General features: G+C 47.9%; 49 protein-coding genes, 14 tRNA genes and 1 rRNA gene (1 of these 64 running past the window's edge). 6 read left to right on the top strand and 58 right to left on the bottom strand.

The genetic code is table 11. The features are described 5' to 3' along the window. From PBN151_RS19765 to cymR, 8 genes are all read right to left on the bottom strand, one after another. A protein-coding gene (locus tag PBN151_RS19765) for a SwmB domain-containing protein (RefSeq protein WP_072730367.1) crosses the window boundary here: on the bottom strand, nt 1-2,893 show its 5' portion. Its footprint begins 452 nt before the window's first position; only the first 2,893 of its 3,345 coding nucleotides appear in the window; its start codon is at nt 2,891-2,893; the stop codon falls past the left edge of the window. Nucleotides 2,894-3,114: 221 nt separating this feature from the next. Continuing rightward, the gene (locus tag PBN151_RS19760) at nt 3,115-4,179 is read right to left on the bottom strand and encodes an AI-2E family transporter (protein WP_072730366.1); all 1,065 of its coding nucleotides are present in this window, start codon (nt 4,177-4,179) and stop codon (nt 3,115-3,117) included. Between the two features lie 69 nt (nt 4,180-4,248). Then, a complete protein-coding gene (nrdG, locus tag PBN151_RS19755) occupies nt 4,249-4,728 on the bottom strand; it encodes an anaerobic ribonucleoside-triphosphate reductase activating protein (protein ID WP_028531392.1) in 480 nt (159 codons plus the stop codon). Nucleotides 4,729-4,730: 2 nt separating this feature from the next. Further along, the gene (locus PBN151_RS19750) at nt 4,731-6,611 is read right to left on the bottom strand and encodes an anaerobic ribonucleoside triphosphate reductase (protein WP_227774875.1); all 1,881 of its coding nucleotides are present in this window, start codon (nt 6,609-6,611) and stop codon (nt 4,731-4,733) included. A 254-nt stretch (nt 6,612-6,865) separates the two neighbouring features. Continuing rightward, entirely contained in the window at nt 6,866-7,081 is a 216-nt protein-coding gene (locus PBN151_RS19745) for a hypothetical protein (RefSeq protein ID WP_036592596.1), read from the bottom strand. A 47-nt stretch (nt 7,082-7,128) separates the two neighbouring features. Beyond that, a complete protein-coding gene (locus PBN151_RS19740; protein ID WP_065292198.1) occupies nt 7,129-7,611 on the bottom strand; it encodes a PRC-barrel domain-containing protein in 483 nt (160 codons plus the stop codon). Between the two features lie 149 nt (nt 7,612-7,760). Continuing rightward, nucleotides 7,761-8,963, bottom strand: coding sequence for a cysteine desulfurase family protein (locus tag PBN151_RS19735; RefSeq protein WP_072730364.1), 1,203 nt, complete (start codon nt 8,961-8,963; stop codon nt 7,761-7,763). 102 nt (nt 8,964-9,065) lie between these two features. Next, complete coding sequence (cymR, locus tag PBN151_RS19730) at nt 9,066-9,485, bottom strand: cysteine metabolism transcriptional regulator CymR (protein ID WP_021257010.1); 420 nt, start codon at nt 9,483-9,485, stop codon at nt 9,066-9,068. A 320-nt stretch (nt 9,486-9,805) separates the two neighbouring features. On the opposite strand from cymR, the gene mnmA reads away from it, so the two are divergent. Continuing rightward, the gene (gene mnmA, locus PBN151_RS19725; protein WP_072730363.1) at nt 9,806-10,912 is read left to right on the top strand and encodes a tRNA 2-thiouridine(34) synthase MnmA; all 1,107 of its coding nucleotides are present in this window, start codon (nt 9,806-9,808) and stop codon (nt 10,910-10,912) included. Between the two features lie 90 nt (nt 10,913-11,002). Here mnmA and PBN151_RS19720 read toward each other — a convergent pair whose 3' ends face one another. The 10 genes from PBN151_RS19720 to PBN151_RS19680 form a co-directional block, all read right to left on the bottom strand. Further along, complete coding sequence (locus PBN151_RS19720; RefSeq protein ID WP_021257012.1) at nt 11,003-12,355, bottom strand: hemolysin family protein; 1,353 nt, start codon at nt 12,353-12,355, stop codon at nt 11,003-11,005. Nucleotides 12,356-12,595: 240 nt separating this feature from the next. Beyond that, nucleotides 12,596-12,904, bottom strand: a complete 309-nt coding sequence (locus PBN151_RS19715; protein WP_021257013.1) for an ArsR/SmtB family transcription factor — start codon at nt 12,902-12,904, stop codon at nt 12,596-12,598. 179 nt (nt 12,905-13,083) lie between these two features. After that, on the bottom strand, nt 13,084-13,647 hold the full coding sequence (locus tag PBN151_RS19710) for a PCYCGC motif-containing (lipo)protein (RefSeq protein WP_083545230.1): 564 nt from the start codon (nt 13,645-13,647) through the stop codon (nt 13,084-13,086). A 62-nt stretch (nt 13,648-13,709) separates the two neighbouring features. After that, nucleotides 13,710-15,038, bottom strand: a complete 1,329-nt coding sequence (locus PBN151_RS19705) for a replication-associated recombination protein A (protein WP_072730362.1) — start codon at nt 15,036-15,038, stop codon at nt 13,710-13,712. A 15-nt stretch (nt 15,039-15,053) separates the two neighbouring features. Further along, entirely contained in the window at nt 15,054-15,797 is a 744-nt protein-coding gene (locus PBN151_RS19700; protein ID WP_021257016.1) for a tRNA threonylcarbamoyladenosine dehydratase, read from the bottom strand. A 283-nt stretch (nt 15,798-16,080) separates the two neighbouring features. Further along, nucleotides 16,081-17,889, bottom strand: a complete 1,809-nt coding sequence (gene aspS / locus PBN151_RS19695) for an aspartate--tRNA ligase (protein ID WP_021257017.1) — start codon at nt 17,887-17,889, stop codon at nt 16,081-16,083. A 59-nt stretch (nt 17,890-17,948) separates the two neighbouring features. Further along, the gene (hisS, locus tag PBN151_RS19690; RefSeq protein WP_072730361.1) at nt 17,949-19,199 is read right to left on the bottom strand and encodes a histidine--tRNA ligase; all 1,251 of its coding nucleotides are present in this window, start codon (nt 19,197-19,199) and stop codon (nt 17,949-17,951) included. Nucleotides 19,200-19,880: 681 nt separating this feature from the next. After that, on the bottom strand, nt 19,881-20,024 hold the full coding sequence (locus tag PBN151_RS31410; RefSeq protein WP_162833953.1) for a hypothetical protein: 144 nt from the start codon (nt 20,022-20,024) through the stop codon (nt 19,881-19,883). A gap of 65 nt (nt 20,025-20,089) precedes the next feature. Beyond that, a complete protein-coding gene (gene dtd, locus PBN151_RS19685; protein WP_072730360.1) occupies nt 20,090-20,536 on the bottom strand; it encodes a D-aminoacyl-tRNA deacylase in 447 nt (148 codons plus the stop codon). 128 nt (nt 20,537-20,664) lie between these two features. After that, nucleotides 20,665-22,845, bottom strand: a complete 2,181-nt coding sequence (locus PBN151_RS19680; RefSeq protein WP_072730470.1) for a RelA/SpoT family protein — start codon at nt 22,843-22,845, stop codon at nt 20,665-20,667. Between the two features lie 344 nt (nt 22,846-23,189). On the opposite strand from PBN151_RS19680, the gene uraA reads away from it, so the two are divergent. After that, the gene (uraA, locus tag PBN151_RS19675; protein ID WP_072730359.1) at nt 23,190-24,452 is read left to right on the top strand and encodes a uracil permease; all 1,263 of its coding nucleotides are present in this window, start codon (nt 23,190-23,192) and stop codon (nt 24,450-24,452) included. A 100-nt stretch (nt 24,453-24,552) separates the two neighbouring features. Here uraA and PBN151_RS19670 read toward each other — a convergent pair whose 3' ends face one another. The 6 genes from PBN151_RS19670 to PBN151_RS19645 form a co-directional block, all read right to left on the bottom strand. After that, a complete protein-coding gene (locus PBN151_RS19670; RefSeq protein ID WP_021257022.1) occupies nt 24,553-25,068 on the bottom strand; it encodes an adenine phosphoribosyltransferase in 516 nt (171 codons plus the stop codon). Nucleotides 25,069-25,107: 39 nt separating this feature from the next. Further along, nucleotides 25,108-27,537, bottom strand: a complete 2,430-nt coding sequence (gene recJ / locus PBN151_RS19665) for a single-stranded-DNA-specific exonuclease RecJ (RefSeq protein ID WP_072730358.1) — start codon at nt 27,535-27,537, stop codon at nt 25,108-25,110. Nucleotides 27,538-27,558: 21 nt separating this feature from the next. Further along, a complete protein-coding gene (locus tag PBN151_RS19660) occupies nt 27,559-28,509 on the bottom strand; it encodes a cation diffusion facilitator family transporter (RefSeq protein ID WP_072730357.1) in 951 nt (316 codons plus the stop codon). Nucleotides 28,510-28,656: 147 nt separating this feature from the next. Then, nucleotides 28,657-29,568 (bottom strand): protein translocase subunit SecF, encoded by a 912-nt coding sequence (secF, locus tag PBN151_RS19655; protein WP_021257025.1) that lies wholly within the window; start codon nt 29,566-29,568, stop codon nt 28,657-28,659. After that, entirely contained in the window at nt 29,558-30,826 is a 1,269-nt protein-coding gene (secD, locus tag PBN151_RS19650; RefSeq protein ID WP_072730356.1) for a protein translocase subunit SecD, read from the bottom strand. Before secD ends, secF begins: the two co-directional genes overlap by 11 nt. 107 nt (nt 30,827-30,933) lie before the next feature. Beyond that, nucleotides 30,934-31,188, bottom strand: a complete 255-nt coding sequence (locus PBN151_RS19645; RefSeq protein WP_072730355.1) for a post-transcriptional regulator — start codon at nt 31,186-31,188, stop codon at nt 30,934-30,936. Nucleotides 31,189-31,364: 176 nt separating this feature from the next. Here PBN151_RS19645 and spoVB point away from each other — a divergent pair, with 176 nt between their 5' ends. After that, a complete protein-coding gene (gene spoVB, locus PBN151_RS19640) occupies nt 31,365-33,017 on the top strand; it encodes a stage V sporulation protein B (protein WP_021257028.1) in 1,653 nt (550 codons plus the stop codon). A 2-nt stretch (nt 33,018-33,019) separates the two neighbouring features. Here spoVB and PBN151_RS19635 read toward each other — a convergent pair whose 3' ends face one another. Both PBN151_RS19635 and PBN151_RS19630 read right to left on the bottom strand, forming a co-directional pair. Further along, entirely contained in the window at nt 33,020-33,787 is a 768-nt protein-coding gene (locus tag PBN151_RS19635; protein ID WP_072730354.1) for a YetF domain-containing protein, read from the bottom strand. Between the two features lie 140 nt (nt 33,788-33,927). Next, nucleotides 33,928-35,241 carry an ArsB/NhaD family transporter gene (locus PBN151_RS19630; protein ID WP_021257030.1) on the bottom strand — a complete coding sequence of 438 codons (1,314 nt, stop codon included), beginning with the start codon at nt 35,239-35,241 and terminating at the stop codon, nt 33,928-33,930. Between the two features lie 174 nt (nt 35,242-35,415). On the opposite strand from PBN151_RS19630, the gene PBN151_RS19625 reads away from it, so the two are divergent. Both PBN151_RS19625 and PBN151_RS19620 read left to right on the top strand, forming a co-directional pair. Beyond that, nucleotides 35,416-35,814: a TIGR04086 family membrane protein gene (locus PBN151_RS19625; protein WP_072730353.1), complete on the top strand. Its 399-nt coding sequence runs from the start codon at nt 35,416-35,418 to the stop codon at nt 35,812-35,814. Between the two features lie 109 nt (nt 35,815-35,923). Next, nucleotides 35,924-36,784 carry a phosphatase PAP2 family protein gene (locus PBN151_RS19620; protein ID WP_021257032.1) on the top strand — a complete coding sequence of 287 codons (861 nt, stop codon included), beginning with the start codon at nt 35,924-35,926 and terminating at the stop codon, nt 36,782-36,784. Nucleotides 36,785-36,889: 105 nt separating this feature from the next. Here PBN151_RS19620 and yajC read toward each other — a convergent pair whose 3' ends face one another. The 17 genes from yajC to PBN151_RS19535 all read right to left on the bottom strand — a co-directional run bounded on the left by yajC (nt 36,890) and on the right by PBN151_RS19535 (nt 49,382). After that, nucleotides 36,890-37,204, bottom strand: a complete 315-nt coding sequence (yajC, locus tag PBN151_RS19615; protein WP_021257033.1) for a preprotein translocase subunit YajC — start codon at nt 37,202-37,204, stop codon at nt 36,890-36,892. A 102-nt stretch (nt 37,205-37,306) separates the two neighbouring features. Then, nucleotides 37,307-38,443, bottom strand: a complete 1,137-nt coding sequence (tgt, locus tag PBN151_RS19610) for a tRNA guanosine(34) transglycosylase Tgt (RefSeq protein ID WP_021257034.1) — start codon at nt 38,441-38,443, stop codon at nt 37,307-37,309. Nucleotides 38,444-38,463: 20 nt separating this feature from the next. Next, nucleotides 38,464-39,510 (bottom strand): tRNA preQ1(34) S-adenosylmethionine ribosyltransferase-isomerase QueA, encoded by a 1,047-nt coding sequence (gene queA, locus PBN151_RS19605; RefSeq protein WP_072730352.1) that lies wholly within the window; start codon nt 39,508-39,510, stop codon nt 38,464-38,466. Nucleotides 39,511-39,522: 12 nt separating this feature from the next. After that, nucleotides 39,523-41,688 (bottom strand): SpoIID/LytB domain-containing protein, encoded by a 2,166-nt coding sequence (locus PBN151_RS19600; protein WP_072730351.1) that lies wholly within the window; start codon nt 41,686-41,688, stop codon nt 39,523-39,525. Between the two features lie 62 nt (nt 41,689-41,750). After that, on the bottom strand, nt 41,751-42,761 hold the full coding sequence (gene ruvB, locus PBN151_RS19595; protein ID WP_021257037.1) for a Holliday junction branch migration DNA helicase RuvB: 1,011 nt from the start codon (nt 42,759-42,761) through the stop codon (nt 41,751-41,753). Nucleotides 42,762-42,775: 14 nt separating this feature from the next. Further along, on the bottom strand, nt 42,776-43,402 hold the full coding sequence (ruvA, locus tag PBN151_RS19590) for a Holliday junction branch migration protein RuvA (RefSeq protein ID WP_021257038.1): 627 nt from the start codon (nt 43,400-43,402) through the stop codon (nt 42,776-42,778). Next, the gene (ruvC, locus tag PBN151_RS19585; protein ID WP_036592604.1) at nt 43,399-43,902 is read right to left on the bottom strand and encodes a crossover junction endodeoxyribonuclease RuvC; all 504 of its coding nucleotides are present in this window, start codon (nt 43,900-43,902) and stop codon (nt 43,399-43,401) included. The genes ruvA and ruvC overlap by 4 nt, the downstream gene beginning before the upstream one ends. A 135-nt stretch (nt 43,903-44,037) precedes the next feature. Then, entirely contained in the window at nt 44,038-45,213 is a 1,176-nt protein-coding gene (locus PBN151_RS19580) for a cation:proton antiporter (protein WP_072730350.1), read from the bottom strand. Nucleotides 45,214-45,384: 171 nt separating this feature from the next. Next, nucleotides 45,385-46,125, bottom strand: coding sequence for a BofC C-terminal domain-containing protein (locus PBN151_RS19575; RefSeq protein WP_072730349.1), 741 nt, complete (start codon nt 46,123-46,125; stop codon nt 45,385-45,387). A 363-nt stretch (nt 46,126-46,488) separates the two neighbouring features. After that, nucleotides 46,489-46,695 carry a hypothetical protein gene (locus tag PBN151_RS19570; protein ID WP_021257042.1) on the bottom strand — a complete coding sequence of 69 codons (207 nt, stop codon included), beginning with the start codon at nt 46,693-46,695 and terminating at the stop codon, nt 46,489-46,491. Next, nucleotides 46,688-47,089: a YxlC family protein gene (locus PBN151_RS19565; RefSeq protein ID WP_072730348.1), complete on the bottom strand. Its 402-nt coding sequence runs from the start codon at nt 47,087-47,089 to the stop codon at nt 46,688-46,690. Before PBN151_RS19565 ends, PBN151_RS19570 begins: the two co-directional genes overlap by 8 nt. Continuing rightward, nucleotides 47,082-47,606 (bottom strand): RNA polymerase sigma factor SigY, encoded by a 525-nt coding sequence (sigY, locus tag PBN151_RS19560; RefSeq protein ID WP_072730347.1) that lies wholly within the window; start codon nt 47,604-47,606, stop codon nt 47,082-47,084. The genes PBN151_RS19565 and sigY overlap by 8 nt, the downstream gene beginning before the upstream one ends. A gap of 189 nt (nt 47,607-47,795) precedes the next feature. Then, nucleotides 47,796-47,872: transfer RNA gene (locus PBN151_RS19555), tRNA-Pro, on the bottom strand. A 6-nt stretch (nt 47,873-47,878) separates the two neighbouring features. Continuing rightward, a tRNA-Leu gene (locus tag PBN151_RS19550) sits at nt 47,879-47,961 on the bottom strand. Nucleotides 47,962-47,991: 30 nt separating this feature from the next. Then, nucleotides 47,992-48,068: transfer RNA gene (locus tag PBN151_RS19545), tRNA-Arg, on the bottom strand. A gap of 6 nt (nt 48,069-48,074) precedes the next feature. Then, nucleotides 48,075-48,149: transfer RNA gene (locus PBN151_RS19540), tRNA-Gly, on the bottom strand. Between the two features lie 213 nt (nt 48,150-48,362). Beyond that, a complete protein-coding gene (locus PBN151_RS19535) occupies nt 48,363-49,382 on the bottom strand; it encodes an asparaginase (RefSeq protein WP_072730346.1) in 1,020 nt (339 codons plus the stop codon). Between the two features lie 163 nt (nt 49,383-49,545). Between PBN151_RS19535 and PBN151_RS19530 the strand changes: the two genes are divergently transcribed. After that, entirely contained in the window at nt 49,546-50,412 is an 867-nt protein-coding gene (locus PBN151_RS19530; protein ID WP_072730345.1) for an AraC family transcriptional regulator, read from the top strand. A 60-nt stretch (nt 50,413-50,472) separates the two neighbouring features. On the opposite strand, the gene PBN151_RS19525 is transcribed toward PBN151_RS19530, so the two are convergent. From PBN151_RS19525 to rrf, 15 genes are all read right to left on the bottom strand, one after another. Beyond that, on the bottom strand, nt 50,473-51,753 hold the full coding sequence (locus PBN151_RS19525; protein ID WP_072730344.1) for an MFS transporter: 1,281 nt from the start codon (nt 51,751-51,753) through the stop codon (nt 50,473-50,475). A 65-nt stretch (nt 51,754-51,818) separates the two neighbouring features. Continuing rightward, nucleotides 51,819-53,504 carry a ribulokinase gene (locus PBN151_RS19520; RefSeq protein ID WP_072730343.1) on the bottom strand — a complete coding sequence of 562 codons (1,686 nt, stop codon included), beginning with the start codon at nt 53,502-53,504 and terminating at the stop codon, nt 51,819-51,821. Between the two features lie 16 nt (nt 53,505-53,520). After that, the gene (locus PBN151_RS19515) at nt 53,521-54,633 is read right to left on the bottom strand and encodes an MDR/zinc-dependent alcohol dehydrogenase-like family protein (protein ID WP_072730342.1); all 1,113 of its coding nucleotides are present in this window, start codon (nt 54,631-54,633) and stop codon (nt 53,521-53,523) included. Nucleotides 54,634-54,883: 250 nt separating this feature from the next. Continuing rightward, the gene (locus PBN151_RS19510; RefSeq protein ID WP_072730341.1) at nt 54,884-56,005 is read right to left on the bottom strand and encodes an ROK family protein; all 1,122 of its coding nucleotides are present in this window, start codon (nt 56,003-56,005) and stop codon (nt 54,884-54,886) included. Between the two features lie 249 nt (nt 56,006-56,254). Next, nucleotides 56,255-56,330 (bottom strand) — tRNA-Lys (locus tag PBN151_RS19505). Nucleotides 56,331-56,344: 14 nt separating this feature from the next. Continuing rightward, nucleotides 56,345-56,419, bottom strand: a tRNA-Glu gene (locus PBN151_RS19500). A 33-nt stretch (nt 56,420-56,452) separates the two neighbouring features. Beyond that, nucleotides 56,453-56,529, bottom strand: a tRNA-Asp gene (locus PBN151_RS19495). A gap of 5 nt (nt 56,530-56,534) precedes the next feature. Further along, a tRNA-Met gene (locus PBN151_RS19490) sits at nt 56,535-56,610 on the bottom strand. Between the two features lie 6 nt (nt 56,611-56,616). Continuing rightward, nucleotides 56,617-56,692: transfer RNA gene (locus tag PBN151_RS19485), tRNA-Val, on the bottom strand. A 63-nt stretch (nt 56,693-56,755) separates the two neighbouring features. Continuing rightward, nucleotides 56,756-56,831: transfer RNA gene (locus tag PBN151_RS19480), tRNA-Val, on the bottom strand. A gap of 45 nt (nt 56,832-56,876) precedes the next feature. Further along, nucleotides 56,877-56,952, bottom strand: a tRNA-Met gene (locus tag PBN151_RS19475). Nucleotides 56,953-57,059: 107 nt separating this feature from the next. Then, a tRNA-Glu gene (locus PBN151_RS19470) sits at nt 57,060-57,134 on the bottom strand. Between the two features lie 4 nt (nt 57,135-57,138). Beyond that, nucleotides 57,139-57,231: transfer RNA gene (locus PBN151_RS19465), tRNA-Ser, on the bottom strand. 1 nt (nt 57,232) lies between these two features. Then, nucleotides 57,233-57,308, bottom strand: a tRNA-Asn gene (locus tag PBN151_RS19460). Between the two features lie 9 nt (nt 57,309-57,317). Further along, a 5S ribosomal RNA gene (rrf, locus tag PBN151_RS19455) occupies nt 57,318-57,434 on the bottom strand. Nucleotides 57,435-57,671: the final 237 nt, after the last annotated feature.

The raw sequence follows: 57,671 nt of genomic DNA, 5'->3' as shown, positions 1-57,671 counted from the left end.
TGGCGTTTGGTGCAAATGCATTATTGCTGACACCCTCAATGATATACTTTGATGCCAATTCGCGGATGGCGTCTCGTCCCCAGTGGTCTTTAATGTCCGAGAAGTCCTTCGAGCGATCCATCATAGCAACGGAACGATTGCCCTTGAACTGGAGGGCGTATACCGCAACGCCTAGCTCCTGCTTCGTCACTGTAGGCACATATCCCGCCTTGTTCAGCACGGAATCATAACGAACGGCTGATGCATTACTACGCTGTATCAATTGTGCGTTGCGCACTTTATATTTCAAGTTAGCCTCAATTGTACGCGGCGTAGCGGAGCCAGCAAATGCCGACAAGCGGAATTCAATCGGATTGACACGCACGCGTGCACCTGTATCGTTCAGGCTGCGCAGCAATGCATTGGAATCCGATCCCGACTGTGATTCTGCTTGAAGCAGCAGATATGCCTGATTGTTTCCCCACTCGCGTTCAAGCGCACGGAAATCCAGCTCACGAAGCGGTACCGACATCAATATATCGCCATAACGAATGGAGAAAATCGCATCATTCGCCTTATTGTATACTTCATTCAACGTTTGCAATGGAACAGCAACCACTGCTCCGCGCTCGGATGTCGGCACATCAAATGCCAGATGATTACGCGTGCCGTTCTTGAGTACATATTCAAAAGATGATTTCAACTTTGTTGCCGGTATTGTATAACGCTTCGCAGTGCTTCCGCTCAAGGAACGATCAGAGCTTGTGTCCGCTGCCGAACTGGAGAGCAAATACCATCCATCATCCAAGAACCAGCGGAACGTAGCCGGTTGCAAATCTCCGGGACGTGTCGTGGAACCATCAGTTTTATTCGTAACGGTCGTAGAAGCAAACGACTGCAGCGAATTCCCTGCCAAGTCCTTAATCGGATTTTTACCCTGCAAGTAAGCAACTGTTACCGCACTGTATGCATTGACCGCTTCGTCCAGCGTCAAGGTAACTTCTTCATTGCGTGTCGAAGCACGCTTTACCTTAATCACCCGATTGTCCGAGTGTACCACGAATTGAGATTCATCCGGCGAAGGCAATTCCTTCAAGCGCTCGGAGAAGACAAGTGTCATCGTGCTGCCCTTCACAGAAGCTGAACGCAAAGTTGGAGCCGTTCGGTCAGAACCATTATCCACCTTCTTCAAGGTAAATACAGGAGCCTTGTTCCCCGCCAGATCCGAAATACGAGGTTCACCCGTACCTGGCACATAGGATACCGTGACATCATCACCATCGCTAACACTGGAGCTCAAGATCAGATTAACCACGTTATCACGCACTTGAACAGAATCGACATTTCGGGATGAGCGATTGACATACACCGAGAAATGACCGCGCGGCGGTACTTTGCTCGTGTCTAATTGCTCATTATAAGTCAACGTCAGCAGGCTCCCGCTTACTTCTGCCCGTTGAAGCACTGGCGCCTTCGTATCCGCATCATTGCGCGCCAGCACATCTGTAAATGCTTCAAGCTTGTTGCCGCTCCGATCCGTCAACGGATATCGATCTGGCTTGTAACTTACTCGCACCGTTTGATTATCGCGGATTACATAAATAAGCGACAGCGTTACCTTCGAGCCGTCCACAGATATGCGGCTGACTGTCTTCTCGCTTCCATCCACGGTCACCTTGAATTGCTCATAAGCACGCGCCGACACTGTATCCAGCGGCTCCGACATATCCAACACTACCTTCATGCCTTGCGCATTGGCTGACTTCACAACAGGAGGCGTACGGTCAACCTCATTGCTTACTGATAATTTCTCAAATGCAGCAGCCGCATTGCCTGCCGTATCCTGAATAGACTTGCGGTCAGCACTAGGACGATAGGAAATGGAAATGCTCTGACCCGCAGAGACTCCATTCTCCAGGCTTACATCCACATAATCGCTGCCCATTGCTGTACCCGTTACACGGCGTGTGTCACCATTTACCCATACTTCAAAGCTTGCAGCTGGTGGAACCGAGGTCTTCTTCAATTCCTTATCGAACGTTAAGCGAATCGTGTCCACCTTGCTCAGCGCAGCGGACTTCAACGATGGAGCCGCTGTATCCGGATTGCCTGTTGTGAATTTCCATGTATTCAATCCAGCATAAGACTTCCCACTTGCATTGCACAGAGAATCTGCCGCAATCTCAATCGTGTAATCCATATTGGGCTTCAATTGTTGAACGGGGTCAATCGTAATTGTATTTGTTCCGTCTCCCGTAACCCGGTTAGAGGACATCGGCAGCGCTTCGAGCACTTTGCCGTCCTTCGCCTGCTTCATAATGACGCTCCCGCCGGATTGCTTCCATACCTTCTCCTTGAAAGTCAACACAAGCTTGGAATCCACACGGACGTCCCGTTGCCCGATCGCTGGCGATACCGTATCCAACTGAGGCGCTCCAGTATCAGCTGCTGTCGTGAACGTCCATTCTGTAGGGTCATAAATACCCAGGAACTCAGAGCTGCCAGACTTGAACGTGCCGAAATCTGCTTGAACCCGATAGGAAGCCCCAGAATCCAACGGCTTGGATAGCGTAATCGTTGCTTTTTTCTTCGTATCATCGAGCCGAACTTGGCTGCTGTCTACTGCAACATCCTCTACCTTATCGCCATTTTTCTTTCTTACGGTGATGTTCCCGCTTCCTTTTTCCACTTCACTTGTAAACGTAAGAATAAGTTCAGTTCCGACATTGACATCCGTCGCTCCAGCAGCTGGAGACATGGATGCCACCTTAATTGTTTTCAAGCCCTCTATTTTGTCTTTCACTGAGTCTTTAAGCACTGTGCTTGAGTCTGTCTGCGGCAATGCCATTGCGGCATTCGCAGAAAGTTCCATCGCTAAAGCAATGGTGAGCAATATCGCAAGTGTTCGTTTCACGTAGAACTCTCCTCCCTTAATTTCCCTTTCGTTCCCCAGGACGCAGCTTCGCATAGTTTCACGAATAAAATATACGGCGTCCATCCTTCATTACCGCCGTATCCAATTCTTTAAACGCGCCGAACAACATATTTGTTGTTCATAATTGCGAAACTTTCTGAAAAATAGGTCTTAAGTAGGATGTTACGTTGCCGTGATTTCCCTTTACTACCGATAAATGCTCACACTGTCTTTCTTCGGATTTGATAGGCTACAATATGCTGACAGATTACTTTTACGACTGCAAAGAAAGGAACCGCAAGGATTAGCCCCACAACTCCAGCAATCTCCCCGCCCACAAGCAGGGCGAAAATGATCGTCAGCGGATGCATATGAAGCGTCTTGCCCACGATCTGTGGAGAAATAATATTCCCCTCTACAATTTGGCAGATGGTATTTACAACGATGACCAAAATAATCATTTTGAGCGATACCGTCGCTGCGAAGATAAGTGCGGGAGCAGCACCGAAGTATGGCCCGAGATAAGGAATAATATTGAACACGGCTACACATAACGCAAGCAGGAGCGCATAGGGCATGCCAATTATCCAATAGCCGATATATGCAAGCACACCGATAATAAGGCATACGAGAAATTGACCTCGGACGTAGCTTCCTAGTGCAGCATCAATTTCTCGGAATAGCATCACCGTATGCTTGCGATGCGAACGCGGCACATAAGCTATTACCGCCCTCTCGAATACGTCAAAATCTTTCAATATGTAGAAAATGAGGAATGGTACGATAAGCGCAATGAAGAGCAAATTAATGGCGGCCCCAATATTCTCCATAAAGTCCGATATCGCTTTGCCTATGCGCTCCTCTAGAGCATAAATGGAGTCATTTAATCCGGAACGTACAGATGACGGCATCGTCTTGCTAACCCCGTCCATCATCTGTTCCGCCTTCGCATTTAGGTGGGGCATCTGATTGTTAAGCTCAGCAAGCTGCCTCACCAGCATGGGGATGATATTGACTAAAATCACGGTGACTACCGCAATAAACACTGCATAAATAAGCAGCACTGCCATCGTTCGCGGCACTTTCCGTTCATTGAGCAGGATTACGATCGGATTTAACACATAGGCAATGATCATGGCCACGAAGAAGGGGGCAAGCACGGCCTTGAGGAAGCCATATACATGCCCGATAAGAGGTTTCATCATAAATAGAAAATAGAGGATGATAAGACCAAGCAGACAATAGATAGCCATTATAAAAAGACGGTTCTTCCAAAAACGCTCCACTGTATTACACACTCCGTTCATGTACGCTTGTGATGTAGAATGCTTGCAATACAGTAAAGTATGTGTAGCCTAGAGAGAAATTAATCCAACTGGTATCCCTTCCTCCATCCGCCATATGCGCTGATTGTCACTGCCGCGGAAGGGAAGTCCTGGACAACGGCGCTCCGCTACGAACGGACCATCAACCAATACATCCACACAGCGAAGCAGCTCTTGCTGGTCAGCTGTTCCTCTTTCAAGCAGCTGCTCCACCGTATATCCCGTATATACCCATATATGTCGACCCGACTGACGCAGCAGCCGGGTCAATTCCTTCACTTCCTTTGCTTGCATGAACGGTTCTCCACCGGACAGTGTGACATCCGTAAGCGGATTGGACAGCAACTCGGCTGCCACCTCCGCTACACTCATTTCCGTGCCGTTCATCATGTTCCACGATTGCGGGTTATGACACCCCTCGCACTGATGAGGGCAGCCGCTGAAGAACACAACTGTACGCAGCCCTTCGCCGTCAACGACACTGTCATGCAAAATAGATAGAACACGCATACTCATCGATGCTTCACCCGCTCCGTCTCTTCCTTCCGCTTCGCAGAGTTCCACTTATCCATATCCCCTACCAAATAACCGGTAATGCGGCGAATGCGCTCAATCTGCGAACCTGAGCTTCCACACATCGGACAGCTATCTTCAATCGTATCTTGATGGCCGCATGTACGACAGCGATCAACAGGATGATTAAGAGAACCATACCCAATCCCGCTCATCGCCATTGCACGCACGATACGGTCAAGTGCCTGTGGGTTGGCTTTCGCGCTTCCATCCAGCTCAACATACGTGATATGCCCGGCATTGCACAGCTCATGGAACGGCCCTTCGATTTGAATCTTGTCGATTGCTTTCAACGAGTAATAGACGGGTACATGAAACGAGTTGGTGTAATATTTCCGATCCGTAATTCCTTGTCTCACTCCAAAATCATCTCGATCCCGGCTCGTAAATTTACCCGATAGACCTTCAGCCGGCGTCGCGATTAAGGAGAAATTAAGACCTGTCGCTTCAATCGCCTCATCCATTCGCATACGCATATGAGACACGATGCGCATGCCTAGATTGCGTGCATCCTCAGACTGGCCATGATGGGAACCAACAAGCGCTACAAGCGCCTCAGCAAGTCCGATAAAGCCAACACTAAGTGTCCCCTGCTTCAGGATATCTCCCAGCTCATCCTCGGGTTGCAAGTCCTCACTTCCGCGCCATACCCCTTGCTTCATAAGAAAAGCAAAGTCACGCACCTGCTTCTTCGATTGATAGTCGAATCGCTCCCTCAACTGCTTCACTGTCAAGGACAGAAGCGAGTCCAATCGGCCAAAGAAATCATCCACACTGGACGACATCATAGCAAGGCGAACAAGATTCAAAGAGGTAAATGACAAGTTCCCTCTGCCGATCGCCGTTTCGTCCCCGTTCACATTGCCCATGACGCGCGTTCTGCAGCCCATGTAGCATGCCTCGCTCTCGGGTGTGCCGTTATCGTACTGCGAATTGAACGGAGCATCGAGAAAGGCAAAGTTAGGGAACAGCCGCTGCGCTGTCGTTTGCAAGGCAAGCTGGTACAGATCGTAATTCGGATCAGCAGGATCGAAGTTGACGCCTTTCTTCACTTTGAATATTTGAATCGGGAAGATAGGTGTTTCTCCTCTACCAAGACCGGCCTGCGTTGCGAGAAGAAACTGTTTAATCAGCATTCTCCCCTCCACAGAGGTGTCCGTGCCATAGTTCAATGAAATGAACGGTACCTGCCCACCGCCTCTAGAATGCATCGAGTTCGCATTATGAATGAATGCCTCGCAAGCCTGATATACGTCACGCTCCGTTAGTCTCCACGCCTCTGTCTCTAGATCGAAGTCTGCTTGCAGCGGCAGTGATTCCATATAGCGAATATGGCGATTGAATGTCTTGCGCACATAAGGGGCCACATCATAATCGAACATCGGATACGCCTGTCCGCCATGCTGCTGGTTCTGGTTCGCCTGCAATATAATCGATGCCAGCGCAAGCGCGCTCTTAATATCCTGCGGCTCGCGCATATATCCATGACCTGTGTTGAACCCCTGCTTCAACATCTTGCCCAGAGGAATCTGGCAGCACGTTGTCGTACCGGAGGCATAGAAATCAAGATCATGTGGATACATCAGGTTCTGCTCCACTGCATCTCTTACGTCTGCAGACAGCAGATGTTGAACCGCATACCAGCGTGCGCTTTCGCTAGCGATCTTCCCCATCATACCCATTGGCGATCTTCCATCTACATTCGCATTTTCCTGCATCAGATCCTGATTGCCACCGTCAACAATCTCATGCAGCGATGCCGTCAGCCGCTCTGTACTGGTCCGATTGCTCCGATCCCATACTGCGTTCGTCCGTTTCATGGATACCATCGTCATATCAAACTCATTCCTTTCTCTTTATGTACCATCATTTTCAGTGCAATTTGTCTATGTTAACTATATCTAGTGTTGTTATTTGAAAATGAGCACAATATGCATTATGAACGAACTCTTTTTCTCACAATATGAGATTCATCACGGACAAATGGCCGAGCATGCAAAAAGCGCCCGCAATCGCCTCTATAAGGCGGTTACGAGCGCTTATGTTCCATATGGTGGATATTTCTGCCTGACCCTTACGATGAAGCCTGCGCCTCTGGGAACGAAGGTGCAGCAAATTCATCACCAAAAAACAAGTCATCTAGAGAGCTTAATGTGCCATCCTCTTCGACCTGGTAAACTGACATCTTGTCCCCGTTCACCGTCAGCTCTATATAACATCCCCAGCAATAAAATTGGTGGGAACCAATTTTCCCGATATCTTTGGAATTGCAATTCGGGCATCGCAACATCGTATTCACCATTCCGTCCATTGACTAATTTGTTCGTACCGTTCAGGTTATCCGCCATCTTCGAAGATGATAACATCTGATCCCCATTTCAAGCGGCTTGTCCCATCTATCCGCCGTCTGCCTTCCAACAAGTCAGACAGCAAACCGTCTGAAATTTCCAGACCTGTTACTTGGTTACCCATATTTGGCTGAAAATAAACATCGGCGACCCATCCTAATTGCGATCCTTCACTTGTCATGACAGGCAAATCCTTCAACGCTCCATTCCCTGTCAAGAAAGCCCTCTCTATATGGATAGCCTCCGTATGCCGGATGGCTGTATCATTCGCGATCATTATTGCATCCTCACCACAAGCCGTTACCTCTTCCCAGCTCACAGAAGGAGGTGGTGATCCCTTGCGGGAACGACCTTCAAGCTCTATATGTGTGATAGTCCAATCATTCGAAATGCGGATATCCTTTACCTTGGTCAACCGCTTCCCCGTCTCGATTCCGTATACGGGAAGGCCGATTAGTTCCAACAGCTTCATATCGGGGCCCCCTCTTCAGCTAACGGCATTCACTTCCAAATGCAGGACGTTCCTCATCAGAATCAGGGAGATTCTCATTTCACGTACGTCCCCGGCCAACATGCCGCGTTATCTTCAAACGCCCCTCCTTTCACGCTGTGACAGTTCCCTTACTGTCTAGTACGAACACGTGATACGATGGTTGCAATTTGTTGCGCAGCGCAAGCAGCCTCTTCCCTAGTATTGCCCAAACCGAAGCTGAATCGTACAGCCGTTCTCTTGCGCTCATCTGGTAAATCCATAGCCTCTAGCACATGCGACAATTCAAGCGAGCCTGATGTGCAGGCAGATCCGCTCGAAGCCATAATTCCCGCCAAGTCCAAATTCATCAGCATTGTCTCCGTAGGCACATCCAAGAAACTAACATTCAATATATGCGGCAAATGCTCAGTAGGATGGCCATTCATGACCACTCGATCGCCGAGAACTGCTGACAACTCTGTCCACAGCGTGCTGCGCACCTGCGCAAGTTCCTCCAGCTTCGCTGGAAGTGAGCCATTCGCTATCTCCATTGCCTTCGCCATTCCGGCAATCCCTGCTGCATTCTCCGTCCCTGCTCTGCGCTTGCGTTCTTGACTTCCACCATACAGCAGAGGATCCCAGTGAACACCTGCGCGAGCATAGAGAACGCCTACTCCCTTGGGTCCATTAATCTTATGGGCAGAAAAGCTGGCAAAGTCAACCGGCAACGCGTGCAGTTCGAGCTTCAAATGCCCGAGCACCTGAACAGCATCCGTATGCATCAGAATGCCACGCTCACGTGCCAAGCGGCCAATTTCTTCTATCGGCTGAAGTGTGCCCACCTCGTTGTTGCCATACATGACACTAATGAGACAAGTATGCGGGCGCAGCGCAGCTTCAATTGCCTCAACCGATACTCGACCCATCTGATCCGGCGCAACATAAGTAACCTCGAAGCCCAACTTCTCCAAGCGCTCGCACGCATGCAGCACTGCATGATGCTCCAATTGAGTCGTCACGATATGCGGCTTGCGTGCGGATGCATCGCCACTGCTTCCTAGCTGAGCAGCAGTTTCTGACGATTGCTGCAGCCAGGCAGACCATGCTGCACCGAAGATGGCAGCATTATCCCCTTCCGTTCCTCCACTCGTGAAGACAAGCTCCTGCGGCTGGCATCCCAGCTGGGCGGCAATACTATCACGAGCTTGATTCAAGGCGAGCTTCGCTTCACGTCCGAACGCATGAACGCTGGAAGCGTTTCCGAACACTTGATGCATACTGTCGGTCATGGCTTGTAGTACGTCTGGATGAAGCGGAGTCGTCGCTGCATGGTCAAAATAGATGCGTTCCATTGTATTCCCTCGTTTCTGCTAATCCGTATGACAAATAACAATATCAAACTTCACTCTCAAGATAAGTGGTCGTCAACCTATAGCTTGCTATCCATCCATCGTCTAGATATAGAACATGTAGCTGTCCTGGCTTCCCACATCCTTATAGTTAACCAGATCGGCAAGAGTCGTGGAATCAAGTACCTGCGCAATGCTGTCCCGGATACGCAGCCACAAGTCACGCTTAGCCGGATCATCCTCTTCCGTGAAGTCGACTGGGGAGATTGGCCCTTCCAGCACGCGAATAATTTCACCTGCTGTAATATGTTCAGGAACGCCCGCCAGTATATAGCCGCCGTATGCGCCGCGAATACTCTTAACCAATCCAGCATTGCGTAGCGGCGCAATCAGCTGCTCCAAATAATGCTCGGACAGTTGGTTCTTCTCTGCAATACTCTTTAGCGACGTTGGGCCTTCTCCACAGCTCTTTGCCAGCTCCATCATAATCGTCAGGCCATAACGGCCTTTCGTTGAAATTTTCATATTATACACCTCATAGTTTTATTATCGTATAAATCCAATGTATTCCGATTAAGGTTCCCTGTATATCGTAACATAACTCTTCTCTTTATGGACAATAAACTGATGTGCTATTCCCGAATTATTTCCATTTGCTTGAAAATTCCTTGACATCATCTCTTATTTCCGGTATACAAGCCCTTATGGTACAATACTAAAGGAAGTGAATAAAACTCACTTTTGTATCAAGCCTGTATTAGTTTCAAGCTATTATGATAAAATCGCGAGCCGATAGCCATTATCGCAAGGCCATTCTTACAGCTCGCAGCAAAGACGGTGATACCATGACAAACTCTAATGCGAACACTCGCGTCGTCGTCGGCATGTCGGGCGGCGTAGATTCCTCGGTGACAGCACTGCTGCTTAAGCAACAAGGCTACGATGTCATCGGCATATTTATGAAAAACTGGGACGACACTGACGAGTTCGGACAGTGTACAGCCGAAACCGACGCGGAAGATGTTCGCCGCGTATGCGAACAAATCGGCATCCCTTATTATACGGTGAACTTCGAAAAGGAATATTTCGATAAGGTCTTCACCTATTTCTTAGACGAATATCGTCACGGTCGTACGCCTAATCCAGATGTAATGTGCAACCGTGAGATCAAATTCGGTGAATTCCTGCAGAAAGCACTCGATCTGGGTGCAGACTATCTGGCGACAGGCCATTACGCGCGTGTCCTTCATGAAGACGGCAAGCATACGCTGCTGCGCGGTGTGGACGGGAATAAGGATCAGACTTATTTCCTTAATGCGCTGAATCAAGAACAACTAGCGAAGGCTATGTTCCCGATCGGCCATCTGCCGAAGCCGGAGGTTCGCCGCATTGCAGAAGAAGCAGGACTAGCCACTGCCAAGAAGAAGGACAGCACCGGCGTATGCTTCATCGGTGAACGCAACTTCAAGCAGTTCCTGAGCCAGTACTTGCCTGCACAGCCTGGACAGATGATTGACATCCGTACAGGAGAGGTGAAGGGCCGCCATGACGGGCTTATGTATTACACGCTAGGTCAACGCCAAGGCTTGGGCATAGGCGGCTCAGGCAATGGAGAGCCATGGTTCGTTGCTGAGAAGGACTTGGCCAACAATGTTCTGTATGTGGTACAGGGCGATGATCACCCAAGCCTCTATTCCACAGGGCTCGTTGCATCTCAGGTCAACTGGATCGAAGGCGACATGCCAACTGAACCGATCCGCTGCACAGCCAAATTCCGTTACCGTCAGCCTGACCAAGGCGTTACTCTCCAGAAGAATGCGGACGGAACAGTTGAGGTAACATTCGACGTCAACCAACGCGCTGTAACACCTGGGCAAGCAGTCGTCTTCTATGATGGCGACATTTGCCTCGGCGGTGGCACGATTGATGTCGTCCACAAATTGAAGGCGTAATACTCAGCAGGATTGCTGAACGAATACAGGGGGTTATCCCGCACTGTGGAATTTTCACACGGTGCAGGATAACCCCCTTCGTCATTGGTTCTAAATGCTTGATGCTGGATTCAGCATCGCATCATGGCTGGTTGCCGCCCCCAGCTTCTTCACATGAAGTCGCGCAATCCGGAAATGATCTGTCTCCTCAATGATGAATTCGTACTCAAAGGCGCCTTCCACTCGAGTTCGCAGCCCCACTCTCGGAGGCACCTCCACCATGGCATACATCCAGCCGCCAATTGTATCATAATCCTCGGAAGAAATATTCGTCCCGAAGTACGCATTCACTTCTTCAATCAGCAAACGTCCATCAATCGAATAATTGGTTTCATTTTTCTTCTCAATTTGCGGACGCTCTTCATCAAATTCATCCTGAATCTCGCCAACGATCTCTTCCATAATATCTTCTAATGTGACCAAACCGGCTGTCCCACCGAATTCATCAATAAGCAGCGCGATTTGCACCTTATTTTTCTGCATCAGTTTCAACAAGGCACTAATTGACATCGATTCTGGGACACTTAACATTGGCCGAACAATCGAATGAATGCTCTCCAAATCATCAGGAGCCTTCACAATGTCGCGAATATGGATAAAGCCGATAATATTATCCTTATCGTTATCGCATACCGGATAACGAGTATGCATTTCCGTCAGCACTTTGGTCTTGTTTACTTCAAATGAATCCTCTGCATACAAACAGACCATATCGGTTCTTGGAATCATAATTTCCCGTGCATGCGTTTCCGTAAAGTCGAAAATGTTGTCTACAAGTGCCAATTCAGTATTATCAATGAGACCGCTCTTATGGCTTTCCTTCACTAGGATACGAATCTCTTCTTCCGTATGAGCTGATTCATGCTCAGAAGCCGGCTCGATGCCGAATACCTTCAGCACCATGTTAGCCGTACCATTCAATAGCCAGATGAACGGATACATCACTTTGTAGAATAAGCTTAATGGTCCTGCAGTCCACAATGCTACACGTTCCGATTTGCGTATCGCAAGCGTCTTAGGCGCAAGCTCGCCGAGAACGATATGCAGCACGGTAATGATAATGAAGGCGATAGCAGTAGATATCGATGTAATCACCGCATTACTTGCACCAAGTGCCGTCAACGGTTCATACAGCAGCTGTGCGACAGTCTTCTCCCCGATCCATCCGAGACCAAGAGAAGCAAGCGTAATTCCCAATTGGCAGGCAGACAAGTAAGCATCCAAATGCTCTGTCACATGCCGAGTCAGCTTCGCTTTCGCATTCCCCTCCTGCACGAGTGTATCCAGACGACTTCCGCGCACCTTCACCATCGCGAACTCTGCCGCAACGAAAAAGCCATTCAAAAATACTAATAGCAGTACAAACAACAATCCCCAAAATATCGGTAACGGATCACTACTCACCCGATCTCCTGCCCACTCCCACTTCGAAACGGACAGGAACACCTCCCCATACAATAAAATAAAGACATATATATATATTATATAAGAAAATACATAAGAATCCTACTCCCATACGCCTCATCGTTGAACATATGAGAATTAGCGGGATTTGTTGTCTTTATGTATATTCTTTCTTTATATCGTCCTATCACCATTTTTGTTGAATATGAATCGGAACAATCAGTCTGCGCTTTCGCGAAATTATTGCTCAATCGCGTATCGAACTGCTTCATTTAACAGCTCAAGTATATAAGCATCATCGCAAATATATAAAATATTTTGACCTTCTCTGCGATATCTGACGAAGCGATATGCACGAAGTGTTTTCAACTGATGAGATACTGCCGATTGTGACAATTGCAGAGCGTCAGCGACTTGATTTACGGCGCATTCCTCACGCGCAAGAAGTGACAAAATTCGAATACGTGTCGGATCACCCAACGCTTTGAACGTTTGCGATACCCGCTCCAGTACATCTGCATCCAAATCTTTTCCCAGGAAATAATTCATCTTCTTCTTCTCCTTTGTGTTGTTCATCTATATCTGGCTGCTTATGCGTGGGAACGAGATGAACATACCTACATATGTATGGCCCTGTTGCCTGTAGGTTATGACAAAGCGAAGAAAAATAAACATGGATTCCGAAGGAATCCATGCCAATTGATTCAGAGCATGCATGAAGCCTGCTCCTACACAGCAGGAAGTGGTGTAGGAGTAGGTTCTGCATATCCCTCTTTGTATTTGGTATCAATAGCTTGGCGGATGTCTTTGACCGACTTCCCGTCCCTCAGCATGAGGGACGCCTCTACGGCAATATCAAGGCACACACCACAGCGAGTGCCGTGATCATCCCATTCGATCTTCGCCTCTTCCTTCGAGGCGACGAAGCAATTTAAATTGCTCTGGTGGCCAGCTACTTCTCCGCATCCGCAATAACAAGGAATATATTGAAGTAATTCACTGTTCGCAGCAGCCAGTTGATAAATTTGTCGCATTTCCTTCTGTTTGTCATTCAAAAAAGGCGGAAGTTCGGCAACCGATGCCGTCGTTTGACGCAGATCGCCATTCTTCATCAGACGTTCATGATCTCCTGATGCTTGTCCGGCATGTTCTGCGCCTTCTTTGCCCGCAGGAGAACTGCCACAGCCTGCGACAATTGTTAATGCGATAAGACCAATAACCAATGAAAATGGTGCGAGTCGATTCAGACGATGTCCTTTGTTTCTGTTAGCTCTGTGCCTACGAATGAACATGAAAATACCTCCATCAAAGTATTCATTTCAAATTCAGTACAGGTCTGTCTACATTAAACGTACTAAACGTCGCCTCGCCCATGCGAGCCTCTTCTCCGCTCTTGGTTGATGCGCATCTTCGCTTCTGTCCCCTGCTCGTTCGCCATAAAGAATACCCGCTTCTTGATTAGGTCAGGCAGGTATTGCTGCTCTACATAGTGTCCTGGGTAGTCGTGTGGATACTGATAGCCCTTGTGTCCGAGCTTGTCCGCGCCTTTATAATGGGTATCTCGCAAATGCAATGGCACTTCAGCAGTCTTAATATCTTCAAACGCCTGCATGACGCGAGCAATGGCAAGCGGTATTGAGTTGGACTTCGGACTTTCTACCGCGAATAAGATAGCTTGTGCCACGATGTACTTCGACTCCGGCCAGCCAATTCGATGATAGGCCTCCAATGCGCTCACAGCCTGCACCATTGCTTGCGGGTTCGCCAATCCGATATCCTCGCTGCATGCAACGGTTAATCTGCGAATGAACGTCATTGGATCCATGCCCAGCTTCTCTACCGCATACAGGAACCAGTACAATGCCGCATCACTGGAGCCGCGAATACTCTTGTGGAAGGCGGACAAGACGTCATACTGTACAGATTCATCTGCCTGCACAGTCGGCCGCCGAACGGATTCTTCCGCCACTTCCAGCGTAATGTGGACTGTCCCGTCTTCCTCCGGTGTCGTCGTCATTGCCGCCATCTCCAGCGCGTTCAATGCCCGGCGTATGTCACCATTCGCCATGGAAGCGATATGTTCAAGCGCATCCGGGTCTGCCTGAATCGGCATGAAGCCAAGCCCACGCTCCTTATCCACCAAAGCACGCTTCATCGCCATCAGCGAGTGCTCCTTCGTGAGCGGCTTTAATTGGAACAAGGTCGAACGACTGATCAACGCTCCATTTACATGATGGAATGGATTTTCCGTTGTTGCGCCGATGAATATAATCGTCCCCTTCTCAACGGCAGGCAGCAAGGCATCCTGCTGCGATCGATTGAAGCGATGAACCTCATCCAAGAACAGAATGGTCTTGGTGTTGTACATCTTCTTGTTCGTATCCGCCTGTTCAATTACAGCTCGAACATCCTTAACTGATGCATCGACAGCATTTAAACGAACGAATTCACCCTTTGTCTGCTCCGAGATGATATTCGCGAGCGTTGTCTTGCCGCAGCCTGGGGGGCCATACAGTAATATCGAGGAGACCCGATCCGCTTCAATCGCTCTCCGCAGCAGTCTCCCCGGCCCTACAATATGTTCTTGGCCAATATATTCTTCCAATGTTCTTGGCCGTATTCGATCAGCCAGCAATCGCATCGTCGGATGCTGCTGTTCTTCCCCATAAGAGAATAGATCCATATCTGTCACCACGAATTACAAGTCTGCCAGCATATCGCGAATCACGACACTGACCATAATAAGCCCGGCTACCGGCGGTACGAATGCGTTACTGGATGGCGGCTGCTTCGCCTTGCGAATATCAGGGGCAGTATCCGGTACGATGCGCTCCGTAACATCCTCACGCGGCTTGATCGGCTCCTCTGTAGAGAACACAACCTTGACCCCTTTGCGAATGCCATCCTTGCGCAGCTTTTGCCGAATGACGCGGGCAATCGGGTCGTAAGATGTCTGTGAAATATCAGCCACTTGGAAGCGCGAGGGATCCATCTTGTTCGCCGCACCCATGCTAGAAATGATAGGTATTTTACGTTTCAAACATTCTTTGATCAAGTGAATTTTATATACAATCGTATCTGATGCATCGACAACATAATCTAGCTCATACTTGAACAGTTCCTCATAGGTTTCTTCCGTATAGAACATGTTAAGCGCGATCGCGTCGCAATCTGGATTAATTAGCTTAATCCGCTCACGCATCAACTCCGCCTTCTTCTGACCTACTGTTGTCGTCAAGGCGTGAATTTGCCGGTTAATGTTCGTAATATCGACTGTATCTTTATCAATGAGAATAATTCGCCCTACACCGGTGCGTGCCAATGCCTCTGCAGCCATTGAGCCGACACCGCCGATTCCTAGAACTGCAACTGTGCTGTTTTTCAGCTTCTCTAATCCTTCAGGTCCAATTGCGAGTTCCGTACGTGAAAATTGATGCAGCATAACGTCCTTTTCCTCCTGCGTCTCATTATCCATGCATGGTTTATGCATCGTGTGATGTGCAATATTGCCCGTCAATTGGCACACTTCTGCACAAATGGCAACACTTCTGCACAAAAAGCCATCATGCATCAAGTTCGCATCTTAGATGCTTAATCTACTACCGTCTATCGTACCATAGACGGGCTCAAGAACATAGCGGAACGCCCCTTGCCCAAGCATCCGCTAGATAGGAATTTCGGGCGAGGGGCGTTATATGCTAACAGCTTCTTTTCAGCCGTCCGGCTTATTGCTCTTCGTTATTCTCTTGAGTCTTCTCTTCTTTTTCTTTCTTCTTGTACGTCGACTTAATATGCAAAACATCCAACTGAGACTTATCAACTACGTTAGGCGCATCTGTCATCAAGTCTGTTGCGCTTGCCGTTTTCGGGAATGCGATCGTCTCGCGCAAGTTCGTACGTCCTGCAAGCAGCATTACGAGGCGATCCAAGCCGAATGCAATACCGCCGTGTGGAGGCGTACCATATTCGAAGGCATTCATCAAGAAGCCGAATTTTTGTTGTGCTTCTTCTGGTGTGAAGCCAAGCGCCGCGAACATCTTCTCTTGTACATCGCGGTTGTAAATACGCATCGAACCGCCGCCGATTTCATAACCATTCAAGACAAGGTCATAAGCTTGAGCGCGGATTTGACCTGGATCAGTATCGAACAATGCCAAGTCTTCGTCCTTCGGACGTGTGAACGGATGGTGTTCCGCTACATAACGCTTCGCTTCTTCGTCGTAGCCAAGCAATGGGAAGTCAACAACCCATGCGAACTTGAACGCATTGTCATCGATCAGGTTCAAGCGGCGGCCGATCAAGAGACGAAGGTTGCCGAGCACATCGTATACCACTTTACGCTTGTCCGCAGAGAAGAGCAGCAAGTCTCCCTCTTCTGCGCCTGTGCGCTCACGAAGGGATGCGATTTCTTCCTCGCTCATGAACTTCACGATCGGACCGCGGAATTCGCCGTCCTTCACTTGAATCCAAGCCAAGCCTTTCGCACCATAGCGTGCTGCATACGGTGCCAAGTCGTCGATGTCCTTACGGCTCCATGTTCCGCAGCCTTTTGCATTCAATACTTTTACAACGCCGCCTTTTTCAATAACAGACCCGAATACTTTAACGCCGCTGTTCTGTACGATATCACACACATCCACAAGCTCAAGGCCAAAGCGAAGATCCGGCTTATCGGAGCCGTATTTCTCCATTGCGTCTTGATACGTAATGCGTTGGAATGGCGTAGGAATATCTACTCCTAATGTTGTCTTGAACAAACGAACCATCAATTGCTCCATCATTTCATGCAATTGCTCTGTAGACATGAAGGACGTTTCGATGTCCACCTGAGTGAATTCTGGTTGACGGTCTGCACGCAAGTCTTCATCGCGGAAGCAGCGCGCAATCTGATAGTAACGCTCAACGCCGGATACCATAAGCAGCTGCTTGAAAATTTGTGGCGATTGCGGAAGTGCATAGAATTCGCCTGGATGCACACGGCTTGGTACTAGGTAGTCACGTGCGCCTTCTGGCGTAATCATCGTCAAGATTGGTGTTTCTACATCGATGAACTCGTTCTCTTCCAGGAAATCACGGAATACTTTTGTTGCTTTGGAACGAAGCATCAGTGTCTTTTGCATTTCCGGACGACGAAGATCGAGGTAACGATATTTCAAACGAAGGGACTCATCAATTTCAATGCCGTCTTCGATGAAGAATGGCGGGTTCTTCGCTGCATTTAAGATTTCAATTTCCGTTACGCGTACTTCTACCTCTCCTGTTGGCAGGTTCGGGTTCACCGTTTCTGCATCGCGTTCAACGACTGTACCGCGAACAGCAAGCACATACTCGTTACGCGCACGATCTGCAATGTCGTGAGCCTCTTGAGAGAAATCAGGGTTGAATACGACCTGTACAAGACCACTTCTGTCGCGCAAATCGATAAATAATACCCCGCCCAAGTCACGACGACGTTGTACCCATCCATTCAGGGTAACCGTTTCGCCAATTCGTTCTTTTGTAATTTTTCCGCACTGATGCGTTTTGTACATCATAGGATGCACGCTCCTCACATTAATATAGTTCATCCATTTACGAATGGAATTGAGCCTAGTTAAGCTCTTTCGATTGCTTCAGCCAATTGCTCCAGCTTCACGAACTGCTGCTCTCCTGTTTCCAGATGCTTCAACGCGATCTCTCCACGTGCCAATTCGTCATCGCCGAGAATTCCTGCATACCGAGCCTTCATGCGATCGGCTGATTTCATTTGCGCCTTCATCTTGCGTCCTTGGTAGTCCTTCTCGGCAGCGATGCCAGCTGTACGCAATGCGTACAACAGCTTCGTCACCTCATCCTCTGCTTGTTCACCAAGTCCTACGAGATAAATATCAAGCGGCGGCTGCTCATTGCAGGCAATGCCTTGCTTATCAAGCAGAAGCACAATTCGCTCCATCCCTATACCGAAGCCAATACCTGTCTGCTCAGGACCGCCGATATCAGCGACTAGACCATTGTAGCGGCCTCCGCCCCCCACGGTATCAATGGCTCCAATCCCTTGGGCCTTATATTCGAATGCCGTATGCGTATAGTAATCCAAGCCGCGCACAAGACGGTGGTTCACTTCATACTCGACGCCCATCGCCGTTAAGTGCTGCTTCACCTTCTCGAAGTGTGTTGCACATTCTTCATCCAAGCTGTCCAGAATCGATGGTGCATTCGTGAACTTGTCCTGATCGACCTTACAGTCGAGCACACGCAGCGGATTACGCTCCATCCGGGATTGACAATCCTTGCACAGTGTCTCCTTCATCGGCATCAGGAAGCCAAGCAAAGTCTCGCGGTAAGCTGCACGGCTCGGTGCGTTGCCGACAGAGTTAATCTCGACGCGAACACCGCTCAAGCCAATATCCTTCATGAACTGATAGCCAAGAGCAACAATTTCAGCGTCTAAGCTCGGATCAACAGACCCGAAGGCTTCCACGCCGAATTGGTGGAACTGGCGATAGCGACCCGCCTGCGGGCGTTCATACCGGAACATCGGCCCCATGTAATACAGCTTCGTCAAGTCCGGTTCACCATACAGCTTGTTCTCTACATACGAGCGAACTACGCCTGCAGTATTCTCTGGACGCAGTGTCATGCTGCGGTCGCCCTTATCCTGGAACGTATACATTTCCTTCTCAACGATATCCGTTGTTTCACCAACACCACGCTCGAACAGCTCAGTCTGTTCGAAGATTGGAGTCCGGATTTCCTTAAAGTTGAAACGACGGCAGATATCCCGAGCTTTTTGCTCAACCGTTTGCCAAATTTCAACCGTGCCAGGCAGCAAATCCTGCGTACCCGTAGGTTTTTGATATGCCATGAGCGCTAACCTCCTAATCGTTTTGTCTATAAAATAAAAAATCTCCCGCCCCGCAAATGATTCATTTGCAAAGGGACGAGAGATGGTATGTTCCATTCACCCGTGGTGCCACCCACATTCCGCAATCGCAAGCATTGTGCCCTATATCGGCTGCACATTGAAATCTCCGATTACGCTTCATTCACGTGTAACGTACGTCATACGCCATACGGCTACTTGGACATTAGGTGTCCTACCTTGAGAGCTCAATGCTTTATCCAAGATCGATGCTTCTCGCTTCGCCGCAGGTTCTCGAGGATGTCATTCATCCGTCCATCATCAAGGTTCTTCCAGCCGTGGAACCTCTCTCTGCATATGTGGGTACGAATTACTTGTTCCTGTCATCAAATCATCATTTTCATTTACTGTAAAGTCGGAATATAAAGAACATTGTAAGGATGTAGCACGCTAAAGTCAAGAAAAAAACCTACATCACTGTAGGTTTATCAATAAGATATATTATTAAAAGGGGGTCATGTCTGTTATTATAGGTATCCAATGTTAAGGAAACATGAAACAAAGATTACAATAAGATTACAAAAAATAAAGCGCTTTATTTCTGGCTCTTCCTCTCCAACATCAAAGCAAAAAAATACGCCCCAAAAGGGCGCATCCACTGGTGTGATGCAGACTTCGATTAGTTTACCGCTTCATGCCTTCGCCATTTCGGCGTGTCGCTTGCCTGTGCTCTTCCTCTTGCTGCAATGCCGCAGCGGATTCACGCAGCGACTGCATTCCTGACAAGCAGCTGTACTGGATTGCTAACTGATGCAGGGACTGGCGCATCGAATCGCTCCTTTGCCTTGTGCGTCACAGAAGTGCCAGTTCTAGTATAGCCAGCCAGGTAGCTGTTATTCGGTACGGCTATCGACGACTAGCGTAACCGGTCCATCATTAATAAGATGCACATCCATCATGGCTCCGAACTTCCCAGTCGCAACTTCCAACCCTAGTGTACGGAGACGTTCATTGAATAAATCATATAGTGGTTCAGCCTGCTCAGGACGAGCCGCTGCCATGAAGTTCGGGCGTCTTCCCTTCCGACAATCCCCGTATAGGGTAAACTGAGACACCGATAAAATGCTGCCGCCTACATCCTGCACTGAGCTGTTCATTTTTCCAGATTCATCTTCAAAAATACGAAGACCTGCAAGTTTATCCGCCATCCATTCGATATCTCGATCTGTATCTTCGTGTGTAATGCCCACAAGAAGCATTAAACCCTGTCCTATGCTGCCAACCGTTGCTCCATCAACATCCACATGCGCCTCCTTGCAGCGCTGTACAACTACCTTCATGTCGTCATCCTCCTTGCAGTCCCATATTGCAGTCACAACACACAGGGGGCGGCGCTAGTTAAGCGTTCCTGTCATACGCCATTTTATCCTTCTATTACCAACACACCTGCATGTAAAAAGGCAGCGAATTATTGCATAATTCGCTGCACTGTATATACGTCTTTTACTCGTTTGATCTTCTCTACTACAGACTGAAGATGATCCGTATTTCGAATGAGAATCGTCATATGAATCATCGCCAGCTTATTACGGTCAGAACGGCCTGATACTGCTGCAATATTGGTCTTGCTCTCGGATACAGCCTGCAGCACTTCGTTCAAGAAACCACGTCGATCCATCCCGGTAATCTCGATATCGACACTATAATTCGCCTCAGCAGACTCTCCCCATTCCACATCAATCATCCGTGCAGCGTCTTCGCCATCCGTTGTCGATACGACATTCACGCAATCTGCCCGATGGACAGATACACCTCTGCCGCGGGTTACATAGCCGACAATATCGTCCCCCGGCACTGGATTGCAGCACCGTGCAAAGCGAACGAGGAGATTGTCAATTCCCTTAACGGTAATGCCGTGAGTCGGACGATGCTTGCGAACAGGCTCCTTCTTGACTTCCTTCACTTCATGCGTTAATTCAATCTGACTTGCTTCCTCGGCTTCCTTGCGCATCTTCTCCGTCATGCGGGTGCATACCTGCGCTGCAGTAATCCCGCTGAAGCCTACGGCAGACATCATATCTTCAATATCGTTGAAATTGAATTTCTTGGCTGCTTCCATCAGCTTCTCATCGGCCATCCATACGGATGTCTCGAGCCCAAGACGCTTCAGTTCACGTTCAATGGATTCCCGGCCCTTCTGCACATTCTCTTCTCGCTTCTCCTTCTTGAACCATTGCTTAATCTTGGAGCGCGCATGCGAAGATTGTGCGATCTTAATCCAGTCCGGGCTAGGACCATAGGAATGCTTTGAAGTTAAGATCTCAACGATATCCCCAGTCTTCAGCTGATGATCAAGCGGTACGATCCGTCCATTCACCTTCGCACCTATCGTCCGATTTCCAACTTCCGTATGGATGCGGAAGGCGAAGTCGAGCGGTACTGAACCGGATGGAAGCTCAATAACTTCTCCCTTCGGCGTAAATACAAATACGAGATCAGAGAAGAAGTCCATTTTGAGCGACTCTACAAACTCCTGGGCATCCTTGGTTTCCTGTTGCAAATCCAAGATTTCACGCAAGAAGTGCATCTTCTCTTCGAAGCTGCCGCCAATCGTGCCATTCCCCTCTTTGTAGGCCCAATGAGCTGCGATACCGTACTCGGCCGTACGGTGCATGTCCCAAGTGCGAATCTGAACTTCCGTAGGCTCGCCCGTAGGTCCGATGACCGTTGTATGCAAGGACTGATACATGTTCGTCTTCGGCATCGCAATATAGTCTTTGAATCTACCTGGCATCGGCTTCCACAGTGTGTGGATAATCCCTAAGGTCGCATAACAGTCTTTAATATTGTCGACAATAATTCGAATGGCAAGCAAATCATAGATCTCGTTGAACTGCTTGCTCTTCGCCGTCATTTTTTTGTACACACTATAAATATGTTTTGGGCGTCCTGACAGATCAGCTGTAATTCCCATCTCATCGAGTTTTTCTTTGATCCGGGAAATGACATCCGAAATGTACTGCTCACGTTCTGCCCGCTTCTTATGCATCAAATTCGCAATGCGATAATACTGCTGCGGATTCAAATACCGAAGCGCAATGTCCTCCATCTCCCATTTGATCGCGGAAATACCCAGACGATGCGCAATCGGACAGAAGATTTCCAACGTTTCATACGCGATACGGCGCTGGCTTTCCTCCGACTGATATTTGAGCGTTCTCATATTATGCAGTCTGTCCGCCAGCTTAATGACGATGACTCGGATATCATTTGCCATAGCTACGAACATTTTGCGATAGTTTTCATTTTGCTGCTCTTCTTTAGAGCGGAATTGGATGCGTTCCAGCTTCGTCAGTCCGTCAACGAGCATCGCGCATGTCTCCCCGAACTTAGCTCGCACTTCCTCCAGGGATACAGATGTATCTTCTACGACGTCGTGCAGCAAGGCCGCAACGACAGAGGTAGGATCCATCTGCATGCCAACAACGATGTCTGCAACGGCCAACGGATGCAATATATAAGGTTCACCGGATTTCCGGACTTGTCCGGTATGCGCTTTGTCCGCAAATTCGTATGCATCGCGGATGCGATCGAGATCCGGTTCTTTCATATAGGTCGCAGCTTTCTCAATTAAATGCTCGATACCCATTGGAGTCGACTCGGTTCCTTTCTTCATCCGGGGGCACCTCCCCTAGATTACAGAGTATCCTATAATTATGCCTTTATTCGGTGTCACTCGTCAATGGTTTCCGATCCTTATCATCCGTGAGTGGTGTTTATATATGTCGAAATTTGCAGAATAATCTCGATTCTTATGGGCATTTGACGTTTTTTTATGCAAATCGAGTAAAATGTTGTTGAAATGAAGGGGGCTTAACCTGTAAATTATATAGTTGGGTCTGAAAGCGGTAATTCAAGAAGCTCGAACTTTTTGAACACTGATTGTTTACACGCCCGAATACAACTACATATTTGAAAAAGGAGTGCATTCGCTTGCAACGCGAAATTCAAGTGCATGAAAAACCTGGCTTCGCTCCAGGACTGCTGCTCAGCATTCAACATTTGTTCGCCATGTTCGGTTCAACCGTGCTTGTACCTAACCTATTTGGGGTCGATCCAGGGATTGTACTGCTGATGAACGGACTAGGTACACTATTCTATCTCATTCTGTGCCGCGGTATGATTCCTGCTTATTTGGGATCGAGCTTCGCCTTCATTTCTCCGGTTATGGTCGTTCTCTCTGGTCATGCGGAGAATTATGCACAAGCACTTGGCGGTTTTATCGTATCAGGTATTATATTTATCGTAGTGGCTCTCATTGTCCAAATGGCAGGCACTCGCTGGCTTGACGTATTGTTCCCTCCTGCAGCAATGGGCGCCATTGTTGCGGTTATCGGTTTGGAGCTTGTACCGGTTGCTGCCAACATGTCTGGCTTCATTCCTGCTGGCCCAGATGCCCCATTGGATGGGAAAGCAGTAACGCTCGCATTGATCACATTGGGTGTGACCGTAATCGGTAATGTTATGTTCCGAGGATTCTTTAAGATTATCCCGATATTGATCGGTATTATTACTGGTTATGTGTCGGCTTACCTTATGGGCTATGTGAATATGGATAAGGTCGTTGAGGCATCGTTCATCTCACTGCCTACGGTTACAACTCCAGAATGGAATATGACTGCCATACTTACCATCATTCCCGCGGCGCTCGTCGTTGTCGTGGAGCATATCGGTCACTTGATGGTAACGAGCAACATTGTAGGAAAAGACTTATCCAAAGAACCTGGCTTGCATCGTTCCTTGCTTGGTAATGGTATTTCTACTGTCATTTCTGGCTTCATGGGTTCCACACCGAATACAACATATGGTGAAAATATCGGCGTTATGGCGCTGACACGCGTATACTCCGTATGGGTTGTCGGCGGCGCTGCTGTATTCGCAGTTATCCTGTCGTTCTTCGGCAACGTGTCCGCATTGATTGCGAACATTCCTGTTCCCGTTATGGGCGGCGTATCCCTGCTCTTGTTCGGGGTCATTGCTGCATCTGGTCTCCGCGTTCTTGTGGACTCCAAGGTTGACTTCAGCAAGCCGAAGAATCTGCTGTTGACAACACTCGTCATCGTCATCGGGATCAGCGGTGCCAAACTCCAGTTCGGTGCTGTTGAATTGAAAGGGATGGCGCTCGCAACTGTGCTTGCGATTGTACTGAACCTGTTCTTCATTATTTTGGACAAGCTTCATTTGTCTAACGAATAATATTGAATCATACAAAAAAATCCCTTGCACGCATCTTCATCTATCACGGAAGAAGAGGCGGCAGGGGATTTTTATTATCGTTGCTTCACAAGAGAACGAATTAATATTGAACGAGCGAAATAACGTCGATGCCTTCGCCCAATTTGTCACGGCCGTTCAATTCACTAAGCTCAATCAGGAATACCGCACCAACGACTTCGCCGCCCAACTGACGAACGAGATCAATCGTAGACTTGATTGTACCGCCCGTAGCGAGCAGGTCATCTGCGATAAGCACTTTTTGGCCAGGCTGAATGGCATCCTTGTGCATAGCAAGCTTATCCTTGCCATACTCCAAGTCATAACCGACCTCAATCGTCTCTCCTGGAAGTTTACCACTCTTGCGGACAGGAATGAAGCCAGCTCCGATAGACAATGCCAATGGAGCACCTACTACGAATCCGCGCGCTTCTGGTCCTGCTACGAGATCAATCTGCTTATCCTTTACGAGTTCATGCATCGCTTCAATGGTCGCCTTGTAGGCTTGGCCATCCTTCAACAATGTTGTTATGTCCTTGAAGCTGATGCCTGGTTGTGGGAAATCAGGAATCACCCGAATATGCTGTTTTAAATCCATCAAAAATCCTCCCTTGGAATTATCCAAATATAATATAGCTTACTTGCAACGCGCTTCATCCCAATATGACCATATCCATGCCGCTAATTCCTCAGTCACTGGTTCGTACCAGCGAGATTCCCAGGCTGCTGCGGTCATCCAATCCTGATAGCGCTGTGATTGTTCAAGTGATGTTTTGTTCGGTTGCTGTACAATGCTGTATACGCTGTTGTTCGAAGAAGATGTACAAGTAATAAAGTCCAATTCCTTAAATACTTCCATCAGCATCAGCAGTTCTCGTTCATTCATACGCAATCTCTTCGCAAGCGAAGACATCGTTGACACTTCCATATCCCAAGTGCCGACTCGCTTCAGTTCGCTATATGCATGGGCCATTCGATCACGACTAGGAGTAAACAGCCGCCCGCCTTCCGGCTGGCGCGGGAGTATGGCATGTATTCTTCCTACATTCGGAAGCTGATCTGCCAACCGCTTCAGCTCCCATTCCGATGGAGGGATACTGCACAGCACGAGCTCATGGATATGCTTCGACACGTTCCCAAGCATGGATTCATCCGCTGCCCATGCCCAGGAACTCGGTATGACGGTAGGCCCTTCAAGCTCATCGCTATACAACCAGACGAACGGTTCAGCGGCGTACACTCCTGCTTGCTCTCGTGTCATAAGTAGAGCGCTCGTCTGCGGTTCATCCTGCTCGAGTGTTCTTGCCAACTCAATCGCTGATTCGAGTGGACGAGCAGTTGCGCGACGATCGAATAGCTGTCGTTCTGTAATCTGGATATCCTGCATCATCAACTGCGGCTTGCGCTGTCCATTCCATTCATTGATCGACAGCTCTCCAAGCACATCAACCTGCACATCATTGGCAATTCGGAAGGACAATGCCCCTTTATGAAATGCCACCGCATCCAATGTAGCACGCTCTTTGCCTAACATCAACTTTAAATGTTGTCCTTCTTTCCCCATCGTGCGCTTATCGCGTACTACCGCGTTGCGAATAACCACACGCGGACTAGGATTGCCCATTCCGAACGGCGCTAGACGCCCTAATTGCTCAATTACTTCCAGCGGAACATCATCAAGCTCACATTCCGCATCGACTTCCGTGCATGGAATGTAATCATCCTCGGTCAATCTCTCCGCAGCCGTCTTATTCAAGCGTTCCTCCAGCTCGGATAATCGATCGCGATGAATCGTCATCCCGGCGGCAGCCTGGTGACCGCCATAGTGTTCGAACACCTCTGCGCATTCCGTCATCGATTCATATAAATCAAACCCTGCAATCGAACGAGCCGAGCCCTTGCAAAGTCCTGATTCTTCATCAATCCCAAGCACGAAGGTAGGCCGATAATAGCGTTCTACAATCTTCGAAGCAACAATGCCGATAACGCCGACATTCCAGCCCTCTGCTGCGAGAACGATGACATTCGGAACCTCGCCTGTATCAGTCATCTTCTCCGTCAACTGCGCCTCTGCTTCCTTCACGATTCCTTCTACGATCTTCTGCCGCTCCTTATTCAATCGATCCAGTTCAGATGCATAAGCGATAGCTGTCTCATCCTCATCAGCCGTTAACAATTGAACCGCGATATCGGCATGATCGAGCCGACCGCTTGCATTTATGCGCGGGGCCATTGAGAAGGCAATACTTGTCGATGTTACTTCTGCTGGATCTATCGCGCCAATGGTCATCAAAGCGCGAATGCCCGCATATTGGGAACGAGCCATGCGTTTCAATGCTTCCTGAACAATGACTCGATTCTCTCCAAGCAGCGGCATCAAGTCAGCCACTGTTCCAATCGCAGCAAGCTCCAGATAATGTTCCGGCACATTGCCGAGTAATGCATGAGCCAGCTTAAAAGCTACGCCCACCCCAGCCAATCCCTTGAATGGGTAGGGGCAATAAGGAAGCTTCGGATTGACGAGGGCATATGCTTCTGGAAGCTGCTCAGGCGGCTCATGGTGATCCGTAACAACGATATCAATGCCAAGCTCCTTCGCATAGGCAACCTGCTCTACGGCACTAATGCCAGTATCGACGGTTACGATAAGCGTACAGCCTTGTGCCTTCGCATCATCAATCGCGCCATTGTTGAGTCCATATCCTTCATTCGCACGATGCGGGATATAGTAATCGAAGTTCGCCTCTAACTCTCTCATCAGGTAAATCATAAGCGAAGTACTCGATACGCCATCCGCATCATAGTCACCATAAATCCGAATTTTCTCTCCGCTATTTAACGCCCGTCTTATCCGTTCCACCGCTTCTTCCATCCCTGCCATGAGGAACGGGTCATGCAGCTGGTTGACATCAGCATGTAAAAACTGCTGGATCTGCTCCGCAGTGTCAATCCCACGTACGACCATCATACGAGCCAACAATGGCGATAATTTGGCTTCTTGTGCCAATTGACTCACTTGCTCGTCTGACGTTGCCGCGCAGATCCACCGTGAACGTGGATGAAGCATTCTTTATCTCCTTTATTATCCTTATTGCAGCAATGTGGAGGCATCGTCACCACGTGCTTCCTGAGATCGATAAGGGAATCCCGGATCGAATGGATTCACATGCACGAATACATCCGCTACATGGATAAACCGCTGCAATAAATGTTTTTTGACTCGCTTGGCAACCGCATGCCCTTCCGCTACCGTCAAGCGAGGATTGACGCTAATTTTGACATCTACAATCACATAATGTCCATGCTCGCGCGCTCGCAGCTCATCAACAGTAATCACACCGTCAACGGATTGCACTGCTCGAATCAGTGGATTCGCATCCTCATCATGCAGGACGTGATCCATGGTGGAGTGGATGGAGTCCAGTACGAGCCGATACCCCATTCGTAGGACGAGCAGAGCTACAACAGCACCCGCGATCGGATCTAAATAGAGAAGCCAGCTAATGCCTAGTCTGCCGCCAATCATTGCTCCCCCAACACCTACTAGTGCCGCAATAGACGAGTATACATCAGATCGATGCTCCCACGCATTCGCAATTAATGCCTGGGACGATAAGCGTTTGCCCAATCGGAACTTGTACTGGAACATACTCTCCTTCGCTACGATGGACAAAATAATAGCTGCCAGCGCATACCACTCTGGCACGACGACTTTTCCATTCCATATTGACTTAGCCGCAGAGATTGCCAGTTCTATTCCCACGACCAGCAGCAGTACAGATACGACAATTGCAGCAATCGATTCTGCCTTGCCGTGACCATATGGATGATCTTTGTCTGGAGGACGCTTAGCCGCCTTCAAACCGACTAGAACAGCGAATGAACCCGCTACATCCGAAGCAGAATGAAAGGCATCTGCGATAAGCGCCTGGCTCCCGGACAAAAATCCGGCTATTCCCTTGACTCCAGCTAATAAGATATTCCCAATAATTCCTACCCAGGCTCCCGTCTCCGCCTTGGCAAATCGGTCAGTAGACATGCAGCATCCCTCGTTTAATCATCATTGTGATCATGGCGGCTTACATAACGCCAAAACCGCGTCACAAACGGACGCGGCTTTATCGTATGTTTCTTAACTCCAGATTATGAGAGAAAAGAAAAACAAATGGTTTCTTTACAAAATAAATTACTTCGCTTCCTGCGGTTTAGCAGAAGCTTTTGGTTTCTTGCTCTCTTTGTTCTTCAATACGACCCACAGCGGGCTTGCAATGAAGATGGACGAGTAAGCACCGAAGCCGAGACCGAATAGAATCGCAAGTGAGAACATCCGGATTGACTCACTACCGAAGATGAACAGGCAGAGCGCCGTTACCAATACAGTCAATACTGTATTGATGGAGCGAGTGAGCGTTTGGTAGATACTGTCGTTAACCAAATGAGCCAAGTCATCCATACTCTTGATCTTCGAAAAACGTAAATTCTCACGAATCCGGTCAAAAATAACGATCGTATCGTTAATGGAATAACCGATGATCGTCAGCACCGCAATAATAAACGGCAGCGTGACCTCCAACCGGAAGATGGAGAACAAGCTGATAACCATAAATGCATCGTGCAGCAGGGCGACAACCGCTGATACGGCAAAGCGCCACTCAAAGCGGATGCTGACATAGATAATAATCCCGATACTCGCGATCAATACAGCGAGCAGTGCATTACGCTGCAATTCGCGGGCAATCTCTACATCAACCGTATTGATTTCCATGGAAGAGCCTTCATCAATCTTCTTCATGTCCGCCTTGAACTGCTTTTCGTGCTGCTCATCAAGAACTTCAGTGAAGCGTACGGTAATACGTTCCGCCCCCATCGTAATCGTAGGTTCTTTTTTGAAATTATATGTTTTCAGCAGTTCTTCCACTTGTGATTTCTCAATTTTCTTAGTTAGGTTGATATCCACATTCGTACCAGAGCTGAAATCAACTCCATAGTTCAATCCGAATATCGATAGAGACAACGCACCGAGAATGGTAATCACGATCGAGAAGATAAAGAAATATTTACTCTGATGAACAAAGTTGAATGTTCCCTTAAAGCGCACGGATTTCACTCTCCTTTACGCCAAAATATCCTGGCTTGCTCAATAACTTCGATTTCGCAAGCAGATGTAGGAACACACGAGACAAGAATACGTTTGTGAAAATACTGCAAATGACTGTCATCATCAAGATGAGTGCGAAACCTTTAACGGAGCTTTCACCCATGATGTACATAACAACACCCGCAATAATCGTCGTTACGTTTGCATCCATAATGGTTCTGAACGAGTTCTTTGAACCGGCCTTGAGTGCGGAGTTAATCGATTTACCGCTGCGCAGCTCTTCCTTAATCCGTTCATAAGTAATGATGTTCGCATCGACTGCCATACCGAGACCGAGAATGAATGCTGCAATACCCGGCAATGTCAGTGTAATATCAGCCAACCAGAACAACACCAGCAGAAGCCATGTGAACAAGACGAGCGAGAAGCTCGCAATTACCCCTGGCAAACGGTAAACAAGCAGCATGAACACGAGAATCAGTGCCGATCCGATCAAGCCGGCTTTCACCGTTTGTTCCAACGACAACTTACCTAGTGTTGCAGCAACACTTTGGGAGTATTTTTCTGTCAGTTTCAGCGGCAATGCGCCAAGGTTGATTTTGTCGCGAAGGTCATTCGCTTCCTCAACCGTGCGCTGACCAGTAATCGTCGCCTCTCCACCCGGAATCTCGTAGTTAACAGCCGGATCAGAGATCATATTCTCATCCATGAAGATTGCCAAATGATTGCGCTGCTCACCGGCAAGTGAAGCAAGACGTTTCGTCAATTCAGAGAATTTGCCTGCATCCTTCATCTTGATAGCTACAATTGGTTGGTGCAACTCGTTAAATACGACGCTCGCGCCACCCTCCTTGAAGTCTGTTCCCTGCAATTCCACCTTACAGTAGTCCGTGGCTTCCTTGCAGCCGTCAGAACTACGGAAGGTCAGCACAGAAGGCTCCTTCAATTTCTTGCGAACTTCTTCCTCATTCTTCACATCGGCAAGCTTGACACGAATCCGATCCGAACCTTCAATGATGATCTCCGGTTCGCTCGTGCCGTTAGCATCAATACGCTTAGCCAAGCTCTTCGCCGTTTGTTTCAACGCCTCATTTGTAATTTTGCCACCCGATTCAAGCGGCGATGCTTGATACAATATTTCAAAGCCGCCCTTCAAATCGAGCCCAAGACGTATGCTGTTGACGATCGAAGGGCTTGTCCAAAAAATGACGCCTAGCGAAACGACAACGATGAGCAGGAATGCGGTCACCCTTTTCATATCGTCCCTAGTCCCCTTTCATATTCAATATTCCTATTATATCGGCGCTCATTTTTCGCGTCAATTTTAAGAATCATGGCAAACAAACAAAAAAAGGCCTCGCCTTATTAAAAGGGAGCGCCCCGATATGCGGCAACTGTCATATAATTCATAAATTGCGTTGCTTTAAGCGATAAAATATCATTTACAACCTTATGCAGCGCAGGTTCGATTCCATTTTTTACATACTTCGAACTTACACATTCCCATACATCCTTACCGGTAACGTGCTCATACCCAATCAAGCGCAATTCTTCTGCTTTGCTCTCACAGCACAGTTCAATTGCCTCGATACGTTCCGCATCACTAATCAGTTCTGTCATGCCGCATAACTCCCTTCTCCACGTTAGTCATAATTCGACCCTCTCCTCTTGAATTCCTGCTAATACGCAAGCTCTAGGCTGAAAATCTCCTCAACACTTTCGGTATGGTTTGTGGACAACCGCATATGAATGATATTGGGCAGCAATTACGTGCTGAAGTTTGCGCGAGAAGAGGGATGCTATTGTCAAAAAACACCTTACAAAAACAAACATTTATTCAAGGAACACTTATTTTATTGGCAGCCGGCATCGTGAACCGCATCCTTGGATTCATCCCACGCATTATGCTGCCGCGCATCATTGGAGCAGAGGGCGTAGGCATTTATCAGCTGGGATACCCCTTCCTCATCGTGATCATTACGTTAATAACGGGTGGGATTCCACTAGCAGTGGCCAAGCTTATCGCGGAGGCAGATGCTACAGGCGATCAACAACGAGTAAGACGGATATTGTCATTATCACTCAAAATAACGATTGGGGCATCCCTATTATTTTCAGTTGCCTTACTTGTTCTTGCACCATGGATTACGACGCACGTTCTAACGGACAGCAGAGTATATTATACGTTCATGGTGATGACCCCCATCATTATCGTGATTGCTGCCTCATCCGTGCTTCGAGGGTATTTCCAGGGCATGCAGAACATGATACCAACCGCGATGTCTCAAGTTACTGAGACCATAATACGGATATTTACCGTCATTTTATTTGCTTATATGGGCTTGCCTTACGGCTTAGAATGGGCGGCCGCTGGCGCCATGGCAGGTGTAGTGATTGGAGAGATCGGAGGATTTGCCGTACTTGCTTGGATGTATCACACGGCTCGAAAACGTCACTCTCAGAGCAGCGCTCAACAGCTCAATGCAGTGCAGCAACCAATTAAAGGTGGACAAGAACCAACGTTCGCAACCTCTTCCCCAGCTCAGGGCAATGTTTTACAAAGATTGCTGCAAATCGCGATTCCTGTTACAGGAGGCAAACTGGTTGGATCTCTGTCCTATTTATTGGAGTCCATCACAATCGCACGCAGTCTTGCAGCAGCCGGTATCATTACCGCAGTCGCAACGGCGCAATACGGAGCACTTCAAGGCATGATTATTCCTATTCTCACCTTGCCAGGAGCACTTACTTACTCTCTTGCGGTCTCACTCGTCCCTGCCCTGTCCGAAGCACTTGGCCGCAGAGATACGACCACCATTCAGAAGCGCATTCATCAGGCTCTCCGGCTTGCGCTCGTAAGCGGAGCACCTTTTGCTGTTGTTATGTTCGTACTGGCTTTTCCCTTATGTTCTCTGCTATACAATGATGCAACCGTTGCTCCAATGTTGAAATGGATGGCGCCTGTTGCTATTTTCATTTACCTGCAAGCCCCGCTCCAAGCTGCTCTCCAAGCGCTAGAACGTCCGGGAACAGCTCTCGTCAATACCTTCATAGGGGCATTTCTTAAAATTGGGTTGATTCTATGGCTCGCGGCAGATCCAAAATTAGGCATTACCGGCGCGGTCATCGCCATCAATGTGAACATCGTTGTCGTAACAACCATGCACGCATACAGTGTCGTTCGCCATGTTGGCCTTAAGCTTCCTTGGCTGGATTTCATCAAGGTTGGAGCCGCAATGATCATTACGGCCGGATGCATACAAGCAACATATATTCATTTTCCAGGTTCTACGGACGAGCATCTTGTACTTCGATTCATTATTTCTTGTATTGTTGGGATTGTTGTCTATATTCTGCTTCTTATCATGATGAAATTAATCGATCGCAGTGATCTTTCCCGCTTTCCGTTCTTTCGACGCTTCTTTCATGCGAAGCCTGATCCAAAATAATCTCAGCGCTTGAGCTCGCTCGGGTTGCTGTTAACGTAAATATGACCTTTATGGTCTATGGAACAGAAGAACACTTGCTTAAAATCATGGACACCCTTTTGTTGAATTTGATTTTTCAACCAGAACCGTGTCTTTTCGATGCTTAACAAATTCTGATCCTGTACCTTCCCCTCCATAATGAGCGGCAAGGGAAGGGATGTGAATTGATATTGGTGTGCTTCCGGCAGGGCGGGCTGTGTATTGGATGGTTTGGACTTGCTTTCCTTTTGCCCTTCCTGCTTGCTTGCATTCGAGCTCGATGAGTTCTGGTTTGGCTTTTCCTCACTTGCCTTAAATACGGACAATTCCCCTGTTGATTCTAAAATCGCGTAGGTAACATCATTGACGTTGTCGATCCCTTGTCCCCGCAGTTGCAGCATTAAATCATCCAGATTGTATCGCTGCTTCTTCATAACGTCCTGCTGCAGCACTCCATTGGCAATAATAATACTTGGACTCCCGTCAAATACTTCGCGCATTTTCGGGCTCTTTAACGTTACGAAGGCAAGTGTAACCTGGATGACGAGCAGTACAATGATCGGAGCAAATTCCACAAGAATGGGACGCTCTGAATCGTCAATCGTCATTACTGCAATATCTGCAATCATGATCGAGATGACGAGGTCAAAAACAGACAGCTTGCCGATTTCACGCTTACCCATTACTCGAAGAACAATTAATACCGCAAAATACATCAACACTGTACGAAAAACGACGGTCCAAAGTCCCATATGTTACGCCTCCCTCGCTGCCGATTGTCGCATTGCGATAGCCGCTTTCATTGGTATTCTGACCGCCGTGATCGTGAAGCATACTGCTTCTTTATTATTGAATTGTTCCCATCCTGTATCTTACAAATGGACGATTGTAATTATAGGATGAACAGCAAAATGTATCCTGTCGAAATCAAAAGCGAGATAATCGTAATCGGCGCACCTATTTTCAAAAAGTCCATATAGCTAAAACCATGACCCTCACGCTGGGCCATACCCGCCACAATGACGTTGGCAGATGCACCTATCAGCGTTCCGTTTCCGCCAAGACATGCACCAAGCGCAAGTGACCACCAGAGTGGATTCAATTGGTTCGGGTCTGTAATCCCCATCTGCGTCCCGATATCCTGCAAGAGAGGAATCATTGTCGCGACGAACGGGATGTTGTCAATCGTAGCCGATGCAATACCGGATACCCACAGGACGAGCATCGAAGTCTTGGTCATATCTCCGTTCGTAAGTCCGAGCGTAAGTTCTGCAAGACGATTGATGACACCTACTTGAATCAAGCCGCCAACAAGGATGAACAATCCGATAAAGAATAGGATCGTAACCCACTCGACTTGATGAAGTGCCTCTTCAAGCTCCTCCTCATTTTTCAATCCGATGAGCATCAAGATTGTTGCTCCTGCCATTGCGACAACAGCTGCCTCAACGTGAATGACTGAATGGAGTGCGAAGCCAAGAATCGTAAAAATAAGCACAGTAAGGGACTTCTTTACAAGCTTAGCGTCTGTAATGTATGAAGCTGCAGACAGCTCCATCAATGCTTGCCGCTGCTCGTCCGACACATGCAACTGTTTGCGGTAGATGAACAGCAAGCAGCCGATTATGACGATTGCGATGACAAACACAATTGGAGCCAGATGCGTCAAAAACATATTGAAAGTCAGATGCTTATTGGCAGATCCAATCATAATATTCGGCGGATCGCCTATTAGGGTTGCTGTTCCCCCTACATTCGATGCGATAACCTCCGCGATTAGAAATGGCACTGGGTTGATTTTCAACATACGTGTAATGGAAAACGTAATCGGCACCATGAGCAGCACCGTCGTTACATTATCCAAAAATGCAGATCCTACCGCTGTGAGCAGGAACATAATGAGCATGATGCGCTTCGGATGTCCCTTAGCCCGCTGTGCTGCCTTGACAGCAGCGTATGAGAAGATCCCGCTCTTGTTCGTAATCCCTACCAGAATCATCATACCAACGAGCAGGAACAGCGTATTCCACTCGATATAGGTTGTAAATGCCATATGTACATCTACAATCTGCAGGACGAGCATCGCAACTGCGCCTAAGAGCGCAATAACGGCTCGGTTAATCTTCTCCGAAATAATGATGGCATACGTGATTAAAAACACAATGACCGCCGCGGTCACTTGCCAATTTGCTACAGTATGTCCCACAAGACTCCATCCCTCTCTACCTTATAAGGCTCTGATTGCAACTTTCTTCTTTACTGACCTTTTGTTCACACATTATAACGCTGTCTTTTTTTTTCGTCTATGCCTTGTACTAAATTGGATAGCTTGCCCATACGATGAATACTAATCATAGAAATGATGGGAGGAGCGTGTAAGATGAATGCGATTCAGAATGTAACGCGCTGGAAATTAGGCCACCCGCTAGTGGCGGGAATCGTCTACGCCTTCGTTTGGATGGCTCTCGGTGCACTCGCCTTGTCAGTCTTGCTATATTCAAGCTCAACTAGTGAGGACGAAATGAAAGGCTATATTTATATTATCCATTGTATCGCTCTTTTTATCGGTGGATGGACTTCTGGCAGAAGAAGCGGCAAAAAGGGCTGGTACTATGGAGGAATGACAGGAATCTTCTACGTGCTGCTCGTCATGCTGATTGGTTTTTTGGCAATGGATGCAGGGGTAAGCGTACAAAAACTCGTCCAAACAGTAGCAGCGTTCGCTATCAGTGCAATTGGGGGTATTATCGGTGTAAATATGAGCAAGTCCGGCCAGTAAGGAGGGAAGCCTTGAGTTCGAATGATCGCATCATGTAATCCCCACCCAATTGTGTTATACTATTGGAGTTTACAAAACGGCAATGTGACATTACATTAGGGGGATTCTCGTGGTTCTATTTCAATCCATGCAGACTGTCACGCTGTGGACCATCGTAACCGTCATTGTGCTCGTCTGGTTCGGTTCACGCAGACAGCCGCTAGCTGTCGCTGGAGCATTTCTACGATCACTGTGGACATCACGTTCTTTTCTTATTGCTCTCATTGCGATGGTGCTTATTCTCATGGTCAACGGCATGGAGCTTACGCTCGAAAAAATGCTGCAGATTAATTGGGATTTCACTTCCAATATTCATCAACTCGAAGGGCAATTCGTATACAGTGTACAGCAGATTTTTAATCATCCGTTATTAACGCAATTTGTTTCCTTTTTCTATATTGTTGTCTTTCAAGCACTTATCGTAGCCTCACTCGGGATTTATACAACAAACGGGAATATCCGAATGGCGCACGCTGTATGCTATGCCATTATGATTAACTACATCGTAGCTATCCCATTCTATTTATTTTTCCCAGTTAATGAGGTATGGTCGTATGCACCAGCCGGGGTCAGCTTCCGCATGCTGGAGGTGTTCCCGAACTTCGAGGAGCAATATCGCGCATTCTCTGGTATCGATAATTGCTTCCCAAGCTTGCATACGTCGATCTCCGTAACGGTCGCTCTGCTCGCTTCACAGTCTGGCAATCGCAGATGGGCCATCTTTACGGCCGCAAGTGCAATTATTATTGTGTTCTCGATCTTCTACCTCGGCATTCACTGGTTAACTGATATGCTGGCTGGAACTGTACTTGCTATGGTTGCATCATGGGTAGGCTTGAAGCTTGCTGGTGTTCAACCCAAGCTCAGCTTGCTGCCAGATCGGCAGAAGACATTCAGCAAGTCTTATACCAATTCCAACGACATAAGCTAATCATGCTCCTACTCCCTTCGGCATACGGCGCATGATGCAATGAAAGAAGGGGCTCGCCAATTGCATCTCATGCAACGGTGAGCCCCTTCTCCTATGCTTGGCATCTTAGGATGCGCTTGAAGATTCATCTACAGATACAACTTGACTAATTGCACTGCGATCGAATGTCATTTTTGTAACGTCATTTACACGCAACACGACTGTGTCGTCCGTAATTTCCATGATGCTGCCATGAAGACCGCCAATCGTTACGATCTTGTCTCCCTTTTTCAATGCACCAAGCATTGAGTTCCGCTGCTTCTGCTTCTTCTGCTGAGGACGGATTAACAAGAAGTAAAATACTGCAAACATCAAGACGAACGGCAACAACATTTGAAGAAACCCACCAGTTCCTCCTGCCTCTGCTCCTGCTATCAACATGTATGTATCCCCCTTTCAAATAATGAAATTATTATGTATAGACTGCCGAACGAGCTGAAGCATCCACGAATGTGAACGATTCAGCAGGCAGCATGTCTACTGTTAGAACCCGCTCTCGTTGCGGTCCATTCCATAAGCTTCAAAGAATTCGTCTCTGAAATCGCGCAGTCGATCTTCACGGATCGCCTCGCGTACTTGACTCATTAAGTTCACCAGGAAATACAGGTTATGATAAGTCGTCAAGCGAAGACCAAATGTCTCATCTGCCTTAATGAGATGGCGCAAATACGCACGCGAGTAGTTGCGGCATGTGTAGCAATCGCACTTCGGATCAAGCGGCCCGAAGTCACGAGCATACTTCGCATTCCGTACAACAAGACGGCCTTGGCTTGTCATAGTCGTACCATTGCGAGCGATGCGTGTAGGAAGTACGCAGTCGAACATGTCCACTCCGCGCATAGCTCCCTCGATCAAAGCATCCGGTGATCCAACCCCCATCAAATAGCGGGGCTTATTAGCCGGAAGCAACGGAGTTGTGTAATCCAGCACCTCGTACATCAAGTGTTTCGGTTCACCTACACTAAGTCCTCCAATAGCATACCCCGGGAAATCCATCGAAGTCAAATCCTTCGCACTCTGGCGGCGAAGGTCTTCATACATGCCACCTTGGATAATCGCAAACAGTGCTTGATCGTGTGGTCTAGCATGGCTCTCCAAACAACGTTCCGCCCAACGAGTTGTACGCTCAAGCGATGGCTTGATATATTGAGGTTCAGCCGGATACGGAGGACATTCATCGAATGCCATCATAATATCAGAGCCTAGCGCATTCTGAATCTCCATAGCCTTCTCTGGAGACAAGAAGAGCTTGTCCCCATTCAAGTGGGAACGGAAGTGAACCCCTTCTTCTTCAATCTTACGCATATCGCTAAGACTAAATACCTGGAACCCGCCGCTATCCGTCAAAATAGCCCGATCCCAATTCATAAACTTATGAAGCCCGCCAGCTTCGCGAATGATTTCATGCCCTGGACGAAGGAAGAGATGGTACGTATTGCTCAAAATAATCTTAGCTTCCATCTCTTTCAACTCTTCTGGGCTCATCGTCTTTACCGTTGCCAATGTCCCAACAGGCATGAAAATTGGTGTTTCGAAGGAGCCGTGTGGGGTATGAACCTTGCCAAGCCGCGCTCCCGTCTGCTTGCATGTCTTAATTAATTCGTAAGTAACTGCTGCCATAATTGTATCTCATCCTTGTATTAGGTTTCCGGTGCATTATCATAAATGAACATGGCGTCGCCAAAGCTGAAGAAGCGATATTCCTGCTCAATTGCTTCCTGATAGGCAGCCATAATATGTTCACGGCCAGCTAGTGCGCTGACAAGCATCACTAATGTCGATTTCGGGAGGTGAAAGTTCGTTAGTAGCGAGTTCACAAGCTTGAATTCATAACCTGGATAGATAAAAATGTCTGTCCAGCCCGAACACGGCTCAATCGCCTTTCCGACGAATCTCCCTGCAACCGTTTCTAGTGTTCTTGCTGATGTAGTTCCTACTGCAACTATACGGCCGCCTTTCTCTTTCGTTTCATTAATTGTTCGTGCCGTCTCTGCACTCACTTCATAATATTCCGAATGCATGACATGCTCTTCAATCGTATCAGAAGACATAGGCCGGAACGTGCCCAATCCTACATGGAGGGTGACATAAGCAATTCGAGCTCCCTTATTTTCCACTTCTGCTAAGAGCTCTTTCGTAAAGTGCAATCCTGCCGTAGGTGCAGCAGCAGATCCCTCGTGCTTCGCATACACGGTCTGATAACGTTCACGATCATCCAGCTGTTCTTTAATATATGGAGGAAGAGGCATTTGTCCAAGCTCATCCAATATTTCATTGAAAATGCCCTCATATGTGAAGCGTAGCAATCTCGCCCCCATCTCACGCTCTTCCAACACTTCCGCTTTCAACTTATCACCGAACACTACAACCGTTCCCAGCTTGACTTTCTTCCCTGGCTTCACGAGCGCTTCCCAGCAATCATTCTCTTCCTGCTTGAGCAAGAGAACTTCCACCTTAGCTCCCGTATCTTCCTTAACTCCGAACAACCGCGCAGGGATAACCCGAGTGTCGTTCAGTACCAATAAATCGCCCGGCTGTAAATAATTAATGATTTCAGGGAATGTATGGTGCTCCATTTCACCAGTCTGGCGATTCAATGTTAATAATCGAGATGCAGTCCGTACTGCCAACGGTGTCTGCGCAATCAAATGCTCTGGTAAATGAAAATCATATAAGTCCACATTCATCTGCTATCCGTCCTAACGCTTCACTAGCTCTACATTTTTGTAATAGTATTGCAAAATCGCTTTATAGTCATACCCTTGATCGGCTAATCCCTTGGCACCCCATTGCGACATTCCGATTCCGTGCCCATTACCTTTGCCAACAAACAAGAACGATGTCGCTTCTACGACTGGCTTCTGCTCTTCCTTGGTAGGCGACACTTTGCTTGTCGTACCTTTCCCATTCACAGCTACCATGCTGCTTGGGAGCTTCCCGCTTGTCTTGCTGCTGCCGCTGACAACACGAAGCTGTGAGGTATCTTTAACGGATTGTAATTTGCCGTCTGCCCCAACGATAGAAATCGAGGATGTGCCTGTCCCGCTGCCATTGCTGAGGACATCAGACACCACACCTGATCCGCCAGGAACGATATCGAACAATGTACTCGGCAGACCGCCAAATGCATAACGGAAGTTGTCTGGATAACTAACCGCGACAGGCTTGCCATTAGCTTCGATCTTGACAGCACGTCCAGATGGACCTCTTTCCGTAACCGCTAGAGTCTTAATCGTTCCGCTTAATGTCGTGTCTGTCCGATCCTTCAGCCAGCTGGTAATCTGCTCCGCTGTATAAGGGCCTCGTACCCAATTCATTTCATTATTTTCTTTAATCGTTTCAAGCACAGTTAACTTTGTACCCTTATCGACCTTCCCTACAGGCTGAACGTCTGTCTGAATAGCCGGTGTTGGGCGTACATTCGTACCATTTTCAAGAACGGTTGCCGTCTGCCCGGATAGACTCACTACATCCTCACGAACATATCCTGTCTTACCATCTGGCAAGGATACGCGATACCATGATTTGGAACCTGCCTCTGCGACATCGTCTGGACTATCGACAACTTGGAAGTAATCGTAAGAGCCCCCCCAGACTTCCATCGGATCAGCCGTCTTGCCGCCTGCATTGGAATTGAAAATGGCCTCGATTAGCTTGCCGTTCTGCATCAACACTTCTCCAGCAGTCTCTTCCACGGCTCTCTTAATGTCTGGATGCTCTTTCTCCACGCCGAAGTAGGCTTGGCTTAATGTTGTATCTACCACATTAGCAATCTCGAATTTGTCCCCTTGATACAGTGCAAATGTACGAGCGGCTACTGCCTGTGCTTTCAATGCATCCATCGGCCAGCTGGAATAGACCTCTCCACCAACGACCGATATCAAATATTCTTCAAGCGGCACTTCATTAACCAGCGCCAGCTTGTCCTTATATAGACTAACCTCCATCACGCCGCGGTACGCTCTTCCGCTTCGTTCGCTTACCTTAATCGTCGTCGTCGTTTTCGGCTTCACAATCCACTTCGCACTGCCGTATACGCGGTAATGAGGAGTAAGCGCGTTGCCAGTCGATTCCATGCTATGTACAGCAGCACCTTGGGCTTGTACAGCACCCGCCGCATATCCCTTCGATGCGACTACCGATTGTATCCCGCTAAGCTGTGCATCCGAAGCAGCTTGTCCTGCCCAGACCGCTGTCCGCACTCCACTATCCGTTGCCAATGTAACCACATAAGCATCAAGATCTGCATCCAACAAGGATTGTTGTACATTTTTGGCCTCATCTTGGGAGCCATATGTGCCAGCTTGCACATAATGGGGGCCAACGACGGATGGTTCATATCCCTTCACCGTCATTCCACGCATCTTGTCCATAGCTTGGGAGGCAGATTTGCTGGTTGTATAGCTGCCAGCATAGACAGCGAAGAATGTCGTTCCACGTCTTGGAATCTGGGTAATATATGCTGGCCCTGAAGACTGTGCCTTCTTCATAACCGATTGCGCCTCAGATAAATCATCGGTTTCGAGTAATTTCACTTTATAATCATCCGCACTAAAGCGAGCTTGTCCACCATCCACATCAATGCTGCCTTTGGAACTCGCTCCAATTCGTGCTTCCAATTGCAGCGATGCTGTGGAGGCCAGAGACAGGAGCGATGTTTGCCCAGGTGATCCTTTGCTCAAATTAGCGAACAAAGCCACTCGGATATGATTCTGAAGAGCAGCTTGCTCAGGTCTTGCTTCGTTACTTGCTGCCGCATACGCGACGTTAGCTGGCTGTATAAGAGCATACGGAGCTCCACATAGCAGCAGAGCCCCCGTAAGCACACTTGCAACGGATCGGATAACGTTCCTGTTGTTATTCAAGTTTCCCCATTCCTTTCCTCTGTCACGTCTCCTCTGCATACGCCAATTTGTACGCGTTTTACTTAATTTTGTTCCGGTATAGGCAATCCTAAATGAGTATAGGCTTGAGGGGTAACCATTCTACCCCGAGGTGTCCGCTGAAGAAAACCGATTTGCAGCAAATACGGCTCGTATACATCCTCGATGGTCTGGCTCTCTTCGCCAATCGTTGCCGCAATCGTATCCAGCCCTACTGGGCCTCCACGGAAATTCGTAATCATCGTGCGCAGCATTTTGTGATCAATTTGATCAAGGCCAAGTGGATCAACCTGAATAAGGCGCAGCGATTCCTTCGCAATGGCTGCGGTAATGATGCCATCACCACGTACTTGCGCAAAATCTCTCACCCGCTTTAATAATCGGTTAGCAATCCGCGGCGTCCCTCTTGATCGAACAGCAATCTCATCCGCTGCTTCCCCCACAATTTGGACTTCCAATATGTCCGCGGCACGCGACACGATATAGCTCAATTCATCCTTATTGTAGAACTCCAAGCGGCTCACAACACCGAAGCGATCACGAAGCGGAGCCGAGAGTAATCCCGCTCTAGTTGTGGCACCGATCAAGGTGAACTTCGGCAGATCCAGACGAACGGATCTGGCGCTCGGCCCCTTCCCGATAATAATATCGAGTGCAAAGTCCTCCATAGCCGGATACAATACTTCTTCTACAGTCCGATGCAGTCTATGAATCTCGTCTATGAAGAGGACATCCCCTTCCTGCAAGTTCGTTAGCAATGCCGCGAGATCGCCCGGTCTCTCAATCGCCGGCCCCGAAGTCGTACGAATATTTACGCCAAGCTCATTGGCAATAATGTTAGATAAGGTCGTCTTTCCAAGACCAGGAGGTCCATACAGCAGGACATGGTCAAGCGCTTCCTTGCGGAGCTTAGCAGCTTCAATGAAAACCTTCAAATTATCCTTCACCTGCGACTGACCGATATACTCGGACAAATAACGCGGTCTTAGGCTTAACTCGACTGCCTGATCTTCCATCATGCAATTGGCTGATATGATGCGTTCGTGCTCTTCCATCTTAACCGCCTTTCTTATCCTTTAAACAACGCCTGCAGCGCCTTCTTCATTAAAGAATCTACACTTTCATCCGCATGAATGCGATGTTGCAAGTCATTCCATACACGATCAAGTTCTGTCTCTGTATATCCCAATGCTTTGAGTGCTTCTCTAGCCTCTGACCATACATTGCCGTCCACACTGTCATCGTCTGCTACTGTGACATTCATGAACAAGGCGTCCGGATGGATATCCAGTCCGATACCGTCCAGCTTATCCTTCAGATCCAGAATGATACGCTGAGCCGTCTTCTTGCCGATACCCGGCAGCTTCGTTAAGAACACAATATTCTCTTGCTGAATGGCAGTTACAACTGCTTCCGGCTTGCCACAGCCTGCTAGAATGCCAAGCGCTACCTTCGGCCCTACTCCGTTCACATCGATCAGCCTGCGGAATAGCTTCTGCTCCTCTCGCGAGCTGAATCCAAAGAGCAATGTTGCATCCTCACGCACATGATAATGAATATATACGGTGACTGCCCCTTCCTGCTTTGCAAAAGCATAGGGATTCGGGGTAAAGACACGGTACCCAACGCCTTGAACATCCAAGACGATATATTCGGTTTCTAAATGAGCAACCTGTCCACGCAAAAAATCGATCATGATCGCCATACTCCATTCAATTTGTCATTAAGCCCACTCGAATGCGCATGGCATATCGCCACCGCAAGAGCATCAGCAACATCATCGGGCTTCGGTATCTCCTTCAGCTTCAAGAACAGCTTCACCATCTCTTGAACCTGCTTCTTCTCTGCCTTCCCATAACCAACAACAGCCTGCTTCACCTGCATGGGCGTATATTCTGCAATCGGTATGCCGCGCTTGGCAGCTGCTAGAATGATAACACCGCGTGCTTGTCCAACAGCAAACGCATTCGTGACATTTCGATTGAAGAACAATTTCTCTATTCCCATAGAATCTGGTTTATACTTGTCTAGCAGCTGCTCCGTAGCTTCATACACCTGCAGCAGCCGCATCTCCGGCGCTGTCGAAGGTTCTGTCTGAATACAGCCATATTGTACAGGTACAATCCGACTTCCTTGTTTATCTACAAACCCAAATCCTGCAATCGCAATCCCTGGGTCAATCCCCAAAATACGCAAAAAAAATCTCTCCCTCACCGCATCCATGTACCAGTAAGCGAACATATGTGTTCACTCCATTATAACATAGATCGTGAAGAAGAGAATGAGTCATTCCTATGATGTTTGCAGGGAAAACAGCCTACTTACGGCCGATTACTTCCCAGCTGATACTTGATTTGCCGCTGTCTCAGTTGTAGAATGACGGAATGCTATCTTCAACATCGGAGGCGTCACCAATGTCGTCATAATGATGACAATAACGAATGGTGTGAAATACACTTTATCGAACAAGGCGCCTTCAAGACCCGTCGTTGCAATAATAAGTGCAACCTCACCGCGGGATACCATTCCGGAGCCGATCCCGATCGCACTCTTGCGATCAAATCCAGTCAGTCGAGCTCCCAATCCACAGCCGAACAGCTTCGTTACAATTGCAATAACGGTAAACAGTACAATAAACCATACATACTCCCCGAGGCCTTCGAAGTTGACATTAATCCCAACACTTACGAAGAAGATTGGTACGAAGATACCGTAAGCAATTGGCTCAAGGCGATGTTCTACCTCATGCTTGAACTTCGTCTGCGAGATGGCAATCCCGGCAGCGAATGCACCGATAATGCCTGCAACGCCCAAATAGTCTGCAAAGTAAGAAAAGGCAAAACAAATAATAAGTGCCGCACTAATAACAGCTTCGGTAACGCGAAGCGGTGCAAGCCACTTCATCACTCGAGGCACTACATAAATCCCTGCTAGTATTGCTACTACGAAGAAAAGAACTTTTTTCCCGATAATAAGTCCGATTGAAGCGCCACCGCCTGCACCGAGCAAGCTGAGCATGAAGGCAAGAAGTATGACAACCAGGATGTCATCCACGACGGCTGCACCAAGAATGGTCGTACCTTCCCTAGTGCTAAGCTGTCCTAGATCCTTCAGTGTCTGTACCGAAATACTTACCGATGTAGCGCAGAGCAGCAGACCAACAAACATGGATTGGTTCGAATCTAATCCGAACAACAGACCACCACTATATCCACCGATAAAAGGAAGAATGACCCCGCCGATTGCTACTGCGAACGCCGCCTTCCAATTCTTCTTCAATTCATCCAAATCTGTCTCCAGACCAGCAATGAACATAAGCAAAATGACGCCAACTTCCGCCATTTCCTTAATTAGTTCACCGTCTGAAACCCATCCGAGCACAGCTGGGCCGATAATTATCCCCACAATGAGTTTACCAAGTACGGCTGGTTGACCCAATCGTACAGTGAGATCACCTGCGATCTTTGTCGAAGCCAAAATGATGAGCAACATGAGAATAAGTTCCATTGGCATTCCCCTTTCCGCTGTACAATTATTATGACCGCAAACCGACATTTTTTTTGTAGGTGGCTAAGGGCAATCCATACCATTTTTCTTTATGTTACATTTCATGACCTAAACCCGAGAATATACAAAAAAAGAAGGACGTCGGTTACGGCGTCCTACTTGTTACTGCCTCTATTTTGTAATACGTTCATTCGAGTGGGTTGGTTTCATGACTTTCTTCGTCTCTTCGATCGCATAATCGCTAAACGTAGACAGCACACTATGATAAGCATCGACATCTGTAATGCGGATCCCTTGATATAGCTGCTTCATTACCTTCGGAGGAAGCGAACTCTCCATGGACTCTACATCCAATTGGAAAAATGTACGTATCACCTTTCCACCTTCAGGCGGACCGTCATACAACGTCAGATTCCCATCCTTATCGAGACTAATATGCGCCTTATCCTTGCATGTACCTGACAACTCTTCAACCTGTTCCTCCAGGATCACCCGTCCGTTTGCATCCATGGATACCGACCAGTCTGGATGGTTGAGCACGAGCTGAATAATGTCACGTGTTGGCTTTGCACCCAACACTTCATCATTTTTTCCGCATATATATTGCTTGCGAGCAATAACTTCACGCTGTTCATCCTGCTGAACCAACTGCGCGATCACAAGCTGGGCTGATTCATTAAGCTTAGACTCATTATCCTTCCATAAGGCGAAGGTCTCAATCGAAGATGGCTTATCATAGTCCGCCAGCATACTGCGCACACGATCAGACAACTGTATCCCAATGGCAACTACCGCTACGAACAACACAATTGCAGCCAAAGACCATATCGGCTTGCGGAAGCGCCGCAAACGCTTCTTCCATTGCTTCACTCGAAAATAGAACCTAGAGACGGTACGGTGTTCTCGAGCCATAAGTAATCCCCTCTAACTGCTTGTTAATTTGAGTAAAGCATTTGATTCCACGATGCCAGAATCATCTTGCTTTGCTCACAAGAAAAAGCCGCCAGAATCATCACTTATAGATGTTGTTCAAAAAGTCCGCTTTTGATCACGAAGTAAATCATGAAGTGGACTCGGCATCGAATCTTGAATTCAGCCGGACCTTCCGGTGCTCATGTACCTAAAACGTACATTCCGCTCCTCAGGCCCTAGCTTCATCCAATCTTCTCGGTGCTGAAAACCGGTCTTTTTGAACACGCACTTATATACTTGGAGGCTTTTCTTATAGTGTGGCCCAGATAAAGGGGAAGTTATACAATTAATCTGTCTGTTCCTTCATTTCAATTTTCTCCACGGCCGAATAACGAAGCATATATAGACAAGCAGCGGGAGAGGGGTTCCCGTGAATCCCCAGATCCCCCAGAACCAAGGGTACTTATTCCGCCTGCGAGCATCCAAAAACAACCAAGTTCCTTGAATGAGCAGAATGATTCCAATTAGAACCCAGACCCACCAAGGGACATTCTCAGTACCATTATTCATTCTGCTCACTCCCATTGCTCGGATGGATACAAATTGCCCAAATAAGAACTGCGCCACACAGGGAAATGAGCTGCATCCAGACATAGATATACCAATTCGCTTGGGCAAGACTGCACCCGCCGCCAACTAGCAGCAATGCAGCACTCCATAAGACAAGCAGTTCTTTCCACAGCCGTTTACGGTTCCTCTTCTTCGCCTGAAGCAATACCTGCTGGATGTGGGCAGCACTCGGATGCGGAGAATGGCGATCACTCCATTCATCTAAGTGTTCCCAGTGAGGATGCAGTCTCTCCTCCCACACCGAGTCCTGTTCCGGATGTGTAGCATGATTGGACATCGGTACTTGATGTAGAGAATCTACATGTCCTTTCTTGTTATCTTGCTTCTCACTCATCTTGCTTCCACTCCTTCCGCAGCTTCTCCAAGCCATAGTGCATGCGTGATTTTATCGTACCTGCTTGAACGTTCAACATTTCTGCAATTTCATTAACCTGATATCCATAATAATATTTCAACACAATTGGAGTCCTCTGTTCGTAGGACAACTCACCAAGGAGCTCCAGCGCTGCCGTCCACTCCATATTGCTTGATTCCATTTGATAGCGCAGCTGACGTACAGCTTGTTCCTGCTCTCGCCATTTGCTCTCCACTTTCTTGCGGCGCATCTTGTCATAAAACAGGCGTGTCGCAATCGTAATTAGCCATGACGAGAATCGTGAACTCCCATTGTACGTATGAATCTTCTCCATACACCTCACCATCGTGTCTTGAACCAAATCTTCAGCATTCGAAGAACTCATCGTTAATTTCAAGGCATATTTATATAGAAAGGAGTAATTCTCATGCAGCAGCACAGCAAGTTCATCCATGTCTCCTCTGACTGCTCGCTCTATCCGATGCTGCTCAGACATGTATTCGCCTCCTTTCTTTAATATCATAACGCAACGAGCTTTGCGCAAAGCATCTATATTACGTATTAGCATTAAGAATCGTTCAAGGGAAATTGAAAAAAGTTGAAAAATCATCTAGGAAGGAAGGGTGGAAAAAAAGAAGGATTAGAATAGCAAAAACCGTCGGTTATAACCGACGGTTGATGATAATGGTCGGGACGACACGATTTGAACATGCGACCCCCTGGTCCCAAACCAGGTGCTCTACCAAGCTGAGCTACGTCCCGAATGGATGGTGCCGGTGAGAGGACTCGAACCTCCACGGTTTCCCTCACGATTTTGAGTCGCGCGCGTCTGCCAATTCCGCCACACCGGCTTAGTAGAAATAATCCATTATGAAATTAAGTGGCGCGCCCTGAGAGATTCGAACTCCCGGCCTTTTGATTCGTAGTCAAACGCTCTATCCAGCTGAGCTAAGGGCGCATATTCTGGAGCGGACAACGAGATTCGAACTCGCGACCCTCGCCTTGGCAAGGCGATACTCTACCACTGAGCTATGTCCGCATATTATTGTGTTAACCAATCTGTACAACTTCATTTGCTTCGTTGTCGTCGTTGCCGTTCAACAAGGACAAGTAATAATATATCAGACTGATAATTGAATTGCAAATCTTTTTTAAAGATTTCTTGGTGGTATTTTTTTCTTGTCAAAAAACCTGCTTGCCAAGCCATATCTCAGCTCATACAAGCAGGTTCTAATAGTATGTTCTTAGTTTCTTATGATCTAACCCACTCAAGTGTAAAAGCAGGCTTGCGAATTCCTACTACCCTCGAATTGTCGTTTTTCGTCTCCGCAGGGCTCAGCTTTTTTAAGCGTTCGATGGTTGCTGTCGTCGGGTATTGAATCTGCTCTAAAATGTCAGCAGCAATGATCGGCCATTGATCTTCCGATCCGTCCATCACTTTGAAGGCTATCCCTATTCTCTGCTCGCGCAAGCCGAAGCAATAGATGCCTTTGGCTCCGCCTTTCGCTACGATATTCGGATCCTGCAGCAGTGTTGGACAAATAAGCTCCGTTCCGGATACATAGAATGGATGTTTGTTCATTAGACTCGTCAAGCGTGTAATCGCTCTGCGCACTTCCTCATCTGCAATTAAATCCGGACAAGCCAATCTCAAATACAAGAGGGCTATATTGCGAATTGGAATAGCATATACCGGGAACCCGCAGCCATCCGTTCCTAATTTAATTTGCGGGGCTGGCACATCAGCAAGCTGAGACATCAAGCGTAGCACCTTCTGCTGAACGGGATGCTCCGGTTCTGCATAATTATCGGTTGGCCACCCCATCATCTTGCATAATGCCAGAACACCTAAGTGCTTGCCCGAGCAGTTGTGATATAAGGAGCGCGGTGGCTGCCCGTTGGCAATCCGCTCGTCCCTCGCAGCGCCATTCAGTGGATAGGTAGGCTTGCATACGAATTGATCCTCAGTGATCCCCGTCTTCTTCATGAACGATTCCAGTGCTTGTACATGGAACTGCTGTGCACGATGAGATGCAGTCATTAAGACGATCTCTTCCTCACTTAATCCGTAATGCTCCGGAACACCTGCTAACAAAGCAGGGAGCGCCTGCACCGGCTTCGAAGAAGAGCGCATAAAGCTTACATAGTCAGGGTCGCCAACATGGAATAGTGTCTCAGCTTGTTCGTTAACACCTACAATATGTCCTGTATATGCACATTCCAACCAACCGCCTCGTGATTCCTCTACTAACACCTTGCCCAAATCAACCATTATTGTTCCTCCTCGCCAACACATGCTGTCATCATTCTCATTTCAAGACTTCCCCTATCATGACATAACTCTGCAAACATAGTATCATGTTCCTAGCTGCTCGTATTTATAACAAGTTCCTGTCAGTTATAAAAATTTCCGCTAACGAACCGGAGGGATAGGCATGATGACCATTGCGGATATAAGGCCATACATCCGTGCAGCGCATATGTATAATTACCGAGGAACGCGAGAGGAACAGCTGCGCAGAGGATACAGCTATGCATTCCACTTATTCTTGGACGGCCATGGCCATATGACGATAGATGACCAACGATATGCGGTCGCGAACGGCACGCTCATCTTTGTCCGCCCTGGACAATGGCATTCCTTCGAGCATGCACCAAATGAAACGATGAATGCATGTAATATCTACTGCGATCTATGGGAGGCTCCTCCGCCGAACCAGCCTACCTTTGCTTATGAATGGGATGAATTCGATCCGAGGTGGTTAACCGCACATAACCCTTGCTCAGAACTGGAATCATTGCCGACCTGCACTTCGCTTCGCCCTTATCCTTACTTCATTGAGCTGATGAAGCATGTGCTTACCGCATATAATCGGCGCGGCTGCTATACGAAGCAGGCTGCATCAGCTAGTTTTTACTCCTGGCTGATTCAATGGTACGATGCAAGCAGATTGCCCAATCCTACGGATTATCGCATAGCTCGAATCTTGGAGCGAATGGACGAACATCCCGAGCAGCGGCATTCGGTTGATTACTGGTGCAGCGAATGCGGGCTGGAAAAGTCCCAATTTTATCGGCTTTTCAAGCAAGAGACAGGAGCATCGCCTAAAGCGTATTTGCTGCAGGCTCGCATGAAAAAGGCGGCCGTTTTGTTGATGGAAAGCCGCCAATCAATTACGGAAATCGCACTAATGTTGGGCTACGATTCAATCCATTACTTCTCAAATCAGTTTACCTACGTGTATGGAATCAGTCCTACCTTATACCGAACAAACAATAGTTACCAGAAAATTGATCGCTAGCATTATGATAAAAGCAGCCCTCTCCCAAGTGGAGAAGAGCTGCTTTTTTAGGTAACCTTATTAAGCGCTTACAATTTCGGTGTGTGCACTCGCGTCCTTCGTTGTTTTGTCCTCAGCAGGGAGCGTGACAAAAATCATCATAACGCCTGCTGCTGCAAATAGCCCAGCGAATAGCCACGTAATGCCGGCGTAACCGAGGCTTCCAATAAATAAAGCAACAAGAGCTGGACCAACGAATGCGCTCAATCCCGCGCCCAGGTTTAAGATTGACATCGCTGCACCCTTTTCTTCCTTTACCAAAGACGGGGCTATCGCAGACAATGGCACGAAGCCTGCCAGACATCCGCCCCACAAGATCCCGACAATTTGCACAAGCCATACATTGCCTGCCGCAAGTTGAGGAACGTAAAAGAGTAAAATCGTAAAGAAGGCCGAGCCTGCACATCCAAACCACATTACCGTATTTCTCCAGCCAAGCTTATCGCCCACAATGCCAAACAGCAGGTTGAACGCGATGTTTCCGATAAAAATCATAGCCCATAGATGCAGCCAGGATGAAATGCTAATGCCTTGACTCTCCATGTATAGCGGCATATATATGGGGAAGCCGAATTGTGCAGCCGTATTGATGATGCGAACTAAGCCGACCAATACGATTTTCGGTTCCTTTTTGACAATTGCCAATCCTTTGGCAAGCTCTTTTACTTTGTTGTCATGCTGTTCTGCCTTGGCCTTATCCAGCTTGCCGCCGGGATTGATGACCAGTGCGAACAATGCCCCAAGCAGTACCCATACGATTGCACTCCATAGTGTATTGATATGCCCCAGGTGCTTCAATGCCCAGGTGGAATAGTATGCGCCGAGTACGTTCATGCCCCCAGTGAACACGAACCAGAACCAGCCGACAGCCGTTCCCAGCTTCTTCTGAGGTGTCTGATAAGCGATCCAGACGAGGAACGAGTATGCGAACAAAGGATAGCCGAGACCCTTAAACGCATACGTCGGCAGCATCGTTGCAAATGAAAGCTGGGTAATTCCTAAACCAATAAAGCCTACGGAACCGAGAATGTATAGAATTAACCCGGTCAACATTGCTTTTTTAGGTCCAATCGCGTCAACGAATAATCCGGACAGGAAAGAAGACAATGCAATCGTAACCCCGTATACCGTAAATAAAATGCCGGATTGCTGTACGGTGAGTCCCTGTTCAACCAGATATGGGCTTAACCATCCCTGCTCCAGACCATCCCCCATCATAAAGATCAGAATGCCGAGATAGCCCCAAGCTAGAGATGAAGGAATACCTATTTTGTCCAAAATATGTTTGTCTTTCAAGTGCATCACTTCTTTCCTGGATGATCTATTCCTTCTTCTACTGTCCGTAATGCAGCTATTCTATAAAGATGTTAATTTGAACTCTCTCCACCCATCACTTCCAATTTAATCGCTTTCAATTGTTTAATCGGACTCTGTTTATTGCGACCAAAATAATCATGCAGCCGCACATACTGGGCATAGAGTCGATTATAAATCTCCCGGTGCTTACCTTGCGGCTCATACGTTTTCTTAATGCCTCCACCCATTGCTTTCCCAGCCTGCTGAATGGAGTCGTATCCTCCATTAGTACTGCCTGCCGCTACGGCTCCGAGCATGGCGGCCCCCATCGCTGTTCCTTGCTGAGTTGCCGCGACGTGAATCGGCATGCCGATGATGTCCGCGAAGGTCTGCATAATGAATGGGCTTTTTTCCGCAATCCCGCCTGTAGCCATGATTTTGGCAATCGGAACTCCGTGCTGTACAAAGTTCTCAATAATCATCCGCTTCCCGAATGCAACTGCTTCAACCAATGCTTTGTACATTTCTTCGGCTGTCGTAGCCGTCGTCATGCCGAACATTGATCCTGTCAGATCCGCATCCACCAGAACGGAACGGTTCCCATTCCACCAATCCAGCGCAATCAAGCCGCTGGCGCCGGGCTTAATCTTCTCTGCCTTCTCATTGAGAAGCTGCAGCACATGCTTGTTCGCAGCTCTGGCCTCTTGCCCTAGGCGCTCTGGCACACAGTGATTCGCGAACCATGAGAAATGGTCTCCCATGCAGGATTGTCCTGCCTCATAGCCGTAGAACCCAGGCAAAATGCCGTCCTCGCAAATGCCGCTAATGCCCGGCACCTTCACTGCCGTTTCACTGACCAGCATGTCGCAGCCGGATGTCCCCATCACCATTAGTAAAATATCGGGAGTCGTAATCCCGCAGCCGATTACGGCGCAATGGGCATCGCCTATTCCTACGGATACCGCTGTCCCCGCAGCCAGTCCCGTCCATTTTGCGCTCTCTTCTGTAATTGATCCAGCTCTTGTGCCGACCGGATAAATGGTTCTCGACATTTTCTCGTCAACGACGTGTTCCAGCTTTGGATCGAGCGCTTTCAAAAATGAATTTGATGGAAATCCGTTTTGCTTGTGCCATATGGCCTTATATCCAGCTGTGCAGCTATTTCGTGTTTCTGTTCCAGTTAGCTGTAGTGTAATCCAATCGGCAAGCTCCATGAACCGATCAGCGGCTTCATATATTTCGGGTGCTTCATTAAGAATTTGCCATATTTTTGGAAACATCCATTCTGAAGAAATTTTCCCACCGTAGAAGTCCAAAAATTCCTCGCCCCGCATACGGGCTATATCATTCAGTCGGTTGGCTTCCTCTGCTGCCGCATGGTGCTTCCACAGCTTCACATACGCATGCGGATTGTTCTTGTATGCATCCAGCATGCATAGGGGCGTTCCATCCGCCTTTACGGGAAGCATCGTACATTCCGTAAAATCGGTGCCGACGCCAATAATCTGGCGGGCATCAATGCCGCTCGTTTCCAGAACCTTTGTCAGCGTTGCAGTGGTGCATTGTAAATAGTCCTGCGGATGCTGCAAAGCCCAATCCGGCCCCAGCTTCGTTACGCCGTCCGGCAGCACCTGATCCATTACGCCGTGAGGATAATTCATCTCTGCAGAAGCACTTATCTCTCCGGTGGATACGTTAACAAGTATCGTACGGGCGCTTAATGTGCCATAATCAATTCCAACTACATAGTTCTCCATTTTGCATTCACCCTTTTTAGAACGTAATTGCAACCTTGAAATCACCATGCTTACCAGATGCATATTCAAAGGCTTCTTCCCATTGCTCAATCGGGAACTTGCGAGTCACAATGCCGTTCGTTTTCAGATTGCCGTTTGCAACATTTTCAATGACGAATGGGTAACAATATGGGCTCAAATGTGATCCCAATACATCCAGCTCCTTGCGGTCTCCGATGATGGACCAATCCACGATAGTCGGCTCCCCGAACACGCTGAATTCCACGAAGCGTCCAAGCTTGCGAATCATGCTCAATCCTTGCGTTACGCTGGAAGGATGTCCTGTCGCTTCGATGTAGATGTCGCAACCGTAACCCTCCGTCATATCCAAAATCGCTTGAACCACATCCGTCTCTTTCGGATTAAGGACGATATCCGCGCCAAATTCCTTCGCCTTTTCCAAACGGTTCTCAACCAAATCCAGCACAATCAATTTTTTTGGATTTTTCATTCTCGCATATGTGATCATTCCTAAGCCCAGAGGCCCCGCCCCAGAGATAACGACGACATCCTCGCATCCGATTTGCGCCCGATCCACGGCATGCTTCGAGCAAGCATAAGGCTCAATCAGCAGCGCAGACTCCAATTCCATCTGTCCAGGCACCTTATGGACAACCGCCGTTTTCGGGTATCGAACATATTCCGCCATTCCCCCGTTGTTCGAGCCTTGGAAACCGAATATGTTATGGGGCTGGCACATCCAGTACTCCCCTCTTTTGCAAAATCTGCATTCTTGGCAAGGAACGATCTGATCCGCAGTTACTCGATCCCCAATTTTGAAATCGGTTACATTTTCGCCAATTTCTACGATTGTTCCTAAAAATTCATGCCCCGGAATAAACGGAGGCTTCACCCATTCTGGCTGTGTCTCGTCGCCCCAGAACATTGCTGCGCCATGCATGCACTTCAAGTCTCCTGCGCAAATGCCGCATGCTTCCGTTTTAATGATCATATCGTCTGGCCCGCATTCAGGCGTAGGATAGTTGGCTTCAAAGCGGTAATCATGCTTCCCATACGCTACAAGCGCTTTCATAGTTGCTGGTACGTTCCCTGTCGTGGCTTTTAAGCTGGTAGATTGTTGTTGATTCATTATGCATCCGCCTCCCCAATAAGTAAATTACTTTTGTTAAAGTGTTTTATAAAACTACTTAATGCAAGGATATTCCCTCTCGTCCTTCTTGTCAATATGCAATTAAAAAATAAGTATTATTTTGCAGTACAAGATGCGAAGCATTTCCTGCTTGTCAGCCGATTGAAAGATAAAAAAAACGCATGAAGCAGGTAAAGGAACTTGACTCCTCTTGACCTACTCCATGCGATGCTGTAAGCTTGGTATCTTCTTATATTTGATTAATGAACTGATCGATGAAGGGCAGAGCAGCCCCAGCCGCAATAGCCTCCGTTTTATAACTGCAAATGCGCACATAATCTGCATGATCTTCGAACGTATTGCGGCTGGCCACCAGCTTCTTCAACGTATCGATATAATTCTCCATATAAGCCCCTACGTAACCGCCAAGGATAATGTCACAGTCGAACAGCATGCGAATATTATTAATGGCGATCGAAAGATGGCGCAAATAGTTGTCCCAAACGATCAGCTTTTCACGATTGCCGCCCTGTACCTCCTCAAAAAAACGCCCCAAACTCCCATCAGCTGTATCTGCTAATAAAGAAGCTGAGCAATATGCCTCAAGGCAGCCCTTTTGACCGCAATAACAAGGGAGACCGTCTGGAATGATCGTAATATGCCCGATTTCCCCACTCTTTTGATTCTCTCCGGCAAACACTTTATTTCCAATATAAACGGCTCCGCCAATATTATTGCTAAGAGAAATATAAAATGCATTTTTCGTGTCCGGCGTCGCCCATATTTCCGAGAACCCAGCCGCATTCGCATCATTCACAAGAATGGCCGGATACGGTATGTACTTGGTGAAGCGCTGCAGCGTCTCTCCGGTGAAATTCAGGATCTTCCCGTAAAAGACAGTCTGGTGGTCTTCCGTAATCAATCCCGGCACCCCGATGCCGACACCTAATATTTTCGAATCGTCAATATCCAGTTCTTTTATGTCCTCCTGAATGATATTTCCCAATAACTGAAAATAAGGATCCGAGGTTTCAAACTTTTGTCTTCTTCTGTTTATGTGGATAATATCCCCATTTAAATCAACAACCACTGTTGTGACATGGTTCCGCGTAATATCTAAGCCAATAGCGATTTTGGCATCGCTTATATAAGAATAGACCTGTGCATTGCGTCCTCCGGTATTACCAATTTTCCCCGTATTCGCAATCAGCTTCTCCTGCAGCAAATAATTTAAATTCTGCGTAATGGTTGGTAAGCTAATCTGCAAATGCTGCACAATATCCTGCTTAGATAAGTTTTTTTCTTGCCGCAGCAGCATATATATTCGATTTCGATTGAATTCCTTAATATTAACGGTTTTGTCTACCACCATAACGTCCCACCTTATTGAAACCCTTTTATAAAAGGAGTTAGTTATCTATTCCTTTAATCATAATGTCTTTCGAATAAAACATCAATAGAGCATGCCCTTATCATAATTCTAGGGGTAGTACAAATTAGCACCCTTAAATCAAAGATTGCGTACTCAGAGCATCTTACGCTCTCTCGAATCAGCTCTCCTTGTTCAAACAACGACAAAAAAAGCCCGACGCTTCCGCATCAGGCTGAAAATTGCACAAACTGGTGAGCCATGAAGGACTCGAACCTTCGACACCCTGATTAAAAGTCAGGTGCTCTACCAACTGAGCTAATGGCTCTCATAAGAGAGAAATGGTGACCCGTAGGGGATTCGAACCCCTGTTACCTCCGTGAAAGGGAGGTGTCTTAACCCCTTGACCAACGGGCCTTATTCAATTTGATCATTTCTCAAGAAGAAAAATGGCGGAGCTGACGGGATTCGAACCCGCGGTCTCCTGCGTGACAGGCAGGCATGTTAGGCCTCTACACCACAGCTCCATATTTGGTTGCGGGGGCAGGACTTGAACCTGCGACCTTCGGGTTATGAGCCCGACGAGCTACCAACTGCTCCACCCCGCGATATGATGGTGGACGCTGACGGGATCGAACCGCCGACCCTCTGCTTGTAAGGCAGATGCTCTCCCAGCTGAGCTAAGCGTCCATATAATATTTCATATAAATGCTATGTATCTTAATCTATCAAAAATTATTTCATAGCTCTTTATGGTGGACACTAACGGGTTCGAACCGCTGACCCCCACCCTGTCAAGATGGTGCTCTCCCAGCTGAGCTAAGTGTCCTTAACAACTCAATCGCAATCCTATATAAGATAGTGATTACATATTTGGTTGCGGGGGCAGGACTTGAACCTGCGACCTTCGGGTTATGAGCCCGACGAGCTACCAACTGCTCCACCCCGCGATATTCACGCTGGATACTAACAAATTTGAATGTAATGATCCCACCCTGTTCAGATGGTTCCTATCTAGTTGACTAGTACCCTGTACTACGTAATTTCATTCATAAAATGGTGACCCGTAGGGGATTCGAACCCCTGTTACCTCCGTGAAAGGGAGGTGTCTTAACCCCTTGACCAACGGGCCAAACTGGCGGAGAGAGAGGGATTCGAACCCTCGAGACGCTTGTGGCGCCTACACGATTTCCAATCGTGCTCCTTCGACCAAACTCGGACATCTCTCCATGGCTCCCCGAACAGGACTCGAACCTGTGACAACTCGATTAACAGTCGAGTGCTCTACCAACTGAGCTATCAGGGAATATTAACTGCTTGGCGACGTCCTACTCTCCCGGGACCCTGCGGTCCAAGTACCATCGGCGCTGGAGGGCTTAACGGTCGTGTTCGGGATGGGTACGCGTGGAACCCCTCCGCCATCGCCACCAAACAGCATTGGCATTAGCCAATATGAAATTCAGGTTCAGCACGACCAAGTGCTGTGTGCGTTTCTTCGTCTGCACTAGTCAGACTCCAAAACATTGCACCCTGAAAACTGAATGCGAAAGTTAGTGCTAATTGTTCATCCGGGGCCCCCGAAAAGGTTTCGGTGTTGCTGCAAAGCTTCACGTCACTTTTTGGGGTTTAATCTTTTAGGATAAGCCCTCGACCGATTAGTATTGGTCAG

This window comes from Paenibacillus sp. NAIST15-1 (genome assembly GCF_001894745.1).
GTDB classification, from domain to species: domain Bacteria; phylum Bacillota; class Bacilli; order Paenibacillales; family Paenibacillaceae; genus Paenibacillus_B; species Paenibacillus_B suaedae.
Note: the sequence above shows the minus strand (reverse complement) of the source record. Positions and strands in the feature narration are given on the sequence as shown.

Excerpts from the sequence above, each read along its gene's own strand:
- PBN151_RS19635 (WP_072730354.1), bottom strand. The coding sequence starts at position 33,787 with ATGGGACTTTGGACCGTCGTTTTTCGTACAGTGTTGATGTATTTTGCG.
- yajC (WP_021257033.1), bottom strand. The coding sequence starts at position 37,204 with ATGTTGATAGCAGGAGCAGAGGCAGGAGGAACTGGTGGGTTTCTTCAA.
- sigY (WP_072730347.1), bottom strand. The coding sequence starts at position 47,606 with ATGTCTGAGCAGCATCGGATAGAGCGAGCAGTCAGAGGAGACATGGAT.
- PBN151_RS19570 (WP_021257042.1), bottom strand. The coding sequence starts at position 46,695 with ATGAATAATGGTACTGAGAATGTCCCTTGGTGGGTCTGGGTTCTAATT.
- PBN151_RS31410 (WP_162833953.1), bottom strand. The coding sequence starts at position 20,024 with ATGCGCCAGTCCCTGCATCAGTTAGCAATCCAGTACAGCTGCTTGTCA.
- dtd (WP_072730360.1), bottom strand. The coding sequence starts at position 20,536 with ATGAAGGTAGTTGTACAGCGCTGCAAGGAGGCGCATGTGGATGTTGAT.
- PBN151_RS19510 (WP_072730341.1), bottom strand. The coding sequence starts at position 56,005 with ATGGTGGTAGACAAAACCGTTAATATTAAGGAATTCAATCGAAATCGA.
- PBN151_RS19740 (WP_065292198.1), bottom strand. The coding sequence starts at position 7,611 with ATGAAGCTGTTGGAACTAATCGGCCTTCCCGTATACGGAATCGAGACG.
- queA (WP_072730352.1), bottom strand. The coding sequence starts at position 39,510 with ATGAATGTGGACTTATATGATTTTCATTTACCAGAGCATTTGATTGCG.
- PBN151_RS19535 (WP_072730346.1), bottom strand. The coding sequence starts at position 49,382 with ATGGTTGATTTGGGCAAGGTGTTAGTAGAGGAATCACGAGGCGGTTGG.
- PBN151_RS19525 (WP_072730344.1), bottom strand. The coding sequence starts at position 51,753 with ATGCACTTGAAAGACAAACATATTTTGGACAAAATAGGTATTCCTTCA.
- PBN151_RS19660 (WP_072730357.1), bottom strand. The coding sequence starts at position 28,509 with ATGTCTACTGACCGATTTGCCAAGGCGGAGACGGGAGCCTGGGTAGGA.
- PBN151_RS19700 (WP_021257016.1), bottom strand. The coding sequence starts at position 15,797 with ATGCTGCATCAATTTTCACGTACGGAACTCGCAATTGGACCTGAAGGA.
- PBN151_RS19750 (WP_227774875.1), bottom strand. The coding sequence starts at position 6,611 with ATGAAACGGACGAACGCAGTATGGGATCGGAGCAATCGGACCAGTACA.
- ruvA (WP_021257038.1), bottom strand. The coding sequence starts at position 43,402 with ATGATCGATTTTTTGCGTGGACAGGTTGCTCATTTAGAAACCGAATAT.
- nrdG (WP_028531392.1), bottom strand. The coding sequence starts at position 4,728 with ATGCGTGTTCTATCTATTTTGCATGACAGTGTCGTTGACGGCGAAGGG.
- cymR (WP_021257010.1), bottom strand. The coding sequence starts at position 9,485 with ATGAAAATTTCAACGAAAGGCCGTTATGGCCTGACGATTATGATGGAG.
- PBN151_RS19565 (WP_072730348.1), bottom strand. The coding sequence starts at position 47,089 with ATGAGTGAGAAGCAAGATAACAAGAAAGGACATGTAGATTCTCTACAT.
- tgt (WP_021257034.1), bottom strand. The coding sequence starts at position 38,443 with ATGGCAGCAGTTACTTACGAATTAATTAAGACATGCAAGCAGACGGGA.
- PBN151_RS19670 (WP_021257022.1), bottom strand. The coding sequence starts at position 25,068 with ATGGATTTAAAACAGCATATTCGGGTGATTCCTGATTTCCCACAACCA.
- aspS (WP_021257017.1), bottom strand. The coding sequence starts at position 17,889 with ATGATGTACAAAACGCATCAGTGCGGAAAAATTACAAAAGAACGAATT.
- PBN151_RS19625 (WP_072730353.1), top strand. The coding sequence starts at position 35,416 with ATGAATGCGATTCAGAATGTAACGCGCTGGAAATTAGGCCACCCGCTA.
- PBN151_RS19680 (WP_072730470.1), bottom strand. The coding sequence starts at position 22,845 with ATGGGTATCGAGCATTTAATTGAGAAAGCTGCGACCTATATGAAAGAA.
- PBN151_RS19575 (WP_072730349.1), bottom strand. The coding sequence starts at position 46,125 with ATGGCTCGAGAACACCGTACCGTCTCTAGGTTCTATTTTCGAGTGAAG.
- PBN151_RS19735 (WP_072730364.1), bottom strand. The coding sequence starts at position 8,963 with ATGGAACGCATCTATTTTGACCATGCAGCGACGACTCCGCTTCATCCA.
- PBN151_RS19515 (WP_072730342.1), bottom strand. The coding sequence starts at position 54,633 with ATGAATCAACAACAATCTACCAGCTTAAAAGCCACGACAGGGAACGTA.
- secD (WP_072730356.1), bottom strand. The coding sequence starts at position 30,826 with ATGAAAAGGGTGACCGCATTCCTGCTCATCGTTGTCGTTTCGCTAGGC.
- mnmA (WP_072730363.1), top strand. The coding sequence starts at position 9,806 with ATGACAAACTCTAATGCGAACACTCGCGTCGTCGTCGGCATGTCGGGC.
- PBN151_RS19705 (WP_072730362.1), bottom strand. The coding sequence starts at position 15,038 with ATGGATCTATTCTCTTATGGGGAAGAACAGCAGCATCCGACGATGCGA.
- PBN151_RS19530 (WP_072730345.1), top strand. The coding sequence starts at position 49,546 with ATGATGACCATTGCGGATATAAGGCCATACATCCGTGCAGCGCATATG.
- PBN151_RS19710 (WP_083545230.1), bottom strand. The coding sequence starts at position 13,647 with ATGTTCATTCGTAGGCACAGAGCTAACAGAAACAAAGGACATCGTCTG.
- PBN151_RS19520 (WP_072730343.1), bottom strand. The coding sequence starts at position 53,504 with ATGGAGAACTATGTAGTTGGAATTGATTATGGCACATTAAGCGCCCGT.
- PBN151_RS19745 (WP_036592596.1), bottom strand. The coding sequence starts at position 7,081 with ATGTTGCGATGCCCGAATTGCAATTCCAAAGATATCGGGAAAATTGGT.
- recJ (WP_072730358.1), bottom strand. The coding sequence starts at position 27,537 with ATGCTTCATCCACGTTCACGGTGGATCTGCGCGGCAACGTCAGACGAG.
- PBN151_RS19580 (WP_072730350.1), bottom strand. The coding sequence starts at position 45,213 with ATGGAACTTATTCTCATGTTGCTCATCATTTTGGCTTCGACAAAGATC.
- PBN151_RS19715 (WP_021257013.1), bottom strand. The coding sequence starts at position 12,904 with ATGAATTATTTCCTGGGAAAAGATTTGGATGCAGATGTACTGGAGCGG.
- PBN151_RS19645 (WP_072730355.1), bottom strand. The coding sequence starts at position 31,188 with ATGACAGAACTGATTAGTGATGCGGAACGTATCGAGGCAATTGAACTG.
- hisS (WP_072730361.1), bottom strand. The coding sequence starts at position 19,199 with ATGGCATATCAAAAACCTACGGGTACGCAGGATTTGCTGCCTGGCACG.
- ruvB (WP_021257037.1), bottom strand. The coding sequence starts at position 42,761 with ATGGAAGAGCACGAACGCATCATATCAGCCAATTGCATGATGGAAGAT.
- spoVB (WP_021257028.1), top strand. The coding sequence starts at position 31,365 with ATGCTATTGTCAAAAAACACCTTACAAAAACAAACATTTATTCAAGGA.